Source organism: Streptomyces sp. NPDC060035 (assembly GCF_042736635.1).
Lineage (GTDB): Bacteria > Actinomycetota > Actinomycetes > Streptomycetales > Streptomycetaceae > Streptomyces.
The window spans coordinates 46726-101547 of record NZ_JBHWVO010000022.1; the positions used below are offsets into that span (position 1 = coordinate 46726).

The 54822-nt window shown below is 67.9% G+C and carries 58 protein-coding genes, 4 tRNA genes and 1 pseudogene; 16 read left to right on the forward strand and 47 right to left on the reverse strand.

Annotation, left to right across the window (positions count from 1 at the left end; all coding sequences use genetic code 11):
- Positions 1-153: 153 nt before the first annotated feature.
- The 23 genes from ACFWBQ_RS28845 to rpsJ all read right to left on the reverse strand — a co-directional run bounded on the left by ACFWBQ_RS28845 (position 154) and on the right by rpsJ (position 12051).
- Positions 154-813 carry an adenylate kinase gene (locus ACFWBQ_RS28845; RefSeq protein WP_385501828.1) on the reverse strand — a complete coding sequence of 220 codons (660 nt, stop codon included), beginning with the start codon at positions 811-813 and terminating at the stop codon, positions 154-156.
- The gene (gene secY / locus ACFWBQ_RS28850; protein WP_385501831.1) at positions 813-2132 is read right to left on the reverse strand and encodes a preprotein translocase subunit SecY; all 1320 of its coding nucleotides are present in this window, start codon (positions 2130-2132) and stop codon (positions 813-815) included. The genes ACFWBQ_RS28845 and secY overlap by 1 nt, the downstream gene beginning before the upstream one ends.
- Before the next feature lie 224 nt (positions 2133-2356).
- The gene (rplO, locus tag ACFWBQ_RS28855; protein WP_385501834.1) at positions 2357-2812 is read right to left on the reverse strand and encodes a 50S ribosomal protein L15; all 456 of its coding nucleotides are present in this window, start codon (positions 2810-2812) and stop codon (positions 2357-2359) included.
- A gap of 1 nt (position 2813) precedes the next feature.
- On the reverse strand, positions 2814-2996 hold the full coding sequence (gene rpmD / locus ACFWBQ_RS28860) for a 50S ribosomal protein L30 (RefSeq protein ID WP_018550611.1): 183 nt from the start codon (positions 2994-2996) through the stop codon (positions 2814-2816).
- A complete protein-coding gene (gene rpsE, locus ACFWBQ_RS28865) occupies positions 2996-3598 on the reverse strand; it encodes a 30S ribosomal protein S5 (protein ID WP_385501844.1) in 603 nt (200 codons plus the stop codon). Before rpsE ends, rpmD begins: the two co-directional genes overlap by 1 nt.
- A 47-nt stretch (positions 3599-3645) precedes the next feature.
- Positions 3646-4029: a 50S ribosomal protein L18 gene (gene rplR / locus ACFWBQ_RS28870; protein WP_328905327.1), complete on the reverse strand. Its 384-nt coding sequence runs from the start codon at positions 4027-4029 to the stop codon at positions 3646-3648.
- Between the two features lie 3 nt (positions 4030-4032).
- On the reverse strand, positions 4033-4572 hold the full coding sequence (gene rplF / locus ACFWBQ_RS28875; protein WP_385501852.1) for a 50S ribosomal protein L6: 540 nt from the start codon (positions 4570-4572) through the stop codon (positions 4033-4035).
- A 21-nt stretch (positions 4573-4593) separates the two neighbouring features.
- Positions 4594-4992 carry a 30S ribosomal protein S8 gene (gene rpsH, locus ACFWBQ_RS28880; RefSeq protein ID WP_028439249.1) on the reverse strand — a complete coding sequence of 133 codons (399 nt, stop codon included), beginning with the start codon at positions 4990-4992 and terminating at the stop codon, positions 4594-4596.
- 223 nt (positions 4993-5215) lie between these two features.
- Positions 5216-5401, reverse strand: a complete 186-nt coding sequence (locus tag ACFWBQ_RS28885; RefSeq protein WP_003948630.1) for a type Z 30S ribosomal protein S14 — start codon at positions 5399-5401, stop codon at positions 5216-5218.
- 2 nt (positions 5402-5403) lie between these two features.
- Complete coding sequence (gene rplE / locus ACFWBQ_RS28890; RefSeq protein WP_014047789.1) at positions 5404-5961, reverse strand: 50S ribosomal protein L5; 558 nt, start codon at positions 5959-5961, stop codon at positions 5404-5406.
- Positions 5961-6284, reverse strand: a complete 324-nt coding sequence (gene rplX, locus ACFWBQ_RS28895) for a 50S ribosomal protein L24 (protein WP_056796587.1) — start codon at positions 6282-6284, stop codon at positions 5961-5963. The genes rplE and rplX overlap by 1 nt, the downstream gene beginning before the upstream one ends.
- Before the next feature lie 2 nt (positions 6285-6286).
- Complete coding sequence (rplN, locus tag ACFWBQ_RS28900) at positions 6287-6655, reverse strand: 50S ribosomal protein L14 (protein ID WP_003966950.1); 369 nt, start codon at positions 6653-6655, stop codon at positions 6287-6289.
- Positions 6656-6755: 100 nt separating this feature from the next.
- Positions 6756-7040: a 30S ribosomal protein S17 gene (rpsQ, locus tag ACFWBQ_RS28905; RefSeq protein WP_073718385.1), complete on the reverse strand. Its 285-nt coding sequence runs from the start codon at positions 7038-7040 to the stop codon at positions 6756-6758.
- Positions 7040-7264: a 50S ribosomal protein L29 gene (rpmC, locus tag ACFWBQ_RS28910; RefSeq protein ID WP_124716937.1), complete on the reverse strand. Its 225-nt coding sequence runs from the start codon at positions 7262-7264 to the stop codon at positions 7040-7042. Before rpmC ends, rpsQ begins: the two co-directional genes overlap by 1 nt.
- Positions 7264-7683 carry a 50S ribosomal protein L16 gene (rplP, locus tag ACFWBQ_RS28915; RefSeq protein WP_014047785.1) on the reverse strand — a complete coding sequence of 140 codons (420 nt, stop codon included), beginning with the start codon at positions 7681-7683 and terminating at the stop codon, positions 7264-7266. The genes rpmC and rplP overlap by 1 nt, the downstream gene beginning before the upstream one ends.
- Positions 7684-7688: 5 nt before the next feature.
- Positions 7689-8528: a 30S ribosomal protein S3 gene (rpsC, locus tag ACFWBQ_RS28920; protein WP_385501876.1), complete on the reverse strand. Its 840-nt coding sequence runs from the start codon at positions 8526-8528 to the stop codon at positions 7689-7691.
- Positions 8528-8875, reverse strand: coding sequence for a 50S ribosomal protein L22 (gene rplV / locus ACFWBQ_RS28925; protein ID WP_026290933.1), 348 nt, complete (start codon positions 8873-8875; stop codon positions 8528-8530). Before rplV ends, rpsC begins: the two co-directional genes overlap by 1 nt.
- 45 nt (positions 8876-8920) lie before the next feature.
- A complete protein-coding gene (gene rpsS, locus ACFWBQ_RS28930) occupies positions 8921-9202 on the reverse strand; it encodes a 30S ribosomal protein S19 (protein ID WP_023539342.1) in 282 nt (93 codons plus the stop codon).
- A 12-nt stretch (positions 9203-9214) separates the two neighbouring features.
- A complete protein-coding gene (gene rplB / locus ACFWBQ_RS28935) occupies positions 9215-10051 on the reverse strand; it encodes a 50S ribosomal protein L2 (RefSeq protein ID WP_385501883.1) in 837 nt (278 codons plus the stop codon).
- A gap of 39 nt (positions 10052-10090) precedes the next feature.
- Positions 10091-10429, reverse strand: a complete 339-nt coding sequence (rplW, locus tag ACFWBQ_RS28940) for a 50S ribosomal protein L23 (RefSeq protein ID WP_031096361.1) — start codon at positions 10427-10429, stop codon at positions 10091-10093.
- Complete coding sequence (rplD, locus tag ACFWBQ_RS28945) at positions 10429-11079, reverse strand: 50S ribosomal protein L4 (protein ID WP_056796592.1); 651 nt, start codon at positions 11077-11079, stop codon at positions 10429-10431. Before rplD ends, rplW begins: the two co-directional genes overlap by 1 nt.
- 4 nt (positions 11080-11083) lie before the next feature.
- Positions 11084-11728 carry a 50S ribosomal protein L3 gene (rplC, locus tag ACFWBQ_RS28950; protein WP_328905321.1) on the reverse strand — a complete coding sequence of 215 codons (645 nt, stop codon included), beginning with the start codon at positions 11726-11728 and terminating at the stop codon, positions 11084-11086.
- Positions 11729-11742: 14 nt separating this feature from the next.
- The gene (gene rpsJ, locus ACFWBQ_RS28955) at positions 11743-12051 is read right to left on the reverse strand and encodes a 30S ribosomal protein S10 (protein WP_003948644.1); all 309 of its coding nucleotides are present in this window, start codon (positions 12049-12051) and stop codon (positions 11743-11745) included.
- Between the two features lie 447 nt (positions 12052-12498).
- On the opposite strand from rpsJ, the gene ACFWBQ_RS28960 reads away from it, so the two are divergent.
- Positions 12499-12957, forward strand: a complete 459-nt coding sequence (locus tag ACFWBQ_RS28960; RefSeq protein WP_385501895.1) for a GNAT family N-acetyltransferase — start codon at positions 12499-12501, stop codon at positions 12955-12957.
- A gap of 179 nt (positions 12958-13136) precedes the next feature.
- Positions 13137-15155 (forward strand): PIG-L family deacetylase, encoded by a 2019-nt coding sequence (locus ACFWBQ_RS28965; RefSeq protein WP_385502041.1) that lies wholly within the window; start codon positions 13137-13139, stop codon positions 15153-15155.
- Between the two features lie 471 nt (positions 15156-15626).
- Here ACFWBQ_RS28965 and tuf read toward each other — a convergent pair whose 3' ends face one another.
- The 4 genes from tuf to rpsL all read right to left on the reverse strand — a co-directional run bounded on the left by tuf (position 15627) and on the right by rpsL (position 19991).
- A complete protein-coding gene (gene tuf, locus ACFWBQ_RS28970) occupies positions 15627-16820 on the reverse strand; it encodes an elongation factor Tu (protein WP_385501899.1) in 1194 nt (397 codons plus the stop codon).
- A 158-nt stretch (positions 16821-16978) separates the two neighbouring features.
- The gene (gene fusA, locus ACFWBQ_RS28975) at positions 16979-19108 is read right to left on the reverse strand and encodes an elongation factor G (protein ID WP_385501903.1); all 2130 of its coding nucleotides are present in this window, start codon (positions 19106-19108) and stop codon (positions 16979-16981) included.
- Between the two features lie 38 nt (positions 19109-19146).
- The gene (gene rpsG, locus ACFWBQ_RS28980) at positions 19147-19617 is read right to left on the reverse strand and encodes a 30S ribosomal protein S7 (protein WP_014047773.1); all 471 of its coding nucleotides are present in this window, start codon (positions 19615-19617) and stop codon (positions 19147-19149) included.
- Positions 19618-19619: 2 nt separating this feature from the next.
- The gene (rpsL, locus tag ACFWBQ_RS28985; RefSeq protein ID WP_003948652.1) at positions 19620-19991 is read right to left on the reverse strand and encodes a 30S ribosomal protein S12; all 372 of its coding nucleotides are present in this window, start codon (positions 19989-19991) and stop codon (positions 19620-19622) included.
- A 462-nt stretch (positions 19992-20453) separates the two neighbouring features.
- Here rpsL and ACFWBQ_RS28990 point away from each other — a divergent pair, with 462 nt between their 5' ends.
- From ACFWBQ_RS28990 to ACFWBQ_RS29015, 6 genes are all read left to right on the forward strand, one after another.
- Positions 20454-21170 carry a Crp/Fnr family transcriptional regulator gene (locus ACFWBQ_RS28990; RefSeq protein ID WP_385501905.1) on the forward strand — a complete coding sequence of 239 codons (717 nt, stop codon included), beginning with the start codon at positions 20454-20456 and terminating at the stop codon, positions 21168-21170.
- 217 nt (positions 21171-21387) lie between these two features.
- The gene (locus tag ACFWBQ_RS28995) at positions 21388-22320 is read left to right on the forward strand and encodes a hypothetical protein (RefSeq protein ID WP_385501906.1); all 933 of its coding nucleotides are present in this window, start codon (positions 21388-21390) and stop codon (positions 22318-22320) included.
- Positions 22317-24551, forward strand: a complete 2235-nt coding sequence (locus ACFWBQ_RS29000; RefSeq protein ID WP_385501909.1) for a hypothetical protein — start codon at positions 22317-22319, stop codon at positions 24549-24551. Before ACFWBQ_RS28995 ends, ACFWBQ_RS29000 begins: the two co-directional genes overlap by 4 nt.
- Before the next feature lie 32 nt (positions 24552-24583).
- Positions 24584-26098: a hypothetical protein gene (locus tag ACFWBQ_RS29005; RefSeq protein WP_385501912.1), complete on the forward strand. Its 1515-nt coding sequence runs from the start codon at positions 24584-24586 to the stop codon at positions 26096-26098.
- Positions 26095-26619 (forward strand): Pycsar system effector family protein, encoded by a 525-nt coding sequence (locus ACFWBQ_RS29010; protein WP_385501914.1) that lies wholly within the window; start codon positions 26095-26097, stop codon positions 26617-26619. Before ACFWBQ_RS29005 ends, ACFWBQ_RS29010 begins: the two co-directional genes overlap by 4 nt.
- A gap of 49 nt (positions 26620-26668) precedes the next feature.
- On the forward strand, positions 26669-27811 hold the full coding sequence (locus ACFWBQ_RS29015; protein WP_385501920.1) for a M48 family metalloprotease: 1143 nt from the start codon (positions 26669-26671) through the stop codon (positions 27809-27811).
- A gap of 80 nt (positions 27812-27891) precedes the next feature.
- Here the strand turns inward: ACFWBQ_RS29015 and ACFWBQ_RS29020 are convergent, their stop codons facing one another.
- The 10 genes and pseudogenes from ACFWBQ_RS29020 to ACFWBQ_RS29065 form a co-directional block, all read right to left on the reverse strand.
- Positions 27892-31791, reverse strand: coding sequence for a DNA-directed RNA polymerase subunit beta' (locus tag ACFWBQ_RS29020; protein WP_385501923.1), 3900 nt, complete (start codon positions 31789-31791; stop codon positions 27892-27894).
- A gap of 128 nt (positions 31792-31919) precedes the next feature.
- A complete protein-coding gene (gene rpoB, locus ACFWBQ_RS29025) occupies positions 31920-35405 on the reverse strand; it encodes a DNA-directed RNA polymerase subunit beta (RefSeq protein WP_385501927.1) in 3486 nt (1161 codons plus the stop codon).
- 598 nt (positions 35406-36003) lie between these two features.
- Complete coding sequence (gene rplL, locus ACFWBQ_RS29030; protein WP_329040029.1) at positions 36004-36387, reverse strand: 50S ribosomal protein L7/L12; 384 nt, start codon at positions 36385-36387, stop codon at positions 36004-36006.
- Positions 36388-36473: 86 nt separating this feature from the next.
- Entirely contained in the window at positions 36474-37037 is a 564-nt protein-coding gene (gene rplJ, locus ACFWBQ_RS29035; protein ID WP_383181591.1) for a 50S ribosomal protein L10, read from the reverse strand.
- 292 nt (positions 37038-37329) lie between these two features.
- Positions 37330-38238: pseudogene (locus ACFWBQ_RS29040) on the reverse strand (hypothetical protein); the annotation flags it as partial.
- A 126-nt stretch (positions 38239-38364) separates the two neighbouring features.
- Positions 38365-39087, reverse strand: a complete 723-nt coding sequence (gene rplA, locus ACFWBQ_RS29045) for a 50S ribosomal protein L1 (RefSeq protein WP_385501938.1) — start codon at positions 39085-39087, stop codon at positions 38365-38367.
- 82 nt (positions 39088-39169) lie between these two features.
- Entirely contained in the window at positions 39170-39604 is a 435-nt protein-coding gene (gene rplK / locus ACFWBQ_RS29050; RefSeq protein WP_329208309.1) for a 50S ribosomal protein L11, read from the reverse strand.
- A gap of 176 nt (positions 39605-39780) precedes the next feature.
- The gene (gene nusG / locus ACFWBQ_RS29055; RefSeq protein ID WP_385501944.1) at positions 39781-40734 is read right to left on the reverse strand and encodes a transcription termination/antitermination protein NusG; all 954 of its coding nucleotides are present in this window, start codon (positions 40732-40734) and stop codon (positions 39781-39783) included.
- Between the two features lie 74 nt (positions 40735-40808).
- Positions 40809-41096 carry a preprotein translocase subunit SecE gene (gene secE / locus ACFWBQ_RS29060; RefSeq protein WP_385501946.1) on the reverse strand — a complete coding sequence of 96 codons (288 nt, stop codon included), beginning with the start codon at positions 41094-41096 and terminating at the stop codon, positions 40809-40811.
- 106 nt (positions 41097-41202) lie between these two features.
- Positions 41203-41275 (reverse strand) — tRNA-Trp (locus tag ACFWBQ_RS29065).
- 213 nt (positions 41276-41488) lie between these two features.
- Here ACFWBQ_RS29065 and ACFWBQ_RS29070 point away from each other — a divergent pair.
- Both ACFWBQ_RS29070 and ACFWBQ_RS29075 read left to right on the forward strand, forming a co-directional pair.
- Positions 41489-42715: a pyridoxal phosphate-dependent aminotransferase gene (locus ACFWBQ_RS29070; RefSeq protein WP_385501949.1), complete on the forward strand. Its 1227-nt coding sequence runs from the start codon at positions 41489-41491 to the stop codon at positions 42713-42715.
- A gap of 122 nt (positions 42716-42837) precedes the next feature.
- The gene (locus ACFWBQ_RS29075; protein ID WP_385501954.1) at positions 42838-43851 is read left to right on the forward strand and encodes an adenosine deaminase; all 1014 of its coding nucleotides are present in this window, start codon (positions 42838-42840) and stop codon (positions 43849-43851) included.
- A 196-nt stretch (positions 43852-44047) separates the two neighbouring features.
- Here ACFWBQ_RS29075 and ACFWBQ_RS29080 read toward each other — a convergent pair whose 3' ends face one another.
- From ACFWBQ_RS29080 to ACFWBQ_RS29105, 6 genes are all read right to left on the reverse strand, one after another.
- Positions 44048-45103, reverse strand: coding sequence for a UDP-N-acetylmuramate dehydrogenase (locus ACFWBQ_RS29080; RefSeq protein ID WP_385501956.1), 1056 nt, complete (start codon positions 45101-45103; stop codon positions 44048-44050).
- A gap of 235 nt (positions 45104-45338) precedes the next feature.
- Positions 45339-45767, reverse strand: a complete 429-nt coding sequence (locus tag ACFWBQ_RS29085) for a MaoC family dehydratase (RefSeq protein ID WP_385501958.1) — start codon at positions 45765-45767, stop codon at positions 45339-45341.
- Positions 45767-46219: a MaoC family dehydratase N-terminal domain-containing protein gene (locus ACFWBQ_RS29090; RefSeq protein ID WP_385501960.1), complete on the reverse strand. Its 453-nt coding sequence runs from the start codon at positions 46217-46219 to the stop codon at positions 45767-45769. The genes ACFWBQ_RS29085 and ACFWBQ_RS29090 overlap by 1 nt, the downstream gene beginning before the upstream one ends.
- A 102-nt stretch (positions 46220-46321) precedes the next feature.
- Complete coding sequence (gene rpmG / locus ACFWBQ_RS29095; protein ID WP_003956487.1) at positions 46322-46486, reverse strand: 50S ribosomal protein L33; 165 nt, start codon at positions 46484-46486, stop codon at positions 46322-46324.
- Between the two features lie 89 nt (positions 46487-46575).
- Positions 46576-46648, reverse strand: a tRNA-Met gene (locus ACFWBQ_RS29100).
- Between the two features lie 45 nt (positions 46649-46693).
- A tRNA-Thr gene (locus tag ACFWBQ_RS29105) sits at positions 46694-46766 on the reverse strand.
- Between the two features lie 324 nt (positions 46767-47090).
- Between ACFWBQ_RS29105 and ACFWBQ_RS29110 the strand changes: the two genes are divergently transcribed.
- Both ACFWBQ_RS29110 and ACFWBQ_RS29115 read left to right on the forward strand, forming a co-directional pair.
- On the forward strand, positions 47091-48350 hold the full coding sequence (locus ACFWBQ_RS29110) for an amidohydrolase family protein (protein WP_385501961.1): 1260 nt from the start codon (positions 47091-47093) through the stop codon (positions 48348-48350).
- Between the two features lie 34 nt (positions 48351-48384).
- On the forward strand, positions 48385-49041 hold the full coding sequence (locus ACFWBQ_RS29115; RefSeq protein WP_385501962.1) for an SDR family oxidoreductase: 657 nt from the start codon (positions 48385-48387) through the stop codon (positions 49039-49041).
- Positions 49042-49123: 82 nt separating this feature from the next.
- Here the strand turns inward: ACFWBQ_RS29115 and ACFWBQ_RS29120 are convergent, their stop codons facing one another.
- Entirely contained in the window at positions 49124-50014 is an 891-nt protein-coding gene (locus ACFWBQ_RS29120) for a helix-turn-helix domain-containing protein (protein WP_385501966.1), read from the reverse strand.
- Between the two features lie 48 nt (positions 50015-50062).
- Here ACFWBQ_RS29120 and ACFWBQ_RS29125 point away from each other — a divergent pair, with 48 nt between their 5' ends.
- Entirely contained in the window at positions 50063-50299 is a 237-nt protein-coding gene (locus tag ACFWBQ_RS29125) for a cupin domain-containing protein (protein WP_385501968.1), read from the forward strand.
- A gap of 234 nt (positions 50300-50533) precedes the next feature.
- Here ACFWBQ_RS29125 and ACFWBQ_RS29130 read toward each other — a convergent pair whose 3' ends face one another.
- On the reverse strand, positions 50534-50884 hold the full coding sequence (locus ACFWBQ_RS29130) for a hypothetical protein (RefSeq protein WP_385501971.1): 351 nt from the start codon (positions 50882-50884) through the stop codon (positions 50534-50536).
- A gap of 229 nt (positions 50885-51113) precedes the next feature.
- Between ACFWBQ_RS29130 and ACFWBQ_RS29135 the strand changes: the two genes are divergently transcribed.
- Together ACFWBQ_RS29135 and ACFWBQ_RS29140 are read left to right on the forward strand one after the other, a co-directional pair.
- Positions 51114-51620: a cupin domain-containing protein gene (locus ACFWBQ_RS29135; protein WP_385501973.1), complete on the forward strand. Its 507-nt coding sequence runs from the start codon at positions 51114-51116 to the stop codon at positions 51618-51620.
- 216 nt (positions 51621-51836) lie between these two features.
- Positions 51837-52370 (forward strand): hypothetical protein, encoded by a 534-nt coding sequence (locus ACFWBQ_RS29140; protein WP_385501977.1) that lies wholly within the window; start codon positions 51837-51839, stop codon positions 52368-52370.
- Between the two features lie 263 nt (positions 52371-52633).
- Here ACFWBQ_RS29140 and ACFWBQ_RS29145 read toward each other — a convergent pair whose 3' ends face one another.
- Positions 52634-52984 carry a hypothetical protein gene (locus ACFWBQ_RS29145; protein ID WP_385501981.1) on the reverse strand — a complete coding sequence of 117 codons (351 nt, stop codon included), beginning with the start codon at positions 52982-52984 and terminating at the stop codon, positions 52634-52636.
- A gap of 525 nt (positions 52985-53509) precedes the next feature.
- Here ACFWBQ_RS29145 and ACFWBQ_RS29150 point away from each other — a divergent pair.
- Positions 53510-53860 (forward strand): hypothetical protein, encoded by a 351-nt coding sequence (locus ACFWBQ_RS29150; RefSeq protein ID WP_385501985.1) that lies wholly within the window; start codon positions 53510-53512, stop codon positions 53858-53860.
- Between the two features lie 738 nt (positions 53861-54598).
- Here ACFWBQ_RS29150 and ACFWBQ_RS29155 read toward each other — a convergent pair.
- A tRNA-Tyr gene (locus tag ACFWBQ_RS29155) sits at positions 54599-54680 on the reverse strand.
- Positions 54681-54822 lie beyond the last annotated feature (142 nt).

Below are 54822 nucleotides of genomic sequence, written 5' to 3' on the forward strand. Positions count from 1 at the left end.
GGGAGTGCGTGGCCTTCGCCCTGGCGGGGGGGTTTGGACTGGCGGGGGGGTTGTTGGGGGGGGGGGGGGGGGGCCGAACCCCCCTACCGGCCCAAACCGGGCGCCCGGGGCCCCCGGCGCCCCCGCGGCCGGCTGCAGTGGAACGCGGGGGCGTCAGCCCTCGTCGGAGCTCTTGAGAGCCTCCATGGCCCGCTCGGTCACATCGGTGACCTTGCCGAGCGCGGAGATCGTGACCACCAGGCCCTGGGCCCTGTAGTAGTCGATGATCGGCTCGGTCTGCGTGTGGTAGACCTCGAGCCGCGTACGAACCGTCTCTTCGCTGTCGTCGTCGCGCTGGTACAGCTCGCCGCCGCACTCGTCGCAGACGCCGCTGGCCTTCGGCGGGTTGTACGTCACGTGAAAGACGTGAGCGCTCTCGTTACGGCAGATGCGGCGGCCCGCGATGCGCTTGACCACCTCGTCCTCGGGGACCTCCAGGTCGAGAACCGCGTCCAGCTTGACGCTCTCACTCCTGAGCATCTCGTCAAGCGCCTCGGCCTGCCCCACGTTGCGCGGGAAGCCGTCGAGCAGGAAGCCGTTCACGGCGTCCGGCTGGGACATGCGGTCCTTGGCCATTCCGATGGTGACTTCGTCCGGCACCAGCTGTCCCGCGTCCATGTAGGCGCGGGCCTGCTTGCCAAGGTCGGTGCCCTGGCTGATGTTGGCGCGGAAGAGGTCGCCCGTGGAGATGTGCGGAATCGACAGGTTCTTGGCAAGGTACGCAGCCTGCGTTCCCTTGCCGGCACCGGGCGGCCCGACGAGGACGATTCGCATCAGCGGAGGAACCCTTCGTAATTGCGCTGCTGGAGCTGACTCTCAATCTGCTTCACGGTTTCGAGACCAACACCCACGATGATCAGGATGCTTGTCCCACCGAACGGGAAGTTCGCGTTCGCACCGCCGAAGCCTGCCAACGCCATCGTCGGCACCAGAGCGATCAGACCCAGGTACAGCGAGCCCGGCCAAGTAATCCTGTTGAGCACGTAGCTCAGGTACTCGGCAGTAGGTCGACCAGCCCGGATACCCGGGATGAAGCCACCATACTTCTTCATGTTGTCGGCGACTTCCTCGGGGTTGAACGAAATCGCCACATAGAAGAAGGCGAAGAACACGATCAACAGGAAGTACGTCGCGATGTAGTACGGGTGGTCGCCCTTGACGAAGTGGTCCTGGATCCAGGTAGCCCAGCCCGCAGTGGAGTTGGAGAACTGGACGATCAGAGCCGGGATGTAGAGCAGCGAAGAGGCGAAGATGACAGGAATCACACCCGCCTGGTTCACCTTCAACGGGATGTAGGTGGACGTACCACCGTACGACCGGCGGCCGATCATCCGCTTCGCGTACTGCACCGGAACCCGGCGCTGGGCCTGCTCGACGAAGACGACGAGGCCGACCATCACGAAGCCGATCAGGATGACTGTGATGAATTCGATCCAGCCGTCGGCGAGCTTGCCGCTCTCCTTGATGGCCCACAGGGCGCCGGGGAAGCTGGCAGCGATCGAGATGAACATCAGGATCGACATGCCGTTGCCGATGCCGCGGTCGGTGATGATCTCACCGAGCCACATGACGGCGGCAGTTCCCGCGGTCATGGTGACCACCATCACGACGGTCGTGAAGATCGACTGGTTGGGGACGATCTGGTCGGCGACAGGGCAGCCGCTGAACAGTGCCCCACTGCGGGCGGTTGCCACCAGGCCGGTGCCCTGGAGGATCGCCAGCGCCACGGTCAGATAACGCGTGTACTGCGTGATCTTGCCCTGGCCCGACTGTCCCTCCTTCTTGAGGGCTTCCAGCCGGGGGATGACGACGGTCAGCAACTGAAGAATGATGCTGGCCGTGATGTACGGCATGATGCCGAGCGCGAAGATCGTGATCTGCAGCAGTGCACCACCGCTGAACATGTTCACCAGGCCGAAGAGGCTGTTATTGCCCTTGCTTGCCTGATCAACACAAATCTGGACGTTCTCGTAGCTCACCCCCGGAACGGGAATGTGCGCCCCGAGACGGTAGAGCACGATGATGCCGAGCGTGAAGAGCAGCTTCTTGCGCAGGTCGGGCGTCTTGAACGCCCGGGCGAACGCGGTGAGCACGGTGCCTCCTGCGACCCCCGCGCAATGCGTAGAGGTGACGGTCTTGAGGATCGACGATTAGGTAACAGTCAATGGTTCCCGGACGTTTGCCCAGGACGTACCACAGCAACAGTGGACGCCACCTTACCGGCGGACATGCCCCCCTAGGAACGACCAACCGGGGATGCCCCATATGAGAGGCATCCCCGGTCGGATGTTCAGACCACCGACTTGTCCGTGTTGTCTCAGACGAGTTCGGTGACGGTGCCGCCTGCGGCACCGATCTTCTCCTTGGCGGAGCCGGAAACGGCGTCAACCGAAACCTGCAGTGCCACGGAGATCTCGCCCTGTCCGAGGACCTTGACGAGGTGGTTGTTGCGCACAGCGCCCTTGGCGACCAGATCGGCCACCGTGACCTCTCCACCCTCGGGGTAGAGCGTCGCGAGCTTGTCCAGGTTCACGACCTGGTACTCCGTGCGGAACGGGTTCTTGAAGCCCTTGAGCTTCGGGAGACGCATGTGGAGGGGCATCTGGCCACCCTCGAAGCGCTCCGGAACCTGGTAACGAGCCTTCGTACCCTTGGTACCACGGCCTGCGGTCTTACCCTTGGACGCCTCGCCACGACCCACACGGGTCTTGGCGGTCTTGGCGCCCGGGGCAGGCCGGAGGTTGTGGGCCTTCAGCGGGCTGTTCTCCGCCATGTCAGTCAACCTCCTCAACCGTCACGAGGTGGCGGACGGTGTGAACCATTCCGCGGAACTCGGGGCGGTCCTCCTTGACAACTACGTCGTGCAGGCGCTTGAGCCCGAGCGAACGCAGCGTGTCGCGGTGGTTCTGCTTGCTGCCGATGTACGACTTCGTCTGCGTGATCTTGAGGCGAGCCATTACGCACCCGCTCCCGCACGTGCACGAAGCAGAGCCGCGGGGGCGACGTCCTCGAGGGGCAGACCACGGCGAGCCGCGATCTCCTCGGGACGCTGCAGGCCCTTGAGGGCCGCCACGGTCGCATGCACGATGTTGATCGGGTTCGAAGAACCGAGCGACTTCGACAGGATGTCGTGAACGCCGGCGCACTCCAGAACGGCGCGCACCGGGCCACCGGCGATCACACCGGTACCGGGGGAAGCAGGCTTGAGCAGAACGACGCCCGCAGCCTTCTCGCCCTGGATCGGGTGAGGGATGGTGCCCTGGATACGCGGAACCTTGAAGAAGCTCTTCTTGGCCTCTTCAACGCCCTTGGCGATGGCCGCGGGAACTTCCTTGGCCTTGCCGTAACCGACACCGACGCTGCCGTCACCATCGCCCACCACGACCAGCGCGGTGAAGCTGAAGCGACGACCACCCTTCACGACCTTGGCGACGCGGTTGATCGCGACGACACGCTCGACGTACGCGGTCTTCTCGGCTGCGGCGCCGCCGTCACGGCCCTTCCGGTCCCGCCGCTCGCCGCCACCGGCACCGCTTCCGCGGCGCTGGGGTCCAGCCATTGGATTTACCTCTCTCTGTTACGTCCGCTGTGCGTAGGAACCGGGGCTTAGAACTTCAGCCCGGCTTCACGGGCGGCGTCAGCCAGAGCGGCAATCCGCCCGGCGTACTGGTTGCCACCGCGGTCAAACACGACGGCCTCGACGCCTGCGGCCTTGGCGCGCTCGGCGACCAGGGCCCCGACCTGCTTGGCCAGGGTGCTCTTGTCACCCTCGCCACCACGGATGGAGGCGTCCAGGGTCGATGCCGAGGCGAGCGTGTGGCCCGCGACGTCGTCGATGACCTGAGCGACCATGTGGCGGTTGGAACGCGTCACAACCAGGCGCGGCCGCTCCGGCGAACCGGAGATGTGCTTGCGGACGCGGATGTGGCGGCGCTTGAGGGCGGCACGCTTGTAGGCGTCACCCTTGGCGATCTTTACACCGTATGCCATGGCTTACTTACCCGCCTTTCCGACCTTGCGGCGGATAACCTCGCCGGCGTACTTGACGCCCTTGGCCTTGTACGGGTCGGGCTTCCGCAGCTTGCGGATCTTCGCGGAGACCTCGCCGACCTTCTGCTTGTCGATGCCCTCGACAGTGAACTTCGTGGGCGACTCGACCTTGAAGGTGATGCCCGCAGGGGCCTCGATGAGGATCGGGTGGCTGTAGCCCAGGGCGAACTCCAGATTGGAGCCCTTCGCCTGAACTCGGTAACCGACACCGCTGATCTCGAGCGCCTTGCTGTATCCCGCGGTCACGCCGGTGATCATGTTCGCCACCAGCGTGCGGGACAGGCCGTGAAGGGCCTTGTTCTGACGCTCGTCGTTAGGGCGGACGACGTTGAGCACGCCGTCCTCACCCTTGGTGACCTCGATCGGCGCGGCAACGGTGTGCGAGAGGGAACCCTTGGGGCCCTTCACTGCGACCGTGCGGCCATCGATGGTGACGTCCACACCGGCGGGAACCTGGATGGGGAGCTTGCCGATTCGCGACATGAGCTATTCCTCCGTTCCCGACTACCAGACGTAGGCGAGGACTTCCCCACCTACGCCCTTCTTGCTGGCCTGCTGGCCGGTCAGGAGACCGTGGGACGTGGAGATGATCGCCACGCCCAGGCCGCCGAGAACCTTCGGCAGGTTGGTGGACTTTGCGTATACACGCAGACCCGGCTTCGAAATGCGCTTGATGCCGGCAATCGAACGCTCGCGGTTGGGCCCGAACTTCAGCTCGAGGACGAGGTTCTTGCCAACCTCGGCGTCCTCGACCTTCCAGCCGGTGATGAAGCCCTCCTGCTGGAGGATCTCCGCGATGTGCGACTTGATCTTGCTGTGCGGCATTGCGACATCGTCGTGATACGCCGAGTTCGCGTTACGCAGACGCGTGAGCATGTCTGCGATCGGATCAGTCATGGTCATGAGTTGGCCTTCGGCCTCTCTCGCCGGGGTTTCCTGTATGCGCCATCCCTCTCCCCACTCAGTGGCGGGACGGGTGCGGTGCGGGGACCTACGGCGTAGTAAGTCGGTCAGGGCGGCAGGCGCCCAACCCTTCAAGCCTACGGCATGAAGAGACGGGCTCCTGCCGACCAGATACTTACCGAGAGCTTTCTGGTCCTCCCAACGCCCAAAGGGCGAAGGAGAATTACCAGGAGCTCTTGGTCACGCCCGGCAGCTCGCCACGGTGAGCCATCTCACGAAGGCACACGCGGCACAGGCCGAACTTGCGGTAGACGGAGTGGGGCCGGCCGCAGCGCTGGCAGCGGGTGTACCCGCGCACGCCGAACTTCGGCTTACGGGCGGCCTTAGCGATCAGAGCCTTCTTCGCCACGGTCAGTTCTCCTTGAACGGGAAGCCGAGGTGACGAAGCAGGGCACGACCCTCGTCGTCGTTGGTCGCCGTGGTGACCACGGTGATGTCCATGCCCCGGACCCGGTCGATCTTGTCCTGGTCGATCTCGTGGAACATGACCTGCTCCGTGAGACCGAAGGTGTAGTTGCCACGGCCGTCGAACTGCTTCGGCGACAGGCCGCGGAAGTCACGGATACGCGGAAGCGCGAGCGACAGCGTACGGTCCAGGAACTCCCACATGCGGTCACCACGAAGGGTGACGTGGCAGCCGATCGGCTGCCCCTCGCGCAGCTTGAACTGCGCGATCGACTTGCGGGCCTTGGTGACGGCCGGCTTCTGGCCGGTGATCGTGGTGAGGTCCCTGACGGCACCGTCGATCAGCTTGGAGTCGCGGGCGGCGTCGCCCACACCCATGTTGACCACGATCTTGACCAGACCGGGGACCTGCATGACGTTCTCGTACGAGAACTCCTCACGCAGCTTGCCGGCGATTTCCTCGCGGTAGCGCGTCTTGAGACGCGGCGCAGTGGTGGTCGTCATCAGATGTCCTCACCGGTCCGCTTGGCAACGCGGATCTTCTTGCCCTCGTCGTCAAAGCGGTAGCCGACGCGGGTGACGACCTTGTTACCGTCCTTCTCCACGACCAGCTGAACGTTGCTGACGTGAATCGGGGCCTCGGTGGTGACAATGCCACCCGTCTGCGAGCCGCGAGCCGTCTGACCGGCCTTGGTGTGCTTCTTGACCCGGTTGACACCCTCGACGAGAACACGGTCCTGCGTGGGATAGGCCACAATGACCTTGCCCTGCTTGCCCTTGTCCTTACCGGTGATGACCTGAACCAGGTCGCCCTTCTTGATCTTCATGCTTACAGCACCTCCGGCGCGAGCGAGATGATCTTCATGAACTTCTTCTCGCGCAGCTCTCGGCCCACCGGGCCGAAGATACGGGTGCCGCGGGGGTCGCCGTCGTTCTTGAGAATGACAGCGGCGTTCTCGTCGAAGCGGATGTACGAGCCATCCTGACGACGACGCTCCTTGACGGTGCGAACGATGACGGCCTTGACGACGTCACCCTTCTTCACGTTGCCACCGGGGATCGCGTCCTTGACGGTGGCGACGATGACGTCACCGATGCCCGCGTAGCGGCGACCCGAGCCACCGAGAACACGGATGGTGAGAATTTCCTTCGCACCCGTGTTGTCGGCGACGCGCAGTCGCGACTCCTGCTGGATCACGTCTATCTCCTGATCGTCTGCCGGTTCCCGGCGGGGGCTCCGGTGAAGGAGCCCTCGCCGAGCCTGGCGGAACTTGCCTGAGGGGGGTGCCCTTCAGGAATTACTTGGCCTTCTCGAGGATCTCGACGATGCGCCAGCGCTTCGAAGCGGACAGCGGACGCGTCTCCATGATGATGACGCGGTCGCCGACGCCTGCAGCGTTCTGCTCGTCGTGGGCCTTGAGCTTGTTCGTACGGCGGATGACCTTGCCGTACAGCGCGTGCTTCACGCGGTCCTCGACAGCGACGACGACAGTCTTGTCCATCTTGTCGCTGACGACGAGACCCTCACGGGTCTTGCGGAAGCCGCGGTCGGTGTTCGTCTCAGTCACAGTCTTCTCGCTCATCAGGCGCTCTCCACCGTCTCGATGCCCAGCTCGCGCTCGCGCATCAGGGTGTAGATCCGGGCGATGTCCTTACGGACGGACTTGAGCCGACCGTGGTTCTCGAGCTGTCCGGTCGCCGCCTGGAAGCGGAGATTGAACAGCTCTTCCTTGGCCTCGCGGAGCTTGTTGAGAAGCTCCTCGCCGCCCAGCTCGCGCAGCTCGGACGCCTTGGTACCGGCCGACATCACGACTCACCTGCCTCGCGCCGAACGATCCGGCACTTCATCGGAAGCTTGTGAGCAGCGCGGGTAAGCGCCTCACGAGCAATCTTCTCGTTCGGGTAGGACAGCTCGAACATCACCCGACCCGGCTTGACGTTCGCGATCCACCACTCGGGAGAACCCTTACCGGAACCCATGCGGGTCTCGGCAGGCTTCTTCGTCAGGGGACGGTCCGGATAAATGTTGATCCAGACCTTGCCGCCACGCTTGATGTGGCGGGTCATCGCGATACGAGCTGCCTCGATCTGGCGGTTCGTCACGTACGCCGGAGTCAGCGCCTGGATGCCGTACTCGCCGAACGCAACCTGCGTGCCACCCTTGGACATACCGCTGCGCTTCGGGTGGTGCTGCTTGCGGTGCTTGACCCTACGGGGGATCAGCATTTCGGTCAGGCCTCCGTTCCGGTGCTCTCAGCCGGAGCAGCGGCGGCGGGAGCGTCGGCCTTGGGGGCCTCTGCTGCCGGCGCGGACTGCTGCGGCTTGCGGCCGCGGCCGCCACGCTCGCCGCCACTGCGGCCACCGCGGCCAGCCGGACGGTCAGCGCCGCCACGAGCCGGACGGTTACCGGCGCGGGCCGCGGCGTTCTCGGCGCGAACCTCGGCGATGTTCTTGACGTCGCCCTTGTAGATCCAGACCTTCACGCCGATGCGGCCGAAGGTCGTCTTGGCCTCGAAGAAGCCGTAATCCACGTTCGCACGGAGGGTGTGCAGGGGCACGCGGCCCTCGCGGTAGAACTCCGAGCGGGACATCTCGGCGCCGCCGAGGCGGCCACCGCACTGGATCTTGATGCCCTTGGCGCCGGCCTTCATCGTGCTCTGCATGCTCTTACGCATGGCACGACGGAAGGAGACGCGGGAGGAGAGCTGCTCGGCGACGGCCTGAGCCACCAGCTGAGCGTCCACCTCGGGGTTCTTGACCTCGAGGATGTTCAGCTGGACCTGCTTGCCGGTCAGCTTCTCCAGCTCGCCACGGATGCGGTCGGCCTCGGCGCCACGGCGACCGATGACGATGCCCGGGCGGGCGGTGTGGATGTCAACACGGACGCGGTCGCGGGTGCGCTCGATCTCAACCTTCGAGATACCGGCACGCTCCATGCCCTTCGTCATCATGCGACGAATGGCAACGTCTTCCTTGACGTAGTCCGCGTACAGCTTGTCGGCGTACCAACGGGACTTGAAGTCCGTGGTAATGCCGAGCCGGAACCCATGCGGGTTAACCTTCTGGCCCATTACCGGGTTCCTTCCTTGCTGCTGACGACCACGGTGATGTGGCTGGTCCGCTTACGGATCCGGTAAGCACGGCCCTGAGCACGCGGACGGAACCGCTTCAGGGTCGGGCCCTCGTCCACGTACGCCTCGCTGATGACCAGCGAAGAGGCGTCAGGGTGGTCGTAGTTGTGTGCAGCGTTGGCGATGGCGCTGTCGAGCACCTTGCCAACCGGCACGCTCGCGGCCTGCGGGGCGAAACGCAGGACCGCCTGAGCCTCCGTGGCATCCATGCCACGGATGAGGTCCACCACTCGGCGGGCCTTCATGGGCGTGACGCGGATGTACCGCGCCTGGGCCCTGGCTTCCATGGTTGTCCCTTCAGTGTGAGTCGTCATAGTCGTTTCCACCCCGCGCTAGCGGCGCTTCGACTTCCGGTCGTCCTTGACGTGGCCGCGGAAGGTGCGAGTCGGCGAGAACTCGCCGAGCTTGTGGCCGACCATCGACTCGGTGACGAACACCGGGACGTGGATCTTGCCGTTGTGCACCGCGATGGTGTGACCCAGCATGGCCGGGATGATCATCGAGCGACGGGACCAGGTCTTGATGACGTTCTTGGTGCCAGCTTCGTTCTGTACGTCCACCTTCTTGATGAGGTGGCCGTCGACGAAGGGCCCCTTCTTGAGACTGCGCGGCATCTAAACCCGCTCCTAGCGCTTCTTGTTCGTCTTGCGGCGGCGGACGATGTACTTGCTCGATGCCTTCTTCGGCGAGCGAGTACGACCCTCCTTCTGACCCCACGGCGAGACCGGGTGACGTCCACCGGAGGTCTTGCCTTCACCACCACCGTGCGGGTGGTCAACCGGGTTCATCGCAACACCGCGGACGGACGGGCGTACGCCCTTCCAGCGCATGCGACCGGCCTTGCCCCAGTTGATGTTCGACTGCTCGGCGTTGCCGACCTCACCGATGGTGGCGCGGCAGCGGGCGTCGACCAGCCGGATCTCACCGGAAGGCATACGAAGGTGGGCCATCGTGCCCTCCTTCGCCAGCAGCTGCACGGAGGCACCCGCGGAACGGGCGAACTTCGCGCCGCCGCCGGGCCGCAGCTCGATGGCGTGGATGGTCGTACCGACCGGGATGTTGCGCAGCGCCAGGTTGTTGCCCGGCTTGATGTCTGCAGCCGGACCGTTCTCGACGCGGTCACCCTGCGACAGGCCACGGGGGGCGACGATGTAACGCTTCTCGCCGTCCGCGTAGTGCAGCAGCGCGATGCGCGCGGTGCGGTTCGGGTCGTACTCGATGTGCGCGACCTTGGCCGGCACGCCGTCCTTGTCGTGACGACGGAAGTCGATCACGCGGTAGGCGCGCTTGTGTCCGCCACCCTGGTGGCGAACAGTGATCCGACCGGCGTTGTTACGGCCGCCCTTGCTGTGCAGGGGGCGGACCAGCGACTTCTCCGGCGTGGACCGCGTGATCTCGACAAAGTCGGCGACGCTGGAGCCACGACGGCCCGGGGTCGTCGGCTTGTACTTGCGGATACCCATTTCTCAGTCCTCGTCCGATTCCGGACGACTCGACCTCCGTCAGGAGGTCGGGCCGCCGAAGATGTCGATCCGGTCGCCCTCGGCGAGGGTCACGATGGCGCGCTTGGTGTCAGCACGCTTGCCGAAGCCGGTCTTGGTCCGCTTGCGCTTGCCCTGCCGGTTGATCGTGTTGACCCCGGTGACCTTGACCGAGAAGACCGCTTCCACGGCCTGCTTGATCTGGGTCTTGTTGGAACCCGGCGCGACGATGAACGTGTACTTGTTCTCGTCGAGCAGCGCGTAGCTCTTCTCGGACACAACCGGCTTGACGAGAACGTCGCGCGGGTCCGAGTAGGTCTTGCTCGTGATGGTCGAGCTGGTAACGGTCGCCTCGCTCATCAGGCGTCGCTCCCTTCGGTCTCAGCGGTCTGGGGGCCAGACACGAAGGACTCGAAAGCGGCCTGAGTGAAGACCACGTCGTCAGAGACGATCACGTCGTACGTGTTCAGCTGGCCCGGCTCCAGGATGTGCACCTGGGGCAGGTTGCGTGCGGACAGCCACGCGGCCTCGTCGGCGCGGTCGACGACCAGGAGCAGGTTGCTGCGCTCCGAGATCTTGCCGAACAGCGTCTTGGCGGCCTTCGTGGAAACTCCACCCTCGACCACGCCGGTGACGACGTGGATGCGGGAGTGACGCGCCCGGTCGGAGAGGGCACCGCGCAGGGCGGCGGCCTTCATCTTCTTCGGGGTGCGCTGCGAGTAGTCACGCGGCTTCGGGCCGTGGACGACGCCACCGCCCGCGAACTGCGGCGCGCGGGTCGAGCCCTGGCGGGCGCGGCCGGTGCCCTTCTGGCGGTAAGGCTTGCGGCCACCACCGCGGACTTCACCGCGGCGCTTGGTCGAGTGCGTGCCCTGACGGGCAGCTGCCAGCTGTGCGACAACGACCTGGTGGATCAGCGGAACGCTGGTCTTCGCGTCGAAGATCTCCGCGGGGAGCTCGACGGTACCGGCCTTGTCGCCTGCCGGCGAAAGGATGTCAATGGTGCTCATTACCTCAAGCCCCCTTGGCCGCGGTACGGACCAGGACGAGGCCGCCGTTCGGACCGGGGACTGCGCCCTTGATGAGGAGCAGACCCTTCTCCGCGTCAACCGCGTGGATGGTCAGGTTCTGGGTGGTGACGCGCTCGTTGCCCATCCGGCCGGCCATGCGCATGCCCTTGAAGACACGCCCAGGGGTGGCGCAGCCACCGATCGAACCGGGGGAACGGTGCTTGCGCTGGACGCCGTGGCCGGCGCCGAGGCCCTTGAAGTTGTGACGCTTCATGACACCGGCGAAGCCCTTGCCCTTGCTCTTGCCCGTGACGTCAACCTTGACGCCGGACTCGAACACCTCGGCAGTGATCTCCTGGCCCAGCGTGTACTCGCTGGAGTCAGGGGTGCGGAGCTCCACCAGGTGGCGGCGCGGGGTCACGTCGGCCTTGGCGAAGTGGCCCTTGAGGGGCTTGTTCACCTTGCGCGGGTCGATCTCGCCGAAGGCGATCTGGACCGACTCGTAGCCGTCGCTGTCGTTGGTGCGGACCTGCGTCACGACGCACGGACCGGCCTTGACGACGGTCACCGGGACAACCCGGTTGTTCTCGTCCCAGACCTGGGTCATGCCGAGCTTCTCGCCCAGGACGCCCTTGATGTTCTTGCTCATCTCGGCCCGTCCCCTCAGAGCTTGATCTCGATGTCGACGCCAGCCGGCAGGTCGAGGCGCATCAGCGAGTCAACCGTCTTCGGCGTGGGGTCGAGAATGTCGATGAGGCGCTTGTGCGTGCGCATCTCGAAGTGCTCGCGAGAGTCCTTGTACTTGTGCGGCGACTTGATGACGCAGTACACGTTCTTCTCAGTGGGCAGCGGCACCGGGCCTGCGACCGACGCACCAGTGCGGGTCACCGTCTCGACGATCTTCTTCGCCGAGGAGTCGATGACCTCGTGGTCGTAGGCCTTGAGCCGGATGCGGATCTTCTGTCCCGCCATGGCTACTAGTAGTCCTGTCTCTCATAACGCTCTGGAACCCGGGAGTTCTACTGACTCCACCTCCGACCCACGCGGTCGGGCGTGTCGCATCCCCTCTACGAAGATCTCCCGAAGGATTTCCCAACCAAGGGGGTGCGGGCCTGAGACCTCGCGGCCGGGGGCAAAACACCCACCGGGTGCCTGGTCTGCGCCCTGCTGAACTTCCCGAAAGATTCCCGTACGTCCGACCCGCAGGGGGTCGACGAGTACTGTGGGACTCGCTTCCGGTCCTCCCGGCGGGAGGCGCGCAGCATTGACACTCAACCGAGCAACCTGGCTAGTGTGCCATACGGGTCGCAGGCCTGGCCAATCGGGCGGAGGATCTTACCCCCCGTGGTCGAATGGTCAAACGCGGGCACGCTCCGGGCCGCCGCCGAGCCCGCGCACCCCTGCTGCGAAACTCCCCCGGTGGATACGAACACATGCCCTACCTGGACGCTGCGCCCCGCTGACCTGCGGGACGTCGAGACGATCGTGGAGCTCCGGGCGGCCGTGATGCGCCCCGATCTGGAGCGTCTGGGCCGCTACGACGAACATCGCGTACGGCAGCGGCTTCGGGACGGCTTCTCCGCCGAGCACACCTCGGTCGTCCTGGCCGAGGGAACCTTCGCCGGCTGCGTCGCCCTGAGCCCGCACCGGGGCGGACACCGGCTGGAGCACTTCTACCTCTCCCCCGCCCACCAGGGCCGGGGTCTCGGCTCCGCCGTCCTGCGCGGGCTCCTGGCCCGCACGGACGCCGAGGGCACCGAAGTCCGACTGAACGTGCTCCAGGGCAGTGCGGCGAGACGTCTGTACGAGCGCCACGGCTTCGTCCTGGAGGACGAGGACCCCGTCGACGTCTTCATGGTCCGCGCACCCAGGACCTGAGCCGGGCAACCTACCCGCACCCATCTCCGTCTACCCCCTCGCAGGAGCGGGCCGACCAGCCTGACCTGCACCGAGTTGGTCGTACGCAGCACAGGACCGCCCAGGCGTCCGCTGCGGGGGAAGCGGAAGCGGACGGAGTGCGCGGCGTGACGGATCGACCTGCCCTGCCCACACGAGGGGTGCCCCGGCGCACCACCCTGCTGGCGGCCACCTCCGCGGCCGCCCTCAGCGCCTGTTCCGTACCGGCCCCACGGCGCCGGAACCCCACGCCGAACCCTGCCCCGGGCTTCATGATCAGCAGTTCGCGGCGGGCCCTGCTCATGCAGATCCTCGCCCATCCGGACGACGACCTGTACTTCATGAACCCGGACACCCGGGAGATGCTCGACGCCGGGACACCCCTGGTCTGCGTCTATCTCACGGCGGGCGAGGCCGACGGCGTCAACAAGGTCCCCGGCACCGCGCGGCCGGCCCCGGACAGGGCCGCGTACTCCTCCTCGCGCCACCAGGGCCTCCGGCAGGCGTACGCGACCCTGCTCGGGCTCGGGAGGTTCACCCCCTGGCAACGGTCCGTCGTCACTCTGCAGGGCCGCCACCGGGCCGAGATCAACGTGCTCGCCAACGGTGCGCGCCGGGTCGAACTGATCTTCCTCAACACCGCCATGCACACCTCGCACGGCCGTCTCGGGCTGCCGAGTCTCTGGCGGGACCGTCACCTGGTGCTGCGCACCGTCGTCGCCGCCGGCTCACCGCTGCGCAGAGCCGGTTCGTATACGTACGAGAGTCTCATCGACGTACTCGCGGGGCTGCTGGAGCGGTACCGGCCGACCGTCGTCCACACCCTGGACCCCGACCCGGACATCCAGCACAGCACCGAGGCGGTCCGCCGCCGGGACAGCGAGCAGCGCGGTTACTCCGACCATGCCGACCACACGGCTGCCGGCTGCTTCGCCTGGGCGGCGATGATCCGCTGGGCGGCCAGGTCGACCGCGGGCGGCGGGTCCGTGCCCGGCTTCGCCGTCACCTCGTTCCGCGGCTACTACAACCGGCACTGGCCCAAGAACCTGCCGGCCGGTGTGCTGGCCGAGAAGGCCGGCCACCTCGTCCCGTACGGCGGGTCCCCGGACTGGGAGTGCGGCAATCCGTCCGGGTGCGGGGACTACAACGTGGGCGGCGACCGGCCCCTGACCAACCGCAAGGGCTGGGTCCGCTCCACCCACCACCGCTACCCGGGCACCCGCACGGTCCTGGCCTCCGGCCCGGACGGACGGCTCTGCGCGTACGGGGTGCTGGGCCTGCGGGTGGTGCGATGGCGTGAGACCGAGGCGGACAGCGGCGTCTGGGACGCCCCGCAGGACCTCGGAGGCGGACCGCTCGCGCCCGTACTGGGCAGCGCCACCACGTACGGCGGCGAACTGCTGCTGTTCGGGCTCAGGTTCGCGGCACTCTCCGGCCACGGCGGCGACAACGAGCGCGAGATCGTACTGCTGGAGCAGCGGGCCGGCGACGGCGGCTTCCGCGCCTGGCGCGGCCTCGGCAATCCCTCACCCGGCCACGACGAGGGACGCCGCATCGGCGTACCGGTGGCCGTCACCGCACCGGACGGGCGCGTCCACCTCTTCGTACGCAACGCGGAGAAGGGTCTCAGCACCCGGGTGCGCGAGAGGGACGGCCGGTGGGGCGGCTGGCAGGACATGGGCGGCGGCGAGGTCCAGGACGGGTTCGTCCCCGCGGTGGACGGTGCCGGCCGGGTCCATGTGTACGGGGCCGGGCATCATGCGCTGCACCACTGGACGCAGGACGGTCCCGGTCACGGCCTGACCGCCCGCACGCAGATCGACGCCGGCCCGGTGCCCGGCACGTCCCCTGCCGCGCTGCCCGCCGTGGACGGGTCCGTGGAGCTGTACTACCGCGCCGAGGCCGGTCCCGCGTTGACCGCAGTCCGCGCGGGAGCTGCGGCGGTGCTGCCCGGCTTCGACGGGTACGGCCCGGTCACCGCCGCGGCCTCCCCGCGCGGCCCCGTGCTGCTCGGCCGGACTGCAAAGGGCCGGGTCCAGCTCCGTACGGCCGAGGCGCTCTTCGTACGGTCGCGCGGGGTCGTGGCACTGGACGGGGCCGCGCTCCACCTCGGGGAGGACGGGCGGCCGACCGTGGCGGGGCTGGGCACGGACGCGCTGCCCTGGCTCTGGCGTCCGTAGGCCGAACGCGACGCCACGAACGCGACGGCTCAGCCGCTCGGTTCGGGTGCCCGCTCCGCCCTCCTGCGGATCAGGCCGACGCGGATCTCCCTGGCGGCGCCCGCCAGGGTCCGCTGACGGCCATGAAGGGAACGAAGAAGAGCAGTGGCGTCAGCCTGTAGTGGCGCAATGGTTCTCCCGTCCTCCATGGACACGCCGGTGCCCACGGACTGCTGCTGCCCACGGACTGCCGCTGCCCGGCCGGGGGTGCCGGGCGTCCGCGTCACCGTTCCGGCGCACCGGCGCACCGGCCGCGGCCCGGGCGGCCGATGACGGCGGGCGCCCTCCAGGACGGCGTCGCGTCGGCAGGCGACCGGCGGACCACGGCCGAAAACGCCCCGCGTACGGCGAAGGGCCCCGTACCTCTCTCGCGAGAGGTACGGGGCCCTTCTGGTGCTCTGTGCGGAGCTACCAGGTCAGACGATCAAGTAATTACTTGAGGATCTTGGTGACCTGGCCGGCGCCGACGGTCCGGCCACCCTCACGGATGGCGAACTTGAGGCCCTCTTCCATGGCGACGGGCTGGATCAGCGAGACGTTCATGAGGGTGTTGTCACCCGGCATGACCATCTCGGTGCCCTCGGGAAGGGTCACAACGCCCGTTACGTCCGTGGTACGGAAGTAGAACTGCGGGCGGTAGTTGTTGAAGAACGGGGTGTGACGGCCACCCTCGTCCTTCGACAGGATGTAGGACTGCGCCTCGAACTCGGTGTGCGGCGTGACCGAACCCGGCTTGATGATGACCTGGCCGCGCTCGACGTCCTCGCGCTTGATGCCACGAAGAAGCAGACCGACGTTCTCACCGGCCTGGCCCTCGTCGAGCAGCTTGCGGAACATCTCGATGCCGGTGACCGTGGTGGTGGTCTTCTCGGTCTTGATACCGACGATGTCGACGGTCTCGTTGACCTTCAGGACACCACGCTCGATGCGGCCGGTGACGACCGTACCGCGACCGGTGATCGTGAAGACGTCCTCGATGGGCATGAGGAACGGCTTCTCGACGTCACGCTCGGGCTGCGGGATGGACTCGTCGACGGCCTTCATCAGGTCGAGGACGGTCTGGCCCCACTCCTTGTCACCCTCGAGCGCCTTGAGCGCCGAGACCTTGACGACCGGAAGGTCGTCGCCCGGGAACTCGTACTCGGAGAGGAGCTCACGGACCTCGAGCTCGACGAGCTCCAGGATCTCCTCGTCGTCCACCATGTCGGCCTTGTTCAGCGCGACAACGATGTACGGAACGCCGACCTGGCGGGCCAGGAGCACGTGCTCCTTGGTCTGCGGCATCGGGCCGTCGGTGGCCGCGACCACGAGGATGGCGCCGTCCATCTGCGCCGCACCCGTGATCATGTTCTTGATGTAGTCGGCGTGACCCGGGCAGTCGACGTGCGCGTAGTGACGCGACTCCGTCTGGTACTCGACGTGCGCGATCGAGATCGTGATACCGCGCTGGCGCTCTTCGGGAGCCTTGTCGATCTGGTCGAAGGCCGAGGCCTCGTTCAGGTCCGGGAACGCGTCGTGCAGCACCTTGGTAATGGCGGCCGTGAGGGTCGTCTTACCGTGGTCGATGTGACCGATGGTGCCGATGTTGACGTGCGGCTTAGTCCGCTCGAACTTTGCCTTCGCCACTGGGGTCCTCCTGAGTGGTTCTGTACGCCTTGCTTCATCGGCGCCAGGTGATCTTTGCTGGGATGCCGGTGCCGGGGGCATTCGCCGCATTGCTTACGCGCTGCGACGAATGCCCGGCCAGGCTCCGGTGATAAGCCTAAAGCGTGGACTCGGAAGAGTTACTCGCCCTTGGCCTTCGCGATGATCTCCTCGGCGACGTTCCGCGGAACCTCGGCGTAGGAGTCGAACTGCATCGAGTAGCTTGCGCGACCCGAGGTCTTGCTGCGGAGGTCTCCGACGTAGCCGAACATCTCCGAGAGGGGCACGAGGCCCTTCACGACGCGAGCGCCGCTGCGCTCCTCCATGGCCTGAATCTGGCCACGGCGGGAGTTGAGGTCGCCGATGACATCGCCCATGTAGTCCTCGGGCGTGGTGACCTCGACGGCCATCATCGGCTCGAGGAGCACGGGTGACGCCCTGCGGGCACCCTCCTTGAACGCCTGCGAACCGGCGATCTTGAAGGCGAGCTCCGAGGAGTCGACCTCGTGGTAACCGCCGTCGAGAAGGGTGATGCGAACACCGACCATCTCGTAACCGGCCAGGATGCCGAACTTCATGGCCTCCTGCGCGCCCGCGTCCACCGAGGGGATGTACTCACGGGGGATGCGGCCACCGGTGACCTTGTTGACGAACTCGTACGACGCGTCGCCGCCCTCGATGGGCTCCATCGCGATCTGCACCTTCGCGAACTGGCCGGTACCACCAGTCTGCTTCTTGTGCACATAGTCGATGCGCTCGACGGTCTTGCGGATCGTCTCGCGGTACGCGACCTGGGGCTTGCCGACGTTCGCCTCGACGCGGAACTCGCGCTTCATGCGGTCGACGAGCACCTCGAGGTGAAGCTCGCCCATACCACCGATGATGGTCTGGCCGGTCTCCTCGTCGGAGTGCACCTGGAAGGAGGGGTCCTCCTCCGAGAGGCGCTGGATGGCGACACCCAGCTTCTCCTGGTCACCCTTGGACTTGGGCTCGATGGCGACCTGAATGACCGGTGCCGGGAAGTCCATGGACTCCAGGATGACCGGCTTCTTGTCGTCACACAGCGTCTCACCGGTGGTGGTCTGCTTCAGGCCCATGACGGCGACGATGTCACCGGCGCCCACCGACGCGATCTCCTCACGCTTGTTCGCGTGCATACGGTAGATCTTGCCGATGCGCTCCTTCTTGCCCTTGACCGAGTTCAGCACCGCGGTGCCGGCCTCGAGGCGACCGGAGTAGATCCGGACGAAGGTGAGCTTGCCGAGGTGCGGGTCGCTCGCGATCTTGAACGCCAGGCCGGAGAACGGCTCGTCGTCCGAAGGCCTGCGCTTGACAACAACCTCGGGGTCCTTGACGTCGTGGCCTTCGATGGCCTCGACGTCCAGGGGGGAAGGCAGGTAGCGGACGACCGCGTCGAGCAGGGGCTGGACGCCCTTGTTCTTGAACGCCGTGCCACAGAACACCGGGGTGACGGTGACGGAGTCGGCCGTACCCTTCGACGCCAGGGTGATACGGCGGATCGCCGCGTAGAGCTGGTCCACGGAGGGCTCGACGCCCTCGAGGTACAGCTCCATCATCTGGTCGTCGTTCTCGGAGACGGCCTCGAGCAGCTTGCCGCGCCACTCCTCGGCCGCCTCGACGTGGGTGTCCGGGATGTCGACGGTGTCGTACATCTCACCCTTGGCGGCCTCGTCCGACCAGACAAAGGCCTTCATCGTCACGAGGTCGACGACGCCCTTGAAGTCGGCTTCGGCGCCGATGGGAAGCTGCATGACCAGCGGAACCGCACCGAGGCGGTCCACGATCATGTCGACGCAGCGGTGGAACTCGGCGCCGGTGCGGTCGAGCTTGTTGACGAAGCAGATACGCGGCACGCCGTAGCGGTCCGCCTGACGCCAGACAGTCTCGGACTGCGGCTCGACGCCCGCCACACCGTCGAACACGGTGACGGCACCGTCGAGGACGCGGAGCGAACGCTCCACCTCGACGGTGAAGTCGACGTGACCCGGGGTGTCAATGATGTTGATCGTGTGATCAACCTCATTGAGCGGCCAGTGGCAGGTCGTCGCGGCGGACGTGATCGTGATGCCGCGCTCCTGCTCCTGCTCCATCCAGTCCATCGTGGCTGCGCCGTCGTGGACTTCACCGATCTTGTACGAAACGCCGGTGTAGAAGAGGATCCGCTCGGTGGTGGTCGTCTTGCCCGCGTCGATGTGGGCCATGATCCCAATGTTGCGGACCTTGGCCAGGTCAAGCGAAGTGGTGGCCATAAGGCTCAATCTTCTCTCGGTCTCGATGGGGTAAGCGACTACCAGCGGTAGTGCGCGAAGGCCTTGTTGGACTCGGCCATCTTGTGGGTGTCCTCGCGCTTCTTGACAGCTGCGCCAAGACCGTTGGAGGCGTCGAGCAGCTCGTTCATGAGGCGCTCGGTCATGGTCTTCTCGCGGCGTGCGCGGGAGTAACCGACGACCCAGCGCAGAGCGAGGGTGGCGGCACGACCGGGCTTGACCTCGATCGGCACCTGGTAGGTGGCGCCACCGACACGGCGGGACTTGACCTCGAGCGAGGGCTTGACGTTCTCAAGCGCGCGCTTCAGCGTGATGACCGGGTCAGCGCCGGTCTTCTCGCGGAGGCCTTCCATGGCGCCGTACACGATCCGCTCGGCGGTGGAACGCTTGCCGTTGAGCAGGATCTTGTTGATCAGCGAGGTGACAAGAGGAGAACCATAGACCGGGTCGATGATGACCGGGCGCTTCGGGGCGGGGCCCTTACGAGGCATTCTTACTTCTCCTTCTTGGCGCCGTAGCGGCTGCGGGCCTGCTTGCGGTTCTTGACACCCTGGGTGTCAAGGGAGCCGCGGATGATCTTGTAACGAACACCCGGCAGGTCCTTCACACGGCCGCCACGCACGAGCACGATGGAGTGCTCCTGCAGGTTGTGTCCCTCACCCGGGATGTAGGCCGTGACCTCGATACCGGAGGTCAGACGCACACGCGCGACCTTACGGAGTGCCGAGTTCGGCTTCTTCGGGGTGGTCGTGAACACACGCGTGCAGACGCCGCGACGCTGGGGCGAACCCTCGAGCGCGGGCGTCTTGTTCTTCTCGACCTTGTCCTGCCGGCCCTTCCGGACCAGCTGCTGAATCGTAGGCACTACTTCTCCGGTTTCTGTGTGCCGTCGGTGAAACTAACCTGGAACACTCGCCGACCCACGCGGTCGGGTGTGTCGAATACTGCAAGCTCCTGCCCTGAGGCAGAAGGAGCGCAGATTGCGGTGGCCACTTACGGACTCGCCATGCGGTTGAGGACACGCACCCGAGCCCAGGCACACCCCAGGCACAAGGCTTGAGCGTACCTACCTCACGGACTGCGGTCAAAACAAATGCCCCGGAGCGCGCGGCCCGCAGTGCGCGGGGGACGCCACGGCGAGACGCTCCGGGCCAAAACCGGCTTTCTCCCCGCGCGCGGCGCTCACTGCCAGTAGTTTGACCTGCCCGCTGCGTCGACGGGCGGGCCACCGGAGCCGCCACCCGACAGCGGGACGGGTACCGGGGCCGGGGACAGGGCCGTCCGCGCCGGGACGGGACAGTCAGCGCGTGATGCGCAGGGGGGCACGATGACCATGCTGGAACCGCCGGGGGGCCACGGGCTGGACGACCGCGTTCCCTTTCTCGCCAGGCTGGAACGGGAGGACCGCACCGCACTCCTCGCACTCGGCAGCGTGCTCCGCTTCGGGACGAGGTCCGCGCTCATCCACCAGCAGGAACCGTCCTCCCACGTCCTGCTGGTCACCGCGGGCTGGACCAAGGTCACCGCCTCCGCCGCGAACGGCTACGAGGCGCTCCTGGCCCTGCGTGGCCCCGGTGACATCGTCGGCGAGTCGTCGGCCCTGACCGGCCGCGCGAGATCGGCCACCGTCACCGCGCTGGAGCCGGTGGAGGCGGTGGCCGTGGAGCACGACCTCTTCAAGGAGTACCTGTCCCGGTCCCCCGCCGCGTCCTTCACCCTGCTCGGGCTGACCTCCGACCGCACCAGGGCCGCCGACCGCCGACGGCTGGAGTTCGCCTCGCTGACCGTGCGGGAGCGGTTCGCCGTACTGCTCCTCGATCTGGCCCGCACCCACGGCGTACGCACCCAGGAGGGCATCGAGCTCGCCGTGCCGCTGAGCAAACAGGAGCTCGCCGGCTCCGTCGGGGCGTCCCGGGAGATGGTGCAGCGGCTGCTCAGGGACCTGCGCGCCCGGCAGGTGGTGTCGACCGGCCGGCGGAGCCTGCTGATCCTGCGGCCGGACGTCCTGCGCCAGATAGCCCGGGCCCAGGAGCCCGCGGGCTGACCTCGCCCGCACCGGCCGGCTCCCGGGCGGCTCCCGGCCGGCTCCCGGGCGGCTCCCGGCCGGCTCCCGGGCGGCTCCCGGCCGGCTCCCGGCCGGCTCCCGGCCGGCTCCCGGGCGTACGTACACACGGTCACACTTTCAGTGAGTCATCTGCCCTCACCGGTCCGGATCCGGCGGGCCCAGGCTGCTGCCACTCGCAGATCACCGAGAGGCAGCCATGACCGACCCCGTGAGCCGCACCATCCTGCTGTTCGACATCGAGCGCTTCAGCGAACGCGACGACATCGAGCAGAACTACCTGCGGCGCATGCTCTACGACATCGCCGACCGCACGCTCACAGCGGCCGGGATCGGGGAGGACCGGCGGGTCCGCGCCGACCGGGGCGACGCGGTCATGGAGCTGATCGACGCGAACGCCTCGGTGACCACGCTGCTGCGGGCGCTGCTGACCGAGACCCCCGTACAGCTGCACGGGGTCAACCGGATGGCGTCGAGCAGCGCCCAGATCCGGCTGCGGGCCGTCCTCGCCACGGGGTACGTCGCGATCGACGAGCGGGACGGCTGGGTGGGCTCCGACCTGAACCATGCCTGCCGGCTGCTGGACGGCGACGTGCTGCGGGCCGCCCTGCGCGAACGTACGGGCGATCTGGCGCTGTGCGTGTCGGAGGACGTGCACCGCGGGATCGTCCGGCACGGCCATCCCGGCATCGTGCCGGAAGAGTTCCGCCCCATCACCGTGGCAGGCAAGAACGGCCCGATGAAGGCCTGGCTGCACGGCCCGGTGCCAGGGGCGGGAACGGTCGCGGCGCACGGGGGCGCCGCGGCCGGCACGGGGGAGGCGGCGCACGGGGGCGTCACCCCCGCCACGGGGAGGGCGGCGCACGGGGGCGCCGCCGGCGGGTCGCCGGAGGGGGTGGACGGGGGCTCCTCCGGCGGCCCGGCATCCGGGACGGCGGGCGGTGCCGTGTTCCACTTCCGAGGCGGCGCGCCCTCCTTCGGCGGCAGCCTGGTCGGCGGTGACCTGCACGGGGTGAGCGGCGGGCACGTCGGCGGAGACGTGGTGCTCGGCAGTACCGGCGACGGCCGCCCCGAGGGTCTGCGCGGTCCCCGCCCCTGCGACACGCCCGCGGACGGGGGTGACCACCGATGAGCCAGGAGCCGGCCGAGCCGGCCGGCCACGGTCCCGGCAGCGCCTCCGACAACCCCGGCGGCGCTCCCGACGCACCGGAGGCACCTCAGCCCGGGGACGGCGCGCCCTCCCCCGCATCCGACGCCCCGGAGGAGGAGGCGGAACAGCCGCAGGACGCCTGGAGCGCGCGCCGCGACCTCTACGCGCACAGTCCCGCCATCATGGTCGGCGCGTCGGCACGCTTCGAGGGCGGGCTGAGCGGCCGCGACCAGCACGGCGTCAGCGGCGGACACGTCGTCGGCGACGTGATCATGGGCTCCAAGACCGAGATCTATCAGCTCGGGGTCCCCAGCGACACGCACACCTCCGGCCTGATCCCGCAGGACAGCCTGGACCGGACGGCTGTCCTGTTCGTGCCCGGCGGGGACGGGTCGGCGTTCGCCGGACTCGTGGAGCGGCTGAGGACGGAACGTGTCCTCGTGCTTTCCGGCCAGCACTTCACCGGCCGCCGCACCGCCGCCCTGATGCTCCTGAACCGGCTGGGCGCCACTTCCGTACGCTCCCTCGACCGCGACACCACCCCCGCCGCACTGGCCGGGCTGCTCGACGGCACCCGCGGCCATGTGCTCTGCGACCTCGCGCTCCGCCGTGCCCAGCCCCTGCGCGACACGCACCTGCTGGCCCTGCGCGAGAGGCTCGTCGAGCAGGACGCCCATCTGGTGATCACCGTGGATCCGGCCGCGGCGCTGGAGGACGTACCCGTCGCGCACTGGCAGCCCCCGCAGTCGCGTGCCGTCCTGGAGGCACATCTGGCGGCGCTGCTGGACGACCACGCAGGCCCCGGAGCGGACGCCGTGGCCGCGCTGCTGGAGCACAGTTCCGTCAAGGAGTTCCTCGACCGCGGCCACCAGCTGCGCGAGGTGGCCGCCTTCGCCCGGCTGCTGGCGCGCATCGCCCTCGGCCGGGCCGCCGGGCACGACCTGGAGCACTTCTCCCTCGCGGCTCTGGAGAGCCAGGTCGAGGAGTGGTTCGGTGATCCGTCGGCCTCCCTCTCCGACAAGGCCTTCCTCGTCTCGCTCGCCGCGTTCAACGAGGCTCCGTACGCCCTGACCGCCGAGCTGAGCGATGTGCTGTACGCGCTGCTCCAGAAGACCGAGGACCCCTCGAAGCCTCCCCTCGTACCCGTCTTCGGCAACGCGGCAAGCGGTCGGCTGAACCGGGCGCGCGCCGAGCGGTACGAGGAGAACGAGGTGACCGAGTGGGGCCCGGTCGCCCAGCGCAAGGCCCGGTACCGCGACGACCGCGCCGCCCTTGTCCTGCTGCGTGAGGTGTGGACCGGCCACCCGTCCGCCCGCCCGGCCCTGGTGGCGTGGCTGGACAGGCTCGCCGACGACGGACGCCCCCTCGTACGGACCCGCGCCGCCTCGACCGCAGCCGTACTCGCCGCGGCGGACCTGCCGTCGGCGATGGCCCTCGTCATCACCCGCTGGGCCACGTCGCGCCGCTACCGTCAGCGACTCGTCGCGGTGAACGCCCTCACCCTGGCCCACTTCCTCGGGGCCCCCAACGTCCTGCGAATCCTCAGCAGTTGGTGCGCGGGCGGCGACCGCAGGGAACGCTGGGCGGCGATCCGCGCCTATGCCCTGATCGGCCCCGCCCATCCGGCGGAGGCGCTGCAGGCCCTGCGCTCCGTGGCCCGTACGCACTTCATGGCGGGTGACGGACTCGGCGGCGACACCGGCGGGCTCGCCGAGGAGATCGACGAACTCGCGTCGTCCGTGGCCCTGTTGCTGCTCTCCCCGGCCGGCGGGCAGGTGCTTGCGGAGATGGGGGGCTGGCTGGGCGACGAACCCGCCCTGCGCGATCTCGCCCTGCGTTCCTTCCTGTCCGCGTGTGCGCACCCCGAGGACAGCGATTCCACGGCGTCCCCGGCCCCGCTGCTCGAGTGGTACGCCGTGGCTGCCGCCGCGCGCGCCCCTCAGACCCGGGACATCGCGGGCCTGTGGACAGCCGCTCTCCGCGACCGCCACCACACGGAGGACGCCCTCGGGGTCCTGCGCGCATGGACGTGGTCCGCGGACCATTCCCCCCGCGCGGAGGCGGCTCTGGCCGCGCTGCTGCCCGACCTCGTCGAGACCGACACCGACCGCAGGCGGCTCGCCCATCTGCTGCGCACGATGCCCGCCGAGGACGGCGGTACGACGCCGCCTCCGGTCGCGGGCCGGCTGCTGGCCGTCGTCGATCCAGGCTGAACCACCCTCACCCTTCAAGGAGAAGAGTTCCGATGGCCGACTTCCGCCGTCCGCCCGAATGGCAGCAGAGCGCCGACCGCCACACGCAGCTGACCGATCCGGTGCTGACCGTGCGGCAGCTGACGCGCTTCGAGTACGTGACCCGCAAGCCGGTCACCCAGATCGATCACGCGCTGGTGTTCGTCACCTCCAGGGGCGAGTACGACACCTTCCTGCCGCCCCACCGCCCCGTACGCGCGGACATGGCGACGCGGCGCTACACCGCCGTCTACGAGGTGGACATGGGGATCCATCCGGTGAGGACGGAGCTGGCCCTGCCCAGCGACAACGACGCGTTCGAGTTCGGGGTGGCGGTCGACCTGTCCTGGCAGGTCCTGGAACCGGACGTGTTCGTCAGGAGCGGCCACCGCCACGTCCCCGAACTCCTGCTCGGCGAACTGCAGCAGGCCGCGCGGCCGGTCACCCGGGCGTTCCCCGTCCACCGCAGTTCCGAGGCCGAGCAGGCGGTGCTGCGGGCGGTACAGGCGCAGGGGCCGCTGGGGGCGACGGCCGGACTCCTGGTCACCTGGACCGTGCGACTACGCCGGGACGACGACAACATCGCGCACGAGAAGCGCAAGCAGGCCATCGAGCACCAGAGCGCGGAGCAGGTCCTCATCGCCCAGCGCGGCATGGACATCGATATGGAGGTCGACCGCCGCTCCCGGCAGCAGGACCTGCTCCTGACGGGGAGGTCCCTCGAACACCAGCGGCAGCAGCACGAACTGGCCATGCAGCAACAGGCGCTCCAGCACCAGCACGCGCTGCTCGCGGGTCGCCAGGACCTCGAACTCCAGGCCCTGCAGGCGCAGAAGATCAATTTCTACGCCTACCACCTCCAGCACGGCGGGGTGCACGCATGGGCACTCCACCTCTCCGAACACCCGGAGGACTCCCGGCTGGTGATGCAGTCCATGCGTGACGACCAGCTACGGCTGATCCAGCAGCAGAAGGAGCTGGTCTCGGAGCTGCTCGGGGGCAAGCACGCGGAGGCGTTCGAGCTCGACGGGCCCAAGGAGCTCGCGCTCAGGACCGTCACCGAGATCCTTGCGCAGCGGCTGCCGGGAGTGGCCGACACCGTACCGACCCCGGCCCCGCCGGCCCCGCTAGCACCGGCGGACGGCGCACTCCCCGCGCCGCCGTCGCCGCCCGGCGCCGTCCCCGGGCAGCCCGTCGCCGAACCACCGGTGGCCGAATCCCACCCCCCGGCCGCCGGGGCGGCGGTCGGGGCACCGCCCTTCGACGGGTACGCACCGGTGCCGCAGACCTACGGACCGCCGCCGGTCCGGCAGCCTCCGTACGGCCCCCCGGTCGGGGCCCCGCCCGGGCCGGCCGTGCCACCGCCCTACGGCTTCCCGCCCCCGCAGCCTCCCGGCGTACCCACCGTGCCGGCCGCCACCCCGCCTCCGATGCCCGCCATGCCCTTCGCCGCCCCGCCGCAGGGCGCCACCCCCGAGGCTCAGGACGAGCCCTCCGCCGCCACGGACCGGGAAGGCCGGCCGTCATGACGGCCGACCCGGCCGGGGTGCGCCGGGACGCCGCCTCCCTGGAGGCAGCCGGCCGGCTGCTCACCGACGCCCGCAGCGAGATCGCACGCGCCGACAGCAAGGCCGCGGTACTTGCCGGGGCCCTCGGGGTGACCGTGGGGGTCGTCAGCGGTTTCCTGACGGCCAGGCGCTGGCGCCCGTGGGATCTGAGCGGATTCAGCAGCGTGCTGTGGTGGGCCGGGGCCTGCTGCGTGGCACTGGCACTGCTGTCCCTGCTCATGGCGATCCTGCCGCGGTACCGGCCGAGCACCTGGGCACCGGGGCAGACGCTCACCTACTTCGCCGACACCCGGCGGGCCTCGTCCCAGGGCCTGCTGGCGCAGGCCCTGGCCGACACCGCCCGCTCCCCGGCCGAAGCCCTGCTCGTCTCACTGGCGGAGACCAGCCGCATCGTCGCGGACAAGCACCGCTGGATACGGATCGGCCTGGCCGCCTTCTTCCTCAGCACCTTCTTCTTCCCGGTCGCGGGACTCCTGGGCTGAGCCGCCCCATCACCAGGACCGCGCCCGTCCCGCACACCCGAGGAGACCGATGACCCACCCGCCCGGCCACGACGGACCACCGCCCGAGTACCCACGGCGCACCATCGCCCACGCGACGGACCCCGCGCCCCGATACCCCGGCACGCCCGCGAACACCGCACCCCAATACCCCGGCACACCTCCCCCCGGATATCCCGGGACTCCAGGCCCGGTCCCGAACCCCGTGCCGGCCCAGCCGGAGCGCCACCCCCACGAGATGGACTTCGAGCAGCGGCGCGTCCACCTCACCGCCCGCCAACGGGGCGCGGACGCCACCGCGCTGAGCCGGCTCCTCGTACAGGTACCCGCGTTCCTCTGCAGCCTCGCCGTGGTGACCGGCTTCTCGACGGCGTTCTTCGGGTCGGCGGCCTGGCTTCCCATCACCGTCTGGGTGCTCAGCGGCGCACTGGTCTTCCACCGCCCCACGGAGAGCCTCCTCGCCCGCACGCTGCTGCGGCTACGTGCTCCGACCCCTGCCGAACGGGCCCGGCTGGAGCCGGTGTGGCGCGAGGTCACGGCGCGGGCGGGCGTCGACCATCAGCGGTACGAGCTGTGGATCGAGGAGAACGACGGCATCAACGCGTACGCCGCGGCCGGCCACATCGTCGGCGTCACCACCTTCTCGCTGAACCACCTGCCCAACGGCCAGCTGGCCGCCGCGCTCGCCCACGAACTCGGCCACCACACGGGCGGCCACGCCTGGGCCTCCCTGCTGGGCCAGTGGTACGCGCAGCCGGCCGAGCTGACCTGGCGGGCGATACGCGGAATGTCGAGGCTCGCGCTGCGCGTGGCACGCGTCATCTCGCTGCCGGCGACAGGATTCCTGTTCCTGCTGTTCGGCTGCGGTGTCCTGGCCTTCGTAGCGGCGGCCTGGATGATCGTCCTGCCGATGGCGGTCGCTCCGTACCTGCTGGCCCTGGTCAACAGGAGAGCCGAGCTCCGGGCCGACGCCCACGCGGCCGGCCTGGGCTTCGCACACCCCCTCGCCGGGGTCCTGCACACCATGCAGACGCACGAGGAGGCCCGGTACGCGGCTGCGGGCGCCAGGGCCCCCCGTACCGGCGGTCTCGCCAAGCTGCTGTCCTCGCACCCCGACTACGCGGACCGGCTGCGGCGCCTCCAGCCCTACCTCGACGACCGTCCACCGCGGTGACACCGGAGCCGGACACGCCGAAGGGCGGCCACCCCGTACGAAACGGGGTGACCGCCCTTCGGTCGTATCAAGCGACTCGCTTACTGGTTGTACGGACCGTAGTCGTAGTCCTCCAGCGGAACGGCCTGGCCGGAGCCCGTGCCGAACGGCGAGTAGTCGATGTCGTCGTAGCCGACGGCCGAGTACATCGCGGCCTTGGCCTCCTCGGTCGGCTCGACCCGGATGTTGCGGTAGCGGGACAGACCCGTACCGGCCGGGATGAGCTTACCGATGATGACGTTCTCCTTGAGGCCGATCAGGGAGTCCGACTTGGCGTTGATCGCCGCGTCGGTCAGAACCCTGGTCGTCTCCTGGAAGGACGCCGCCGACAGCCACGACTCGGTGGCGAGCGAGGCCTTGGTGATACCCATCAGCTGCGGACGGCCGGAGGCGGGGTGACCGCCCTCGGTGACCACACGACGGTTCTCGACCTCGAACTTCGACCGCTCGACGAGCTCGCCCGGCAGCAGCTCCGCGTCGCCGGACTCGATGATCGTCACGCGGCGCAGCATCTGCCGGATGATGATCTCGATGTGCTTGTCGTGGATCGACACGCCCTGCGAGTTGTAGACCTTCTGGACTTCGCCGACCAGGTGGACCTGGACCGCGCGCTGACCGAGGATCCGCAGCACGTCGTGCGGGTTCGTGGCACCGACGGTGAGCTTCTGGCCCACCTCGACCGCGTCGCCCTCGCCGACCAGCAGACGGGCACGCTTGGAGATCGGGAACGGCGTCTCCTCGCTGCCGTCGTCCGGCGTGACGACGAGCTTCTTGGTCTTCTCGGTCTCCTCGATCCGGACACGGCCCTTGGCCTCCGAGATCGGGGCGACACCCTTGGGCGTACGGGCCTCGAAGAGCTCGACGACTCGGGGCAGACCCTGCGTGATGTCGTCACCGGCCACACCACCGGTGTGGAAGGTACGCATCGTCAGCTGGGTACCGGGCTCACCGATGGACTGGGCGGCGATGATGCCGACCGCCTCACCGATGTCGACCAGCTTGCCGGTGGCGAGCGAGCGTCCGTAGCAGAAGGCACAGGTGCCGACCGCGGACTCACAGGTCAGGACCGAGCGGGTCTTGACCTCCTCGACGCCGGCGCCCACGAGGGCGTCGATCAGGACGTCACCGAGGTCGACGTTGGCAGGCGCGATGACCTTGCCGTCGATGACGACGTCCTCGGCGAGCATGCGGGCGTAGACCGAGGTCTCGACATCCTCCGTCTTGCGGAGCACACCGTCCGCACCCTTGACGGCGATCTTCAGCTTGAGGCCGCGGTCGGTGCCGCAGTCCTCCTCGCGGATGATCACGTCCTGCGAGACGTCCACCAGACGACGGGTCAGGTAACCCGAGTCGGCGGTACGCAGGGCGGTGTCCGCCAGACCCTTACGGGCACCGTGCGTGGAGATGAAGTACTCCAGAACGGTGAGGCCCTCACGGAAGGACGCCTTGATCGGACGCGGGATGGTCTCGTTCTTCGCGTTCGACACCAGACCACGCATACCCGCGATCTGACGCATCTGCATCATGTTTCCTCGGGCACCCGAGTCAACCATCATGAAGATGGGGTTCGTCTTCGGGAAGTTCGCGTTCATCGCCTCGGCAACCTCGTTGGTCGCCTTGGTCCAGATCGCGATGAGCTCCTGCGTGCGCTCGTCCTTGGTGATCAGACCGCGCTCGTACTGCTTCTGGACCTTCTCGTCCTGCTCCTCGTAGCCCTTGACGATGGCCTTCTTGGCCTCGGGGACGACGATGTCGGCAACAGAGACGGTGACCCCGGAACGGGTCGCCCAGTGGAAGCCCGCGGCCTTCAGGTTGTCGAGCGTCGCCGCCACGATGACCTTGGGGTAACGCTCGGCCAGGTCGTTGACGATCTCGGAGAGCTGCTTCTTGCCCACCGAGTAGTCGACGAACGGGTAGTCCTCGGGCAGCAGCTCGTTGAAGAGCGCGCGGCCCAGGCTCGTACGCAGCCGGAAGGTGTCACCCGGCTGGTACTCGGGCTCGCCCTCCTCGGCGACCGGCGGCACCCAGCCACGCGGCGGGATGGTGCCCACCGGGAAGCGGATGTCGACCTGCGCCTGGAGCGAGAGCTCGCGGGCGTCGAAGGCCATGATGGCCTCGGCGGTCGAACCGAACGCCCGGCCCTGACCGATGACCTTGCGCTCCTCCTCGTCCGTGGTGAGGAAGAAGAGGCCCAGCACCATGTCCTGGGTAGGCATGGTGACGGGACGGCCGTCCGCCGGCTTCAGGATGTTGTTCGAGGACAGCATCAGGATGCGGGCCTCGGCCTGCGCCTCCGCGGAGAGCGGAAGGTGCACGGCCATCTGGTCACCGTCGAAGTCCGCGTTGAACGCGGTGCAGACGAGCGGGTGGATCTGGATGGCCTTGCCCTCGACCAGCTGCGGCTCGAAGGCCTGGATGCCGAGTCGGTGCAGGGTGGGTGCACGGTTCAGCAGCACCGGGTGCTCGGCGATGACCTCTTCGAGGACGTCGTACACGACGGTGCGGCCACGCTCGACCATGCGCTTGGCCGACTTGATGTTCTGCGCGTGGTTCAGGTCCACCAGGCGCTTCATCACGAACGGCTTGAAGAGCTCCAGCGCCATCGCCTTCGGCAGACCGCACTGGTGCAGCTTGAGCTGCGGACCGACGACGATCACGGAACGCGCGGAGTAGTCCACACGCTTGCCGAGGAGGTTCTGACGGAAACGGCCCTGCTTGCCCTTCAGCATGTCGCTGAGGGACTTCAGGGGGCGGTTACCGGGACCGGTGACCGGGCGACCGCGGCGGCCGTTGTCGAACAGTGCGTCGACGGCCTCCTGCAGCATCCGCTTCTCGTTGTTCACGATGATCTCGGGGGCACCGAGGTCAAGGAGACGCTTGAGGCGGTTGTTGCGGTTGATCACACGGCGGTACAGGTCGTTCAGGTCGGAGGTCGCGAAGCGGCCACCGTCCAGCTGCACCATCGGACGCAGGTCCGGCGGGATGACCGGCACGCAGTCGAGCACCATGCCCTTGGGCTTGTTGCTCGTCTGCAGGAACGCGGAGACGACCTTGAGGCGCTTGAGCGCACGGGTCTTCTTCTGGCCCTTGCCGGTACGGATGATCTCGCGGAGGCGCTCGGCCTCCTCGTTGAGGTCGAAGGACTCCAGGCGCTTCTGCAGGGCAGCAGCACCCATGCAGCCGTCGAAGTACGTGCCGAAGCGGTCACGCAGCTCGCGGTAGAGCAGCTCGTCGCCCTCGAGGTCCTGGACCTTGAGGTTCTTGAAGCGGCTCCACACCTCGTCGAGACGGTCGATCTCGCGCTGCGCACGGTCGCGCAGCTGCTTCATCTCACGCTCGGCACCTTCGCGCACCTTGCGGCGCACGTCGGCCTTGGCGCCCTCGGCCTCGAGCTCGCCGAGGTCGGTCTCGAGCTTCTTGGCACGGTTCTCGAGGTCCGAGTCGCGACGGTTCTCGACCTGCTGGCGCTCGACGGAGACATGCGCCTCCAGCGACGGGAGGTCGCGCGTGCGGCGCTCCTCGTCGACGAACGTGATCATGTACGCGGCGAAGTAGATGACCTTCTCGAGGTCCTTCGGCGCGAGGTCCAGCAGGTAGCCCAGGCGCGACGGGACGCCCTTGAAGTACCAGATGTGGGTGACGGGAGCGGCAAGCTCGATGTGGCCCATGCGCTCACGACGCACCTTGGCGCGCGTGACCTCGACGCCACAACGCTCACAAATGATGCCCTTGAAGCGGACACGCTTGTACTTGCCGCAGTAGCACTCCCAGTCCCGGGTCGGACCGAAGATCTTCTCGCAGAAGAGTCCGTCCTTTTCGGGCTTGAGCGTGCGGTAGTTGATGGTCTCCGGCTTCTTCACTTCGCCGTGGGACCAGGTCCGGATGTCGTCCGCGGTGGCAAGGCCGATCCGCAGCTCGTCGAAGAAGTTGACGTCGAGCACTTGTCGTCAATCCCTCTTTCGGGGGTTCGAGCCCCCTCGCCTGAGCGAGAAATCGGGGCACTTCAGCAATGGTCTGAACGGGTCCGGGGAGAGCCGGCCGGATCACTGGGATCCGGCCGGCCAACCCGTCAGACCTCTTCGACGCTGCTCGGCTCGCGCCGGGACAGGTCGATACCGAGCTCCTCCGCCGCGCGGAAGACGTCCTCGTCCGTGTCACGCATCTCGATGGACATACCGTCCGAGGACAGCACCTCCACGTTGAGGCAGAGCGACTGCATTTCCTTGATGAGCACCTTGAAGGACTCGGGAATGCCGGGCTCGGGGATGTTCTCGCCCTTGACGATCGCCTCGTAGACCTTCACGCGGCCGGTCACGTCGTCGGACTTGATCGTCAACAGTTCCTGGAGGGCGTATGCGGCGCCGTATGCCTCAAGGGCCCACACCTCCATCTCACCGAATCGCTGCCCACCGAACTGCGCCTTACCACCCAGCGGCTGCTGCGTGATCATGGAGTACGGTCCGGTCGAACGGGCGTGGAGCTTGTCGTCGACCAGGTGGTGCAGCTTGAGGATGTACATGTAGCCGACCGAGACCGGCTCGGGGAACGGCTCACCGGAGCGGCCGTCGAACAGGTTGGCCTTGCCCGAGGGCTGGACCAGCCGGTTGCCGTCGCGGTTCGGGATCGTGGCCTCGAAGAGGCCGGTGATCTCGTCCTCGCGGGCGCCGTCGAAGACGGGGGTCGCGACGTTGGTGCCGGGGGCGACCTGGTCGGCGCCGATGGACTGCAGGCGCTTGGCCCACTCGTCACCGAGGCCGGAGACGTCCCAGCCGCGGCTGGCGAGCCAGCCGAGGTGGATCTCCAGGACCTGTCCCGGGTTCATTCGGGACGGGACACCCAGCGGGTTGAGGATGATGTCGACCGGGGTGCCGTCCTCCAGGAACGGCATGTCCTCGATCGGCAGGATCTTCGAGATGACGCCCTTGTTGCCGTGACGGCCGGCGAGCTTGTCACCATCGGTGATCTTGCGCTTCTGCGCGACGTAGACGCGGACCAGCTGGTTCACGCCCGGCGGCAGCTCGTCGCCCTCTTCGCGGTCGAAGACGCGGACGCCGATGATCTTGCCGATCTCGCCGTGCGGGACCTTCAGCGAGGTGTCGCGCACCTCGCGCGCCTTCTCACCGAAGATCGCACGGAGCAGGCGCTCCTCCGGCGTCAGCTCGGTCTCACCCTTGGGCGTGACCTTGCCGACGAGGATGTCCCCGGCCGTGACCTCGGCACCGATACGGATGATGCCGCGCTCGTCGAGGTCCGCGAGGACCTCTTCGGAGACGTTCGGGATGTCCCGGGTGATCTCCTCCGGGCCGAGCTTGGTGTCACGGGCGTCGACCTCGTGCTCCTCAATGTGGATCGAGGAGAGGACGTCGTCCTGCACCAGACGCTGCGACAGGATGATCGCGTCTTCGTAGTTGTGGCCCTCCCACGGCATGAACGCCACGAGGAGGTTCTTGCCGAGCGCCATCTCGCCCTGCTCGGTGGCCGGACCGTCCGCGAGGACCTGGCCCTCGACGACCCGGGAGCCCTCGTCGACGACAACCTTCTGGTTGACCGAGGTGCCCTGGTTCGAGCGGGAGAACTTGGCGATGCGGTACGTGGTGTACGTGCCGTCGTCGTTGGTGACGGTGATGTAGTCCGCGGAAACCTCCTGGACCACACCGTCCTTCTCCGCCTTGATGACGTCACCGGCGTCGACCGCACAGCGGTACTCCATGCCGGTGCCGACGAGCGGAGCCTCGGACGTGATCAGCGGCACGGCCTGACGCATCATGTTCGCGCCCATGAGGGCACGGTTGGCGTCGTCGTGCTCGAGGAACGGGATCATGGCGGTCGCGACCGACACCATCTGGCGCGGCGAGACATCCATGTAGTCGACGTCGTCGCCGGGGATGTAGTCGACCTCTCCGCCACGACGGCGGACCAGGACGCGCGGCTCGGTGAACCGCATGTCCTCGGAGAGCGTCGCGTTCGCCTGGGCGATCACGAAGCGGTCTTCCTCGTCGGCGGTCAGGTAGTCGACGTCGTCGGTGACGACACCCTCGACGACCTTGCGGTACGGCGTCTCGACGAAACCGAACGCGTTGACGCGTCCGTACGAGGCGAGCGAACCGATCAGACCGATGTTCGGGCCTTCGGGGGTCTCGATCGGGCACATGCGTCCGTAGTGGGACGGGTGCACGTCTCGGACCTCGAAGCCGGCCCGCTCACGGGACAGACCACCCGGGCCGAGCGCCGAGAGACGGCGCTTGTGGGTGAGACCCGACAGCGGGTTGTTCTGGTCCATGAACTGCGACAGCTGGCTGGTGCCGAAGAACTCCTTGATGGAGGCGACGACCGGCCGGATGTTGATCAGGGTCTGCGGCGTGATCGCTTCGACGTCCTGGGTCGTCATGCGCTCACGCACGACGCGCTCCATACGAGCCAGACCCGTACGGACCTGGTTCTGGATGAGCTCGCCGACGTTACGCAGACGACGGTTGCCGAAGTGGTCGATGTCGTCGGTCTCGACGACGATCTGGGTACCGCTCTCGCCGACCGTCTCGGTCTCCCCGGCGTGCAGCTTCACCAGGTACTTGATGGTCGCGATGATGTCGTCGCTGGTGAGGACACCCGCGTCGAGCGGCTCGTCGGCGCCGAGCTTCTTGTTCACCTTGTAGCGGCCGACCTTCGCGAGGTCGTAGCGCTTCGGGTTGAAGTAGAGGTTCTCGAGCAGCGTCTGAGCAGCCTCACGCGTGGGCGGCTCGCCCGGGCGCAGCTTGCGGTAGATGTCGAGCAGCGCGTCGTCCTGGCCCTGGGTGTGGTCCTTCTCCAGGGTGGCGCGCATCGACTCGTACTCGCCGAACTCCTCGAGGATCTGCTCGGTGGTCCAACCGAGAGCCTTCAGGAGAACGGTGACGGACTGCTTGCGCTTGCGGTCGATACGGACACCGACCATGTCGCGCTTGTCGATCTCCATCTCCAGCCAGGCACCCCGGGACGGGATGATCTTGGAGGAGAAGATGTCCTTGTCGGACGTCTTGTCGATGGAGGAGTCGAAATAGACACCCGGCGAGCGGACCAGCTGCGACACGACGACACGCTCGGTGCCGTTGATGACGAAGGTGCCCTTGTTGGTCATGAGCGGGAAATCGCCCATGAAGACCGTCTGGGACTTGATCTCGCCGGTCTCGTTGTTGGTGAACTCGGCCGTGACGAAGAGCGGCGCGGCGAACGTGAAGTCGCGCTCCTTGCACTCGTCGATGGAGTTCTTCGAGGGCTCGAACCGGTGGTCGCGGAACGTGAGCGACATCGACCCGGAGAAGTCCTCGATCGGCGAAATCTCCTCGAAGATCTCTTCCAGGCCGGACTTGGTGGGGACGTCTTGTCCGCTGTCCAGAGCAGCCTCGACGCGAGCCTTCCAGGCGGCATTACCGAGGAGCCAGTCAAAGCTCTCGGTCTGCAGCGCGAGGAGGTTCGGAACCTCGAGGGGCTCCCTGATCTTTGCAAAAGAGATGCGCAGCGGGGCGGTGCTGGCACCGTTGTTCGTATTCGAGGTCGAGGCGTTGCGCGAGGCGGCCAAGAGGGGGTCCTTCCGAGGGCTCGGACTCACTACGCGCGTACCGGCCCCAAGCCGCACACAGAGACAGAAATCCCAAGATCAGGGAAAGGTCGGTCATCGGTGCTAGGCGTGGGCATGCCCCTGGTGACGGGCAGGAGGCAGCTAACAGGCAGCGCAAAGGGTCAGTGTAGCCAAGCGGCACACTGATGTCCAGTCGGGGTTCTCAGAGACCCACGTTGCTCTCAACAGCTGTTCTCAACACCTATGAATAGCCCTCGCGCGGTGTGCGCTCTTCTTTACTGCCCTCTTCGTTCTCGATCCATGCCTCGGATCCGGATCGAGATGACGACGTCCTGAGAATTGCGCGCCGCGTGCGGTTCGTCAAGGCCCCCGGGCCCGGACGGACATCCTGCGATCTTCACCTGGGGCCCCAGGACGCCTGTTGACGCCCCCTGGGGGACACACGGCGAAGATCACCCTACTCGCCGCCGCCGGAAGATCAAGGCAGCCTCCGTGGGTACGCCAAAGGGCGACCACCCGATTGGGTGATCGCCCTTTGCGATGTGACATCCCTGCCTCGCGGCAGAGACGGTCCTGAGGAGTCAGATGACTCGCAGGGTCACTTGACCTCGACGGAGGCGCCGGCGCCCTTGAGGGACTCGGCAGCCTTCTCGGCGGCCTCCTTGGCGACCTTCTCGAGGACGGGCTTCGGGGCGCCGTCGACGAGGTCCTTGGCCTCCTTGAGACCCAGCGAGGTCAGCTCACGCACGACCTTGATGACCTGGATCTTCTTCTCGCCGGCACCCGTGAGGATGACGTCGAACTCGTCCTGCTCCTCAGCGGCCTCGGCGGCCGGGCCGGCGCCCGCGGGACCGGCTACGGCGACCGCGGCGGCGGCGGTGACGTCGAACTTCTCCTCGAACGCCTTAACGAACTCGGAGAGCTCGATGAGGGTGAGCTCCTCGAACTGGGCGAGCAGGTCTTCCTGGCTGAGCTTCGCCATGATGGCGTCCTTCCACTAATTCGGCAGGTGCCGGATGTATATGTAGGCGGGCGTACGGGCCCGCTGCGAGCCGTGGACGCGGAGTGTTACTCCGCCACCTCGGCGTCGGCGGGAGCCGGCGTACCGGCACCGCCCTGCTCGGCCTTCTTGGCGCGAAGCGCTTCCGCGGTGCGGACGAACTTCGACGGCAGAGCCTGGAAGAGCTGCGCAGCCTGAGTCTGCTTGCCCTTCATGGCGCCGGCCAGCTTGGCGAGCAGAACCTCGCGGGACTCGAGGTCCGCGAGCTTCTTGATCTCATCGGCGGACAGCGCCTTACCGTCAAGGACACCGCCCTTGATGATGAGGTTGGGGTTGTCCTTGGCGAAGTCACGAAGACCCTTCGCCGACTCCACCGGGTCACCGGTGACGAAGGCAACCGCCGTCGGACCCGAGAACAGGTCGTCCAGCGTGTTGATCCCGGCCTCGTTGGCCGCAATCTTGGTCAGCGTGTTCTTCACCACGGCGTACTGGGCGTTCTCACCGAGCGAACGGCGCAGCTCCTTGAGCTGTGCCACGGTGAGACCCCGGTACTCGGTCAGCACAGCGGCGTTCGAGCTGCGGAACTGGTCCGTCAGCTCGGCTACCGCGGCAGCCTTGTCGGGCCTTGCCATGAGCATCGGCCTCCTTCCGGGTGATGAGGACCGCTCAGAAGGGCCGGGAAAGACGAAACGCCCCGGCGCAGGCGCCAGGGCGTAGCTCGACCGGACAAGTCCGGGAGCTTTCCACAGTCACCTGCGCAGGTCGTCCGTTCTCGACGGATCCTTCGGTCGCCGTCCCTCTTGCGAGAGCGCGGCAACGACCAGCGGTCTTTGGCTTCCTGTGGAGCGTACGCGACCGGGGCGTCCCGGAGCAAATCCGTCCCGGTTCGACCGGTGCGTGAGGTTTAGGACGCGCCCGGCCTCCGGAGGCGCCCGCCGAATTGCCCTGCTTCTGCAGGATGTCCTTGAAGTCGACCGTGTCGCCGGCCGCCGGCTTCTCCACCGTGGCGTCCGTGCCGTAGTCGCTGCAGAAGACCGTCGAATTGAGCTCGCCGGCCGTCGTGTCGCCCCGCTCGGTCTTCTTCACCAGCAGGTTGTCCTTGTCGACCCGGATGTCGACCGTCTCCGTCGTGATGCCGAGTTGGCCGAGCTGCTTCTTGAAGGCAGCAAGCTGTCCGGCGTCCAGCGCCGAGTTCTTCGCGGTCAGCTCCGCCACGTCGACGGTGCCCGAGTAGTGCGTCGTCGCGACGCCCCGTACGTCCTCCTGGCCGACCTTCCTGACGTCACCCGAGGCCGGCAGCGCCTTCACCCCCTGCTGCGGGGTGCTGTTCTGCATCTGGTCCTTCATGACCTCACCGGAGGCCCCCGCCGGCTCGGCGAGTTCCGCGTAGCCGTAGCGGATCCAGTGCTTGCCGCCCACGTTCGCGGCGAACGCGTCGCCCATGTCGGCGTAGTACTCGTCCTTGAGGTAGCGCGCCTGCATCGTGCCGTCGCCGCCGGACTTCTTCAGGGCGTCCCCCATGGTGCCCCCGGTGTACGTGATCTCCAGGGCGCCCGTGATCCCGTCCGACCAGTCGATGGCACCGGACTGCTTCATGGACATGCTGCTGCCCATCACGGTGGTGCCCTCGACCTTGGCCGACTGGGCCCCGCCGGTCTCCCTCTGCACCAGGCGCAGCGCCGCCACCGCGTCGGTCCGGGCCACTGCACCGCCGCTGCGGTCCTTGTCGGCCCTGGGGGACCCGGTGGAACCGTCCGGTCCACCGCAGGCCGCCACCGAGGCCGGCGCCGCTGCCGCCGCGATCAGGACTCCTGTACGCCGCACCGCCGTGATCGTCGTGTACCGCCCCACCCCTCGCTCACGATTTCGTTCCACGGATACGAGGACGGGCCCCGCACCTCGAAAGGTTGCGGGGCCCGTCACATGCCGTGAAACCGGCTACCGGGTGAGCACGGGTGCTCAGACGGAGGCCGGGTCCTCCTCGACGAGGAGGTTGCGCACGCGGTTGGAGTCCAGCGGGATGCCGGCGCCCATCGTCGTGCTCAGGGTCGCCTTCTTGATGAAGCGGCCCTTGGCGGCGGACGGCTTCAGGCGGAGGATCTCGTCGAGCGCCGCGCCGTAGTTCTCGACCAGCTTCGTGTCATCGAAAGAGGTCTTGCCGATGATGAAGTGCAGGTTCGAGTGCTTGTCGACGCGGAACTCGATCTTGCCGCCCTTGATGTCGTTGACAGCCTTGACGACATCGGGGGTGACGGTGCCGGTCTTCGGGTTCGGCATCAGACCACGCGGACCGAGCACGCGGCCCAGGCGGCCGACCTTGCCCATGAGGTCCGGGGTCGCGACGACGGCGTCGAAGTCCAGACGGCCCTTCGCCACCTCGTCGATGAGCTCGTCGGAGCCGACGATGTCGGCGCCCGCGGCTTCCGCGGCCGCAGCACGGTCACCGGTCGCGAAGACCAGGACCCGGGCGGTCTTGCCGGTGCCGTGCGGGAGGTTCACGGTGCCACGGACCATCTGGTCGGCCTTGCGCGGGTCAACGCCCAGGGCAAACGCGACCTCGACGGTGCTGTCGAACTTCGTGGAGGCGGTCTCCTTGGCGATACGGACGGCCTCGAGCGGGGCGTACTGGCGCTCCCGGTCGATCTTCGCGTCCGCAGCGCGGAGGTTCTTGCTGCGCTTCACTTCTACTCCTGTGGTTATCAGAGTGTGGAGTCGTGGTGCGGACCAGCGCTTGGTCCTACCACTGAGGGCTTACGGGGCTGAATCAGCCTTCGACCGTGATGCCCATGGAACGGGCGGTGCCAGCGATGATCTTCGACGCGGCGTCGAGGTCGTTGGCGTTCAGGTCGGGGAGCTTCGTCGTGGCGATCTCGCGGACCTGGGCAGCCGTCAGCTTGGCAACCTTGGTCTTGTGCGGCTCGCCGGAGCCCTTCTCCACGCCCGCAGCCTTGAGGATCAGCTTGGCGGCCGGCGGAGTCTTCGTGATGAAGGTGAAGGAGCGGTCGTCGTAGACCGTGATCTCCACCGGCACGACCATGCCACGCTGCGACTCGGTCGCGGCGTTGTAGGCCTTGCAGAACTCCATGATGTTGACGCCGTGCTGGCCCAGTGCGGGGCCGACCGGCGGGGCCGGGTTGGCCGCACCGGCGTTGATCTGGAGCTTGATAAGCCCCGTGACCTTCTTCTTCTTGGGAGGCATTGCTCTCTCCGGGTCCTAGTGAGAGTGTTTCGCCGCCATTCCGGTCATCCGGATGGAGGCATACCGCACAACGATAACGGGTATAGCTGCGCGACCAAAAACCGAGCAGGTCAGACCGGCTGCGAAGCCTGTCTGACCTGCTCGGTAGGCATGTGTCCGGAAGCCGGCGGAAACCGCTAGTTCTTCTGGATCTGGTCGAAGCTCAGCTCGACCGGGGTTTCGCGACCGAAGATCTCGACGAGGCCCTTGACCTTCTTCGAGTCGGCGTTGATCTCGTTGATCGTCGCCTGCAGCGTCGCGAACGGGCCGTCGGTGACGGTGACCGAGTCGCCCACCTCGAAGTCCAGCACCTGGACCTCGACCTTGCGGGCCGGAACCGGCTTGCCCTCGGCCTCTGCGGCCTCGCGGGCTGCCTTCTCCTCGGCCTCCGGAGCGAGCATCTTGACGATCTCGTCCAGGGTCAGCGGGTACGGGTCGTACGCGTTGCCCACGAAGCCGGTGACGCCGGGCGTGTTGCGGACAACACCCCAGGACTCGTTCGTCAGGTCCATGCGCACCAGGACGTATCCCGGGAGCTTGTTCTGACGGACGTTCTTGCGCTCACCGTTCTTGATCTGGACGATCTCTTCCTCGGGCACCTCGGCCTGGTAGACGAAGTCCTCGACGTTGAGCGAGACGGCGCGCTGCTCCAGGTTGGCCTTCACGCGCTTCTCGTAACCGGCGTACGTGTGGATGACGTACCACTCGCCGGGCAGACCGCGCAGCTCCTCGCGCAGGGCGGTGACGGCATCCACGGGGGCGGCCGGTTCGGCCTCCTCCGCGTCCTCGTCGGACTCGGCGGCGTCCTCGTCGGACTCCTCGGAGTCGGCGTCATCGGCGGCGTCCTCGTCGGACTCCTCGGAGTCGGCGGCGTCCTCGTCGGACTCGGCGGCCTCCTCGGCCACCACTTCCTCGTCGGACTCGACGTGCACGGCGTCCTGCTCGGCGGGCTCGCCCGCAGCGGCGTCAGCAGCTTCGACCTGGTCCGGCGCCACGGCATCTGCCGCCTCGACGATGTCGAGCTCGTCCTCGGCGGACTCGACGGCGCTCGCCGTAGGCTCGGCGTCGTCGTTCAGGTTCGGGTCAGACACGATGGCTGCTTCTTCCTGGATACAAATGGGTGGAACATGCGAAAGGGGCGCCTGTGAGGCGCCCTCCGCGGGGATCAGCCGAAGACGTACTTGATGACCCGCGCGAAACCGAAGTCAATCACGGTAACAAGACCGATCATGACGACGACGAACACGATCACCACGGACGTGTACGTCGTCAGCTGGCTGCGAGTGGGCCAGACGACCTTGCGCAGCTCGGCAACGATCTGGCGGTAGAACAGCGCGAGCCGGCCCAGAGGGCCCTTCTTGCCGCGCTTGCCGCCCTTCCGGGTCTTCTTCTTCGACTCGGGGGCCTCATCATCGGCATCAGGCATGTCGATGGAGCCCACGGCGTCCGTCACGCTACTCACCTGATTCCGGGTCGTGGCCGTGCCGCGCCCGGTGGAGCCGCACGGCGATGCATTGAAGTACGTACATGCGCACACATCCTGGCGAAGGAGTGTGTAGCAGGGCCGGAGGGACTTGAACCCCCAACCGCTGGTTTTGGAGACCAGTGCTCTACCAATTGAGCTACGACCCTTTGTGGTTTTCACCAACCTACCGCATCTTCCCCGGTGGGCCGGGTGCAAAAACGGTGCGGCTGATGAAGGCCAACGACAGGTGAGTGTACGTGCTCAGGGGCGCCGCGTCGAACAGACAACTACCGACCGGTCCTGTCCGGATGCTGTCCGAGTCCTGTCCGGTCCCTGAAACCCCTGTGCCGACGGTAAATCGTGTCTGCGAGCATGGGGGCATGAGCGCTGCAACTTCTCCGTCCGAGCGCCGGGTTTCGGCCCGCATCGGTGCGATCTCCGAGTCCGCCACCCTCGCCGTCGACGCCAAGGCCAAGGCCCTCAAGGCCGCTGGGCGTCCGGTGATCGGCTTCGGCGCCGGCGAGCCCGACTTCCCGACCCCCGGCTACATCGTCGACGCCGCGATCGAGGCCTGCTCCAACCCGAAGTACCACCGCTACACCCCGGCAGGCGGGCTCCCCGAGCTCAAGGCCGCCATCGCAGAGAAGACGCTGCGCGACTCCGGCTACGAGGTCGAGCCGTCCCAGGTCCTGGTGACCAACGGTGGCAAGCAGGCCATCTACGAGGCCTTCGCCGCCATCCTGGACCCGGGCGACGAGGTCATCGTCCCCGCCCCGTACTGGACCACCTACCCCGAGTCCATCCGTCTCGCGGGCGGCGTCCCGGTCGAGGTCGTGGCCGACGAGACCACCGGCTACCGGGTCTCCGTCGAGCAGCTCGAAGCGGCCCGCACCGAGCGCACGAAGGTCGTCCTGTTCGTCTCGCCGTCCAACCCGACGGGCGCCGTCTACGACAGGGCCGACACCGAGGCGATCGGCCGCTGGGCCGTCGATCACGGGCTGTGGGTCCTGACCGACGAGATCTACGAGCACCTGGTCTACGGCGACGCGGAGTTCACCTCGCTCCCCGCGCTCGTACCCGAGCTGCGCGACAAGTGCATCGTGGTCAACGGAGTCGCGAAGACCTACGCGATGACCGGCTGGCGGGTGGGCTGGATCGTCGGCCCGAAGGACGTCGTCAAGGCCGCGACCAACCTCCAGTCGCACGCCACGTCCAACGTCAGCAACGTCGCCCAGGTCGCCGCGCTGGCCGCGGTCTCCGGCCCGCTGGACGCGGTCGCCGAGATGCGGACCGCCTTCGACCGCCGCCGCCGGACGATCGTGCGCATGCTCAACGAGATCGACGGCGTGCTCTGCCCCGAGCCCGAGGGCGCGTTCTACGCCTACCCGTCGGTGAAGGCGCTGCTCGGCAAGGAGATCCGGGGCAGGCGTCCGGCCGACTCGGCCGAGCTCGCGGCCCTCATCCTGGACGAGGCCGAGGTAGCCGTCGTACCGGGTGAGGCCTTCGGTACGCCGGGCTACCTGCGGCTGTCGTACGCGCTGGGCGACGACGACCTCGTCGAGGGCGTCTCGCGGCTCCAGAAGCTGCTGGGCGAGGCCCGCGACTGACCCGCGTACCTCTGCGGAAAGGTGGCCCCCGGCTCCGGCCGGGGGCCACTTCTTTGTTCGAGCAGTACCTCAGGAGGGGATCGGGCTACCGCGACACGCCCCATGTGCGGCAAGATCCTTCAATGGAGCGTGACGTACGGCTTTTGCCCAAGGCCCACCTGCATCTGCACTTCACCGGGTCGATGCGGCCCACCACCCTGCTCGAACTGGCGGACAAGTACGGGGTGCGCCTCCCCGAGGCGCTGACCAGTGGTGAGCCGCCTCAGCTGCGGGCCACCGACGAGCGCGGCTGGTTCCGATTCCAGCGCCTCTACGACATCGCGCGATCCTGCCTGCGCTCCCCCGAGGACATCCAGCGGCTCGTGCGCGAGGCCGCCATGGAGGATGTCGCGGACGGCTGCGGATGGCTGGAGATCCAGGTCGACCCCACCTCGTACGCCCCGCTGCTCGGCGGGCTCATCCCGGCCATCGAGATCATCCTGGACGCCGTGGACAGCGCGGCCCGCGATACCGGGCTCGGGATCCGGGTCGTGATCGCGGCGAACCGGATGAAGCACCCGTTGGACGCCCGGACGCTGGCACGGCTCGCCGTGCGGTACGCGGACCGGGGTGTCGTCGGCTTCGGACTCTCCAACGACGAGCGCCGCGGCATGGCGCGCGACTTCGACCGTGCGTTCGCCATCGCCCGCGAGGGCGGCCTCCTCGCCGCCCCGCACGGCGGCGAGCTCTCCGGGCCCTCCAGCGTCCGGGACTGCCTGGACGACCTCGGCGCGGCCCGGATCGGGCACGGCGTGCGGGCAGCCGAGGATCCCCGGCTGCTGCGCAAGCTCGCGGAGCGTGGGGTGACCTGCGAGGTCTGCCCGGCCTCCAATGTGGCACTGGGCGTCTACGAGAAGCCTGCGGACGTACCCCTGCGCACTCTGTTCGACGCGGGGGTCCCGATGGCGCTCGGCGCGGACGACCCGCTGCTGTTCGGTTCGCGACTGGCTGCCCAGTACGACCTCGTACGACGCCACCACGCCTTCACCGACGAGGAACTGGCCGAGCTGGCGCGGCAGTCCGTACGCGGGTCGGCGGCACCGGTCGAAGTCCGGGAGAAGCTGCTGGCCGGAGTCGACGCGTGGCTGGCCACCTGATTCCGCCCAGCAGGGTGCGGCGGTTCGAAGCGGCGAACTCGTCCAGCGGCTGCGGGGCCCTGTCCTGGGGTGCCGTCTCGCAGGCGACGGCGCGCCGGGCGCAGGGGGCCAGCAGCAGGGACGCGGCGGTGTAGGTGTCGGCGTCCGTCCGGACACGGCCGTCCCGCTGAACGCCCGGCCTCGGTTGCAGGCCCTGCTACAGGCTGACGCCGACCGTCACGGGTTCGTTGACGAGCGTGACTCCGAAGGCCTCGTGAACCCCCGCGACGACTTCGCGGGCCAGGGCCAGCAGATCATCGGTTGTCGCGCCGCCGCGGTTGGTGAGGGCGAGCGTGTGCTTGGTGGAGATGCGGGCCGGGCCCGTGCCGTAGCCCTTGGTGAAGCCCGCCTTGTCGATGAGCCAGGCCGCGGAGGTCTTCACGCGGCCCTCGCCTGCGGGGAAGGCCGGAGGGGCGGCGTCCGCGCCGAGGCGCTCCCTGGCGCGGGCGAGGAAGGCGGCGTGTTCCGCCTCGTCGAGGATCGGGTTGGTGAAGAAGGATCCTGCCGACCAGGTGTCGTGGTCCTCCGGGTCGAGCACCATGCCCTTCCCCGCCCTCAGCTTCAGGACCGTTTCGCGGGCGGCTGCGGCGGGAACGCGATCGCCCTGCTCGACGCCCATGGCACGGGCCGTCTCGGGGTAGCGGAGAGGCGCGGACTGCCCGCCCGCCTCTTCCAGCTCGAAACGGACACGGAGCACCACGAAGCGGTCGGGCTCGGCCTTGAAGCGGCTGTGCCGGTACGAGAACGCGCATGCGGCGTTCGGGACGGTGACCGTCTCACGGGTGGACCGGTCGTAGGCGACGACCTCGGTGATGACCGAGGACACCTCCTGCCCGTACGCACCGACGTTCTGGATCGGCGTCGCCCCGGCGGACCCGGGGATCCCGGCGAGGCACTCGATGCCTGCCAGGCCCGCCTCGACCGTACGGGCCACGGCGTCGGTCCAGACCTCGCCGGCCGCCAGTTCCAGCCTCGTACCCGAAAGCTCGAAGCCCTTGGTCGCGATGCGCAGGGCGGTTCCGTCGAAGCCCTTGTCGCCGATGACCAGATTGGAGCCGCCGCCGATGACCAGCAGCGGGGTGCCGCTCTCGTCGGCCTCACGCACGGCGGCGACCACCTCGGCGTCGGTCGTGGCCGTCAGAAGGCGACTGGCGGGGCCGCCGAGCCGGAAGGTGGTCAGGGGGGCGAGGGGGGCATCGTGGAGTTCCTGCACGGGGACAAGAGTACGGTCCGCGGTCCCACCGCTCGGGCGGGGCCACGGACCGTACACGCACGGCAGCAGGTCAAACGGCCATGGGGTCCGGCCCTCGGCCGGCTCGGGGTCCGTCAGCCGCACCGTCCGCCGAACCCGGACCGACGGGCTCGCGACGGCCACTGCGCCACACGCCGGCGGAGCGAGGGACACCCCGAAGGAGAGCGCCCCACCCTGCTCCCGCCGGCCCCGTACCTCAGGCCAGCCGGACCACGGCGCGGGACATGCCCAGCACCTTCTTGCCGTCGCTCATCGCCGTCAGGTCCACCCGCACCAGGTTGTCGTCGAGCTTCGCGGCAACCTTGCCGCTGACCTCGACCACCGCACCCGTGTCGTCGTTCGGCACGACGACCGGCCTGGTGAACCGCACCCCGTACTCGACGACCGCACCCGGGTCACCGGTCCAGTCCGTGACCACCCGGATCGCCTCGGCCATGGTGAACATGCCGTGTGCGATCACATCCGGGAGACCGACCTCGCGCGCGAACTTCTCGTTCCAGTGGATCGGGTTGAAGTCACCCGACGCGCCCGCGTACTGCACCAGCATCGCCCGGGTCACCGGAAACGACTGCGCCGGCAGCTCCGTACCGACCTCGACCGCCTCGTACGCAATCCTCGCCGTCATCACGCCTCCTCGGCGGCACGGGCCACCAGCTTCGTCCACGCGGTCACGACATGCTCACCCGACTCGTCGTGCACCTCGCCGCGGACGTCCACGATGTCGTTGCCCGCCATCGACTTGATGCCCTCGATCGTCGAGGTGATCGTCAGCCGGTCCCCCGCCCGTACCGGACGCACGTACGCGAACTTCTGGTCACCGTGCACCACACGGCTGTAGTCCAGACCGAGCTCCGGATCCTGTACCACCTGACGCGCGGCCCTGAAGGTGATCGAGAAGACGAACGTGGGCGGAGCGATCACATCCGAATGCCCCAGGGCCTTTGCGGCCTGCGGATCCACGTACGCAGGATTGGTGTCACCCACCGCCTCCGCGAACTCCCGGATCTTCTCCCGGCCGACCTCGTACGCCAGAGTGGGCGGATAGGTCCGCCCCACGAAGGACTGGTCGAGCGCCATGAGCTCGCTACCTCCTGATGAAAGTCGAATAGGGCCAAGCGCAACCCATACAACGACACGAGGCCGCCCCCAAAGGGGACGGCCTCGTGTACGAGCCTGTTTTTAGCGCGTTTCGCGGTGCGCAGTGTGCGAGTTGCAGCGCGGGCAGTGCTTCTTCATCTCAAGACGGTCCGGGTTGTTACGCCGGTTCTTCTTGGTGATGTAGTTCCGCTCCTTGCACTCCACGCAGGCCAGCGTGATCTTCGGGCGGACGTCGGTGGCAGCCACGTGAGTGCTCCTTGGACGGACGGATGGACGGATGAACGCAAAAAAGAGTAGCCGATCGAAGGACCGACCCCACAATCGGCTACCGTTAGTAGCGGTGACCGGACTTGAACCGGTGACACAGCGATTATGAGCCGCTTGCTCTACCGACTGAGCTACACCGCTTTGATGACGAGTCTCCCCGCCGAAGCGGGGTTACCCGATCACCAGAGCCCCAATGCGGAATCGAACCGCAGACCTTCTCCTTACCATGGAGACGCTCTACCGACTGAGCTATTGGGGCGAGCGAGGAAGACATTACACGGTCCCTCGCCGATCGCCCAAATCCGTTTCGACCGCCCGCACCCGGACCTTGATCGGCCTCTTGGCCGACCCTGCGCCCAACCCCCTGATCAGGCCCTTGATCAGGGACTGGTCAGAAACTGATCAGGGACTGATCGGGGGCTGCGCCACCGCCTCGCACCGGCCGGTAACCCCCGCGAACACACCCGCCCCGCACACACCGCAGAACCACAGCAGTACGACTATTCAGCGCCTCCTCCAAGCGCACCCGACACCCCCATAGGCTCCAACCACTCTGCGTGATCTTGCCTCTCCCTGGAGTGCGATGCCCCACAGCGAGCCGCACCGGCCGGACAACAACGCGACGGGCCCCGGAGCCACCGCCGGCGCAGGCGCACTCCTCCTCAGCGGCGCCCGGCTCGCCGACGGGCGCGCCGTCGACGTACGGATCCGTGGCCCCCACATCGAAGCCGTCGCCACCGCAGGCACCCTCACCGACCACGGCACGCGCCTAGACCTGCGCGGCTACCTCCTGCTCCCCGCCCCCGCCGAACCCCACGCACACAGCGACACGGCACTCACCGCCGACAGCCTCAGCCCCCCGCCCCACTCCATCGAGGACATCCGGCGCCGCACCACCGAGGCCGCCCTGATCCAGCTCAGCCACGGCGCCACCGCCCTGCGGACCCACGTGCACATCGGGGACGGAGAAGGGCTCGCACCCCTCGAAGCCGTCCTCCAGGCCCGCCGCTCCCTGCGCGGACTCACCGACATCGTCACCGTCGCCGCGCCCCGGCTCCTCACCGGCACCGCGGGCGCCGGCAACCTCGCCATGCTCCGCGACGCCATGGACATGGGCGCGGGCGTCGTCGGCGGCCGCCCCGGCCTCGACCCCGACCCGGACGGCTACACCGAAACCGTCCTGGACATCGCCGCCTCACACGGCCGCCCCGTCGACCTCCACACCGACGGTGACGACCCCGACCACCTGGTCCGCCTCGCCGCCATGGCCCACGGGCTGCGCCCAGGCGTCTCCATCGGCCCCTGTGCGGCCCTCTCCCGGCTCCCCGCCGAAGCTGCCTCCCGCACCGCCGACCGGCTCGCCTCCGCCGGCGTAACGGTGATCTGCCTCCCCCAGGGCAACTGCTCGGGCGCCGCACACCGCGGAACCCCGCCCGTACCCCTGCTGCGCGCCGCAGGGGTACGCGTCGCCGCAGGCAGCGGCGCCGTGCGGGACACCACGAACCCCGTCGGCCGCGGTGACCCCCTGGAGGCCGCCTACCTGCTCGCCTCGCAGAGCGGCCTGGGCTCCGAGCACGCCTACGACGCCGTCTCCGGCGCTGCCAGAGCAGCCATGGGCCTGCCCGGCGTACGGATCGAAGCCGGTTTCCCGGCCGAACTGCTTGCCGTACGGGGAGAACGGCTCTCCGGAGTGCTCTCCCTCGCGTACAGCCGGATCGTGGTGCACCGAGGACGCGTCGTCGCGCGGACCAGCGCGGTACGCGAGTACTGCGACTCCGAGACCACCACCCTGGACCTCCCCCGCCAGGGACGTACCGATTCCGGCCCCGGCGGCGGGCCTTGAGCGCAAACGCACGCTCCGGCGTACGGTCGTGAGCATGCGCATTGTCATTGCAGGTGGACACGGTCAGATCGCACTGCGGCTGGAGCGGCTGCTCGCTGCACGCGGCGACGAAGCGGTGGGCATCATCCGCAACCCGCAACAGAGCGAGGACCTCCGGGAGGCAGGAGCCGAACCTTCGGTCCTCGACCTCGAATCGGCCTCCGTCGAAGAGGTCGCAGCGGTCCTGCGCGGCGCGGACGCGGCGGTCTTCGCCGCCGGCGCCGGCCCGAACAGCGGCAGCGAACGCAAGGACACCGTGGACCGCGGCGCAGCGGTGCTCTTCGCGGACGCCGCGGAACGGGCAGGGGTGCGCCGCTACCTCGTCGTCTCCTCGATGGGCGCCGACGCCGACCACCCCGGCAACGAGGTGTTCGACGTCTACCTGCGCGCCAAGGGTGCCGCGGACGCCGACGTACGCTCCAGGCCCGCGCTCGACTGGACGATCCTGCGCCCCGGGATGCTGACCGACGACGCGGGCACCGGCCAGGTGCTGCTCGCCGCCTCGACGGGTCGCGGCCCGGTCCCGCGCGACGATGTGGCCGCGGCTCTGGTGGAGCTGCTGGACACTCCTGCGGCTGCGGGCCTGACGCTGGAACTGATCGCCGGGAACGTGCCGGTGGCGGTCGCGGTGAAGGACATCGCCGGGAACTGATCCCCGTCCCTTCCTGCATCGTCCAGCTCCCGGACGGCACGTGCACCTGCGTCGCCGCTCCGCCCTTGCGTCCGGACAGCGCTCAGGTTGTCCGTAGGACAGCGGTGGTGCCGTTGCGGCCAGGTGCAGGAGCCGGGGATCGCAGGTCACGGCTGCGTCCTGCGGCGTAGAGCCCGGGTGGAACACCCAGGTGGCGCTTGAAGTGCCGGTTCAGGTGTGCCTGGTCGTAGAAGCCGACGGCCGGGGCGACGTCGGCAAGCCGTTGCCCGGCAAGCAGCAGCAGCCGGGCCCGCTCCACGCGCCGTCCGGTGAGGTAGGTGTGCGGCGGTAGCCCGTACGCCTGTCGGAAGCAGCGGATGAGGTGGGTGGGGTGGGCGCGCAGGAGCACGGCCGCCTCATCGAGGGTCACCCCCGTACGGAGGCTGGAGTCCAGGAGCTCGCGCAGGGCGGCGGCGAGCCGCCCCGCCTCACGGCCCGGCGTCCTGGACCGTGGTGACGCGCCGAGGTGGGACAGGAGGCGTTCACGGACGAACACCAGCCGGGACTCCGCCTCGAACACGTCGCCTGCGGCATCGAGTGCATGGTGCAACTGGTGGAGGCGCCGGTGCAGCGCCGCGTCCGCATGGACCGGGACATCGACCGCGGCCCCGGCGAGCCGGCCGGGCAGCACCTGGGCGTCGAGGTACAGCACTCGCTTGCGAAACCCCGAGGCGTTGACCGTCCTGCCGTCATGGGGCACTCCGGGCGGCAGCAGGACGACCGTGCCGGACCCGGCGGCGCCGTGCCGCCGGCGATCGACGGCGAAGTCCACGCAGCCGTCGTCGAGGATCATCAAGTCCCAGGTGTCGTGGGTGTGCACCGGGTAGGCGTGGTCGGTGAAGTGGGCGTGGAAGACCTCGGTGATCCCGGCGACCCCCGGGTGCCAGGCACTGATCCGGGTTCGGGGTCGTCGGCTCGCCGTGGAGCTGCTCATGCCAGGAACGTACAAGACCGGCCGCATCCGGCGGGGCACGCTCGTGGCATGAGCAACACGATCAGGCCGACGTCGGCCATCAACCTGACGCACAAGCTCTCACTGTTCAGCGAGCTGTGGACACAGAAGAAGATCGCTGACCTGAACGACTACGAGGTCAAGCTCGCCAAGCTGAAAGGGGAGTTCGTCTGGCACAGCCACGAGGACACCGACGAGATGTTCCTCGTCCTCGGCGGGCGTCTCACCATCCAGCTCAGGGAAACCGACGACGTCGTGCTGGAGTAGGGCGAGCTGTTCGTGGTGCCGCGCGGGGTGGAGCACCGCCCGGTGGCCGAGGAGGAAACAGCCATCCTGCTGCTCGAACCGGCTGGGGTTCTCAACACCGGTGACGCGGGCGGGCCGATGACCAGGCCTGCCGAATCCCTGGAGTGAACTGCGAGCAGTGCCGGGCAGTTGGGGGCACGCCCTGAACAGGGGTGGGATTCGGGTGAGACAGGGCGGTACACGCGGGCCGACGGTCTACGCCGCCTTGTCCTCGGCCTGCTCATGGGCGGGCCCGAGCGCCATCCGCGCATCGACCACGTCCGTCGTCGAGGTCGCCCAGTACGGATGCGTGCTCACCGTGACCGACAGATCGATCAGCCGTCGGCGCAACCTCTGCACCTCCGCCGCCTGCCCGGCGGTGCAGCCCGGACTGTCGGGAAGGGACACCCCCCGGTCACCGGGTACGTGCTTCTCGCTCGTCCGGCCGGGCTCCGGAATCGCCGACCACGGCATGGCCTGACACCGCGCCGCGTACTCAGCACGCGTTCGGTGCAGGTCGAGCTGCGCGGCGCGCAGGTCGTCGGGGAAGCCGTACGTTTCAGCCACACCAGAATAATACATCTGTTCGATTTCAAGAACCCAGCAGCGCATGCCCGGGTGTGTGCCGGCAAGAGCCGCGGTCGGCCCCGTTCCGTGAACGCTCACCGGTGACGGCCGCCCGTGGCGGCCACAACGCTGTCGCAACGGCTGCCGCACCGAGTCGTTCAGCGGTACCAGCGACCGAGACCGGAATAGAGTGGTATGAGGTGGTAGGAGCGACATCCGGGAGGCCGTCGTGAACGCTCTCCGCTTTGTAGTCGAACCGGACGAGGGAAAGTCGATCTGGCTCGGGGGCATTGGGGTCGACTTCAAGATCTGGGCCGAGGAAACCGGTAAGCAGTTCTCGATCGTCGAGCACCCGATCGAGCCGGGCCGTCTCGTGCCGCCACATGTGCACAGCCGTGAAGACGAGTTCTCCTACGTCCTGCAGGGCCGGGTCGGTGCACGGGTGGGCGCTCAGGAGGCCACAGCGGGTCCGGGCTCGTACATCCTCAAGCCACGAGGGATCCCGCACACCTTCTGGAACGCCGGACCGGAACCGGCGAGGATCCTGGAAATCCTCTCCCCGGCAGGCTTCGAGCGATTCTTCGACGAGATGGGCACGCTCGCCGAAACGGCCGCCGATCCCGCAGAGTTCAACCAACGACGCGCGGAGCTGGGCAAACGGTTTGGTCTCGAGTTCTCGGACGAGTGGGTCGCCGAGCTGACCGACAGGTACCAACTCAAGCTCGTCGGTGAGTAATTACTCCGATCCGGCAGGATGACACGGCACGGCCGATGGACTCGAGCCTGAGCCGCGCAGCCTTCTACCGCATGCGGGCCGTGCGTCCGTACATGCATGCCTCGCATGCTTGCTCAACCCCATGACCTCCGGCCGCCCGACGGGCAGGATTGGACGTGACCGCGTCCGGAGCGCGGCGGCCCGGCTGTCGGGCGAGCAGCGGCATCAGGGGGCACAGTGGGGCACCACAACGCGCAGGACGCCCGCGAGAGGTGGGCGGAAGAGGCCTACTCGGTGCTGGTCGATGTGGCGCGTACGTATCACGCGGTCATCACCTACAAGGAGCTAGCAGCGGAGATACAGGAAAGGTCAGGCATCCGCACCAAGGCCCTGCTCCACAACTGGATTGGCCCTGTCCTGGGAAGGGTTGTCCGTGAAGCGCACCGAAGAGGCGATCCGCCACTGACCGCACTCGTCGTGCACACCGACGACGGCATGGTGGGCGTGGGCTACAAGGAAGTTCTGGAGGCCGCGGGACAGCCGCCGGTACACGGGGTGGAGGAGCGCGAACGGCATGCTGCCGAAGCGCGACTGACCTGCTACCAGCGTTTTGGCGCGACCCTCCCTCCCGACGGAGGGATCGCCGCTCTTGCTCCTAGGCATCAGGCAGCCATCGAGCGCCGGCGCGGCCGAACCGCGGAACCGCCCCCCGTGTGCACCGGCTGCTTCGTTGAGCTTCCGGCGACGGGCGTCTGTGACTCCTGCGGATAATCGGCAGCCTTGCAGTGGGCACCCGTTGCACCAGCTGACGTGGGCTTTCTCCGCCGACTGCTCTGCCTCCGTCCCGCGAAGGGACAGCCCGTAGCCGTGCACGAGGCTGCCCCACTGCCATCGCCACAGGTGAGGGACGCCGTACGCCTGATAGGCACTGTGGACCGGCAGTGGGGTCAGTCCTGGCAGGGGAACGAAGTGGGCCGTACGCCCGCGGACCTCACCCGCGACGCCCATCGCCGCCTCGCCCGCCTTTCACCGTGTCAGGTCTTCCATAGCTGCCAGAGCCACCAGCCCCGCATGGCGCCGTGGCGGGCGTAAGCCCCCACCGTGAACCCCAGGATTTGGCCGTAGGCCGCTGTTTCCCACGGGTCGAACGTCACACTCGGCCCAAGGCCCACCTTGGCCACCGAAATGATCCCTATCTCTGCGTGCTCAGCCTCGTGGCGGGCGAGCCCAACGTGGACACACACGTCCCAACCTTCGGGTGGAGGGGGGATCTGGAGGCCCTTGATCTGGACGGTCGCAGTGGCGGTGGGATACGCCGTGTACGAGCCGTCATCAGGGTGGAACGCGTCGATGGGCCTTGACTCTTCCATGATGAGCGTGGACATACAGACCTCCGTCATTTCCCGCGGCAGCGTTCCAACGCTTTCGAAGGAAAATTGGTTGCTCGCTCGAATCGTCCAACTCCCAGGCGTATAGACAAGCCTCAGACGACTACGCCATTCGTGCCACTCGGTATCTGCCAAACGGGTGAGCAATGCGTTGCGCACCCGGGGCCGTTCGTCGACCGCTGTATGAGCTCACCCGCTGGCACTACGGCCGGGTGACGGACGAGCGGCAGCTGGCGTCCTCCCAGCAGTGCCGCTCGCTTTCCGACTGTGCGAGTGGCCGTTCGTGGGCGTTCATGGATGGCCACTCGGCAGCTCCGAGAGGGCCGGCGTACGGCGGTGAACTACGGCGGGCGTGAGCTTCGGGCAGTGCGCCGGCGGAAGGATCGCGGGCAGGCCTCTGCCGAGCTTCGCCGAAAGACCGGGCACACCCCGCATGCGCAGACGTTCCGAACCGAGACGCTCGCCGAGGGCCGGCGGGCGGACCTGCTCAGGGCATCCCACGCAGGCGAACCCTTTGATGAGGTGACGGACGTACCTGTCCGGGAGCTGCACCAGCGAAACGATGTGAGCCGGCGCCAGCACGCCCGCGACTACGTCGAGTTGAAGTGGCCGCACTCCCCCGGGTCCACCCGGCGGACGCTCTCCGAAGCCATGGCGACCATCGCGCCGGCGCTGGTCACAGATATCAAGGGCATGGCCGACGCCAGGACCGTACGCACCGCGCTGTACAGCTGGGCCTTCAACGTGACACGGCGTACCGAGGAGCCCCCACCTGAAGGTGCCAAGGTCCTTGCCTGGTTCGAGCGCAAGTCACTGCCCGCATCCGCGCACCGGCCGACCGCATGCGCGTACGGGCTGCACTCGATGCCCTGACCAAGAAGCTGGACGGCGCCACCACATCCGCTTCGACCATTCGCAGGAAGCGAGCGAGACCGGTGCGGGCTCAAGCACCGTGCCGATCCCCCCTGACCCGGTCGCCCTGCTCCGCCGGCACATCGTCGCCTACGGAGTGGCTCCCGATGGTCGGCTCTTCCGCACACAGCGCGGTGGGCTGATCCAGGGACACCGGATACGGGGAGGGGTGGGCAGAAGCGTCAGCACATCGCCACGTACGGCGTTGCCCCCGACGGTCGGCTGTTCCGGACGAGCCGCGGCGGGCTGCTCCAGGAGACCCGATACGGAGAGGTCTGGGCGCGGGCGCGGAAAGACGTGCTGACCGAGCAGGAGAACGCCTCGCTCCTCGCTCGTCGCCCGTATGACCTACGCCACGCAGGAGTCTCCTTCTGGCTCAGTTCCGGCGTGGACCCCATGGAGTGCGCGCGGCGGGCCGGCCACACGATCGCGGTTCTGTTCCGGTCTACGCGAAGGTGCCGGCACAGACGCAGGAGCGCGCGAACCACCGGATCGACGCCGCGCTGCGGGAGTGGAACGAGCCGGAGTGAGCTCCCCCTGGGGGACAGGTGGGGGACACGACCTGATCAGAGTCGGGATACCCGCGATATCGAGTGAGACAAGCCGCCATTCCGGTGAGCTCTCCCAGGCATGTCCCGAGCATGCAGAAACCCCCGTTGACTTGCTATTTCAGCAGGTCAACGGGGGTTTCCCGTCCTGTGGCGGTGCCAGGGTTCGAACCTGGGTAGGCTGAGCCGGCAGATTTACAGTCTGCTCCCTTTGGCCACTCGGGCACACCGCCTCGAACAACGCCTCGGAGCCCGGTCTCAGGGCTCCTTGGCGACGACGTAAACGATACCCGATGACCAGGGGTGCTCCGCCACCTGATTGATCAGTGCTCGCGGCGGGCAGCGGTGGCTAGGCTTTGTGCCGTACCCACCACA

Coding starts and splice junctions, on each gene's coding strand:
- ACFWBQ_RS29145 (WP_385501981.1), bottom strand. CDS start 52,984: ATGTCCACGCTCATCATGGAAGAGTCAAGGCCCATCGACGCGTTCCAC.
- rpmD (WP_018550611.1), bottom strand. CDS start 2,996: ATGGCTCGCCTCAAGATCACGCAGACGAAGTCGTACATCGGCAGCAAG.
- ACFWBQ_RS29120 (WP_385501966.1), bottom strand. CDS start 50,014: ATGAGCAGCTCCACGGCGAGCCGACGACCCCGAACCCGGATCAGTGCC.
- ACFWBQ_RS29015 (WP_385501920.1), top strand. CDS start 26,669: ATGACCCACCCGCCCGGCCACGACGGACCACCGCCCGAGTACCCACGG.
- rpsC (WP_385501876.1), bottom strand. CDS start 8,528: ATGGGCCAGAAGGTTAACCCGCATGGGTTCCGGCTCGGCATTACCACG.
- ACFWBQ_RS28990 (WP_385501905.1), top strand. CDS start 20,454: ATGACCATGCTGGAACCGCCGGGGGGCCACGGGCTGGACGACCGCGTT.
- rpsS (WP_023539342.1), bottom strand. CDS start 9,202: ATGCCGCGCAGTCTCAAGAAGGGGCCCTTCGTCGACGGCCACCTCATC.
- rpmC (WP_124716937.1), bottom strand. CDS start 7,264: ATGTCGGCCGGTACCAAGGCGTCCGAGCTGCGCGAGCTGGGCGGCGAG.
- rplF (WP_385501852.1), bottom strand. CDS start 4,572: ATGTCGCGAATCGGCAAGCTCCCCATCCAGGTTCCCGCCGGTGTGGAC.
- rplD (WP_056796592.1), bottom strand. CDS start 11,079: ATGAGCACCATTGACATCCTTTCGCCGGCAGGCGACAAGGCCGGTACC.
- ACFWBQ_RS29010 (WP_385501914.1), top strand. CDS start 26,095: ATGACGGCCGACCCGGCCGGGGTGCGCCGGGACGCCGCCTCCCTGGAG.
- rpsH (WP_028439249.1), bottom strand. CDS start 4,992: ATGACCATGACTGATCCGATCGCAGACATGCTCACGCGTCTGCGTAAC.
- rpsE (WP_385501844.1), bottom strand. CDS start 3,598: ATGGCTGGACCCCAGCGCCGCGGAAGCGGTGCCGGTGGCGGCGAGCGG.
- rplJ (WP_383181591.1), bottom strand. CDS start 37,037: ATGGCAAGGCCCGACAAGGCTGCCGCGGTAGCCGAGCTGACGGACCAG.
- rplO (WP_385501834.1), bottom strand. CDS start 2,812: ATGGCGGAGAACAGCCCGCTGAAGGCCCACAACCTCCGGCCTGCCCCG.
- rplW (WP_031096361.1), bottom strand. CDS start 10,429: ATGAGCGAGGCGACCGTTACCAGCTCGACCATCACGAGCAAGACCTAC.
- rplE (WP_014047789.1), bottom strand. CDS start 5,961: ATGACGACCACCACTGCGCCGCGTCTCAAGACGCGCTACCGCGAGGAA.
- ACFWBQ_RS29115 (WP_385501962.1), top strand. CDS start 48,385: ATGCGCATTGTCATTGCAGGTGGACACGGTCAGATCGCACTGCGGCTG.
- fusA (WP_385501903.1), bottom strand. CDS start 19,108: ATGGCCACCACTTCGCTTGACCTGGCCAAGGTCCGCAACATTGGGATC.
- ACFWBQ_RS29125 (WP_385501968.1), top strand. CDS start 50,063: ATGAGCAACACGATCAGGCCGACGTCGGCCATCAACCTGACGCACAAG.
- rplB (WP_385501883.1), bottom strand. CDS start 10,051: ATGGGTATCCGCAAGTACAAGCCGACGACCCCGGGCCGTCGTGGCTCC.
- rplP (WP_014047785.1), bottom strand. CDS start 7,683: ATGCTGATCCCCCGTAGGGTCAAGCACCGCAAGCAGCACCACCCGAAG.
- rpsJ (WP_003948644.1), bottom strand. CDS start 12,051: ATGGCGGGACAGAAGATCCGCATCCGGCTCAAGGCCTACGACCACGAG.
- ACFWBQ_RS28995 (WP_385501906.1), top strand. CDS start 21,388: ATGACCGACCCCGTGAGCCGCACCATCCTGCTGTTCGACATCGAGCGC.
- ACFWBQ_RS29075 (WP_385501954.1), top strand. CDS start 42,838: ATGGAGCGTGACGTACGGCTTTTGCCCAAGGCCCACCTGCATCTGCAC.
- rpsG (WP_014047773.1), bottom strand. CDS start 19,617: ATGCCTCGTAAGGGCCCCGCCCCGAAGCGCCCGGTCATCATCGACCCG.
- ACFWBQ_RS29070 (WP_385501949.1), top strand. CDS start 41,489: ATGAGCGCTGCAACTTCTCCGTCCGAGCGCCGGGTTTCGGCCCGCATC.
- rplL (WP_329040029.1), bottom strand. CDS start 36,387: ATGGCGAAGCTCAGCCAGGAAGACCTGCTCGCCCAGTTCGAGGAGCTC.
- rplR (WP_328905327.1), bottom strand. CDS start 4,029: ATGGCATACGGTGTAAAGATCGCCAAGGGTGACGCCTACAAGCGTGCC.
- ACFWBQ_RS28845 (WP_385501828.1), bottom strand. CDS start 813: ATGCGAATCGTCCTCGTCGGGCCGCCCGGTGCCGGCAAGGGAACGCAG.
- ACFWBQ_RS29110 (WP_385501961.1), top strand. CDS start 47,091: ATGCCCCACAGCGAGCCGCACCGGCCGGACAACAACGCGACGGGCCCC.
- rpsQ (WP_073718385.1), bottom strand. CDS start 7,040: ATGAGCGAGAAGACTGTGACTGAGACGAACACCGACCGCGGCTTCCGC.
- rplC (WP_328905321.1), bottom strand. CDS start 11,728: ATGAGCAAGAACATCAAGGGCGTCCTGGGCGAGAAGCTCGGCATGACC.
- rplX (WP_056796587.1), bottom strand. CDS start 6,284: ATGAAGATCAAGAAGGGCGACCTGGTTCAGGTCATCACCGGTAAGGAC.
- rplK (WP_329208309.1), bottom strand. CDS start 39,604: ATGCCTCCCAAGAAGAAGAAGGTCACGGGGCTTATCAAGCTCCAGATC.
- ACFWBQ_RS29085 (WP_385501958.1), bottom strand. CDS start 45,767: ATGACGGCGAGGATTGCGTACGAGGCGGTCGAGGTCGGTACGGAGCTG.
- ACFWBQ_RS29000 (WP_385501909.1), top strand. CDS start 22,317: ATGAGCCAGGAGCCGGCCGAGCCGGCCGGCCACGGTCCCGGCAGCGCC.
- rplV (WP_026290933.1), bottom strand. CDS start 8,875: ATGGAAGCCAGGGCCCAGGCGCGGTACATCCGCGTCACGCCCATGAAG.
- ACFWBQ_RS29005 (WP_385501912.1), top strand. CDS start 24,584: ATGGCCGACTTCCGCCGTCCGCCCGAATGGCAGCAGAGCGCCGACCGC.
- ACFWBQ_RS29090 (WP_385501960.1), bottom strand. CDS start 46,219: ATGGCGCTCGACCAGTCCTTCGTGGGGCGGACCTATCCGCCCACTCTG.